General features: G+C 59.5%; 56 protein-coding genes and 1 riboswitch (2 of these 57 running past the window's edge). Of the genes, 15 read left to right on the top strand and 41 right to left on the bottom strand.

The window, feature by feature from the left end:
* A protein-coding gene (locus AC1RP7_RS19810) for an OmpP1/FadL family transporter (RefSeq protein WP_218497192.1) crosses the window boundary here: on the top strand, nt 1-185 show its end. The gene continues 1,087 nt to the left of window position 1, outside the view; 185 of the gene's 1,272 nt are visible here — the last part of the coding sequence; its start codon lies beyond the left edge, outside the window; its stop codon occupies nt 183-185.
* 179 nt (nt 186-364) lie between these two features.
* On the opposite strand, the gene AC1RP7_RS19805 is transcribed toward AC1RP7_RS19810, so the two are convergent.
* The 14 genes from AC1RP7_RS19805 to cobO all read right to left on the bottom strand — a co-directional run bounded on the left by AC1RP7_RS19805 (nt 365) and on the right by cobO (nt 11,903).
* Nucleotides 365-931 carry a glutathione peroxidase gene (locus AC1RP7_RS19805; RefSeq protein WP_057715796.1) on the bottom strand — a complete coding sequence of 189 codons (567 nt, stop codon included), beginning with the start codon at nt 929-931 and terminating at the stop codon, nt 365-367.
* A gap of 55 nt (nt 932-986) precedes the next feature.
* Nucleotides 987-1,109, bottom strand: coding sequence for a hypothetical protein (locus AC1RP7_RS19800; protein ID WP_008051054.1), 123 nt, complete (start codon nt 1,107-1,109; stop codon nt 987-989).
* Complete coding sequence (locus AC1RP7_RS19795; protein WP_493181726.1) at nt 1,106-2,314, bottom strand: MFS transporter; 1,209 nt, start codon at nt 2,312-2,314, stop codon at nt 1,106-1,108. The genes AC1RP7_RS19800 and AC1RP7_RS19795 overlap by 4 nt, the downstream gene beginning before the upstream one ends.
* Nucleotides 2,315-2,366: 52 nt before the next feature.
* A complete protein-coding gene (locus AC1RP7_RS19790) occupies nt 2,367-2,771 on the bottom strand; it encodes a MarR family winged helix-turn-helix transcriptional regulator (protein WP_046037619.1) in 405 nt (134 codons plus the stop codon).
* A 173-nt stretch (nt 2,772-2,944) separates the two neighbouring features.
* Entirely contained in the window at nt 2,945-3,676 is a 732-nt protein-coding gene (locus AC1RP7_RS19785; RefSeq protein WP_057715799.1) for an adenosylcobinamide-GDP ribazoletransferase, read from the bottom strand.
* 2 nt (nt 3,677-3,678) lie between these two features.
* Complete coding sequence (cobC, locus tag AC1RP7_RS19780; RefSeq protein WP_493181725.1) at nt 3,679-4,254, bottom strand: alpha-ribazole phosphatase family protein; 576 nt, start codon at nt 4,252-4,254, stop codon at nt 3,679-3,681.
* Entirely contained in the window at nt 4,251-5,306 is a 1,056-nt protein-coding gene (cobT, locus tag AC1RP7_RS19775; protein ID WP_493181723.1) for a nicotinate-nucleotide--dimethylbenzimidazole phosphoribosyltransferase, read from the bottom strand. The genes cobC and cobT overlap by 4 nt, the downstream gene beginning before the upstream one ends.
* Complete coding sequence (gene cobU, locus AC1RP7_RS19770) at nt 5,303-5,824, bottom strand: bifunctional adenosylcobinamide kinase/adenosylcobinamide-phosphate guanylyltransferase (RefSeq protein ID WP_493181721.1); 522 nt, start codon at nt 5,822-5,824, stop codon at nt 5,303-5,305. The genes cobT and cobU overlap by 4 nt, the downstream gene beginning before the upstream one ends.
* A gap of 148 nt (nt 5,825-5,972) precedes the next feature.
* A complete protein-coding gene (locus tag AC1RP7_RS19765; protein WP_154947272.1) occupies nt 5,973-7,424 on the bottom strand; it encodes a cobyric acid synthase in 1,452 nt (483 codons plus the stop codon).
* Nucleotides 7,421-8,413 carry a threonine-phosphate decarboxylase CobD gene (cobD, locus tag AC1RP7_RS19760; RefSeq protein WP_493181719.1) on the bottom strand — a complete coding sequence of 331 codons (993 nt, stop codon included), beginning with the start codon at nt 8,411-8,413 and terminating at the stop codon, nt 7,421-7,423. The genes AC1RP7_RS19765 and cobD overlap by 4 nt, the downstream gene beginning before the upstream one ends.
* Nucleotides 8,406-9,314: an adenosylcobinamide-phosphate synthase CbiB gene (cbiB, locus tag AC1RP7_RS19755; RefSeq protein ID WP_090453916.1), complete on the bottom strand. Its 909-nt coding sequence runs from the start codon at nt 9,312-9,314 to the stop codon at nt 8,406-8,408. Before cbiB ends, cobD begins: the two co-directional genes overlap by 8 nt.
* Nucleotides 9,311-9,961, bottom strand: a complete 651-nt coding sequence (gene bluB, locus AC1RP7_RS19750; RefSeq protein WP_090453914.1) for a 5,6-dimethylbenzimidazole synthase — start codon at nt 9,959-9,961, stop codon at nt 9,311-9,313. The genes cbiB and bluB overlap by 4 nt, the downstream gene beginning before the upstream one ends.
* Nucleotides 9,958-11,295, bottom strand: coding sequence for a cobyrinic acid a,c-diamide synthase CobB (locus AC1RP7_RS19745; protein ID WP_493181717.1), 1,338 nt, complete (start codon nt 11,293-11,295; stop codon nt 9,958-9,960). Before AC1RP7_RS19745 ends, bluB begins: the two co-directional genes overlap by 4 nt.
* On the bottom strand, nt 11,292-11,903 hold the full coding sequence (gene cobO, locus AC1RP7_RS19740) for a cob(I)yrinic acid a,c-diamide adenosyltransferase (RefSeq protein WP_057715808.1): 612 nt from the start codon (nt 11,901-11,903) through the stop codon (nt 11,292-11,294). The genes AC1RP7_RS19745 and cobO overlap by 4 nt, the downstream gene beginning before the upstream one ends.
* Before the next feature lie 82 nt (nt 11,904-11,985).
* Nucleotides 11,986-12,219: riboswitch (cobalamin riboswitch) on the bottom strand.
* A 153-nt stretch (nt 12,220-12,372) separates the two neighbouring features.
* On the opposite strand from cobO, the gene AC1RP7_RS19735 reads away from it, so the two are divergent.
* Nucleotides 12,373-12,957, top strand: coding sequence for a hypothetical protein (locus AC1RP7_RS19735; protein ID WP_090453912.1), 585 nt, complete (start codon nt 12,373-12,375; stop codon nt 12,955-12,957).
* A gap of 66 nt (nt 12,958-13,023) precedes the next feature.
* Nucleotides 13,024-14,337 carry a PQQ-dependent sugar dehydrogenase gene (locus AC1RP7_RS19730; RefSeq protein ID WP_493181715.1) on the top strand — a complete coding sequence of 438 codons (1,314 nt, stop codon included), beginning with the start codon at nt 13,024-13,026 and terminating at the stop codon, nt 14,335-14,337.
* Between the two features lie 138 nt (nt 14,338-14,475).
* Here AC1RP7_RS19730 and AC1RP7_RS19725 read toward each other — a convergent pair whose 3' ends face one another.
* From AC1RP7_RS19725 to AC1RP7_RS19700, 6 genes are all read right to left on the bottom strand, one after another.
* A complete protein-coding gene (locus tag AC1RP7_RS19725; protein WP_493181713.1) occupies nt 14,476-15,129 on the bottom strand; it encodes an O-methyltransferase in 654 nt (217 codons plus the stop codon).
* 18 nt (nt 15,130-15,147) lie between these two features.
* Nucleotides 15,148-15,684 carry a C40 family peptidase gene (locus AC1RP7_RS19720; RefSeq protein WP_057715812.1) on the bottom strand — a complete coding sequence of 179 codons (537 nt, stop codon included), beginning with the start codon at nt 15,682-15,684 and terminating at the stop codon, nt 15,148-15,150.
* A gap of 165 nt (nt 15,685-15,849) precedes the next feature.
* Nucleotides 15,850-16,482 (bottom strand): C40 family peptidase, encoded by a 633-nt coding sequence (locus tag AC1RP7_RS19715; RefSeq protein ID WP_008017885.1) that lies wholly within the window; start codon nt 16,480-16,482, stop codon nt 15,850-15,852.
* Between the two features lie 222 nt (nt 16,483-16,704).
* Nucleotides 16,705-17,409 carry a DnaA regulatory inactivator Hda gene (hda, locus tag AC1RP7_RS19710; protein WP_007984552.1) on the bottom strand — a complete coding sequence of 235 codons (705 nt, stop codon included), beginning with the start codon at nt 17,407-17,409 and terminating at the stop codon, nt 16,705-16,707.
* A 230-nt stretch (nt 17,410-17,639) separates the two neighbouring features.
* Nucleotides 17,640-18,713, bottom strand: a complete 1,074-nt coding sequence (locus AC1RP7_RS19705; RefSeq protein WP_090453906.1) for an AI-2E family transporter — start codon at nt 18,711-18,713, stop codon at nt 17,640-17,642.
* 36 nt (nt 18,714-18,749) lie between these two features.
* The gene (locus tag AC1RP7_RS19700) at nt 18,750-19,808 is read right to left on the bottom strand and encodes a DUF2066 domain-containing protein (protein ID WP_493181711.1); all 1,059 of its coding nucleotides are present in this window, start codon (nt 19,806-19,808) and stop codon (nt 18,750-18,752) included.
* Between the two features lie 383 nt (nt 19,809-20,191).
* Between AC1RP7_RS19700 and purM the strand changes: the two genes are divergently transcribed.
* From purM to AC1RP7_RS19675, 5 genes are all read left to right on the top strand, one after another.
* Entirely contained in the window at nt 20,192-21,250 is a 1,059-nt protein-coding gene (purM, locus tag AC1RP7_RS19695) for a phosphoribosylformylglycinamidine cyclo-ligase (RefSeq protein ID WP_090457782.1), read from the top strand.
* Nucleotides 21,250-21,900 (top strand): phosphoribosylglycinamide formyltransferase, encoded by a 651-nt coding sequence (gene purN, locus AC1RP7_RS19690; protein WP_493181709.1) that lies wholly within the window; start codon nt 21,250-21,252, stop codon nt 21,898-21,900. The genes purM and purN overlap by 1 nt, the downstream gene beginning before the upstream one ends.
* Before the next feature lie 8 nt (nt 21,901-21,908).
* Nucleotides 21,909-22,622: a DUF3108 domain-containing protein gene (locus tag AC1RP7_RS19685; RefSeq protein WP_057715817.1), complete on the top strand. Its 714-nt coding sequence runs from the start codon at nt 21,909-21,911 to the stop codon at nt 22,620-22,622.
* Nucleotides 22,623-22,824: 202 nt separating this feature from the next.
* Entirely contained in the window at nt 22,825-23,241 is a 417-nt protein-coding gene (locus tag AC1RP7_RS19680; protein WP_349735946.1) for an OsmC family protein, read from the top strand.
* 62 nt (nt 23,242-23,303) lie between these two features.
* Nucleotides 23,304-24,164: a pirin family protein gene (locus tag AC1RP7_RS19675; RefSeq protein WP_057715819.1), complete on the top strand. Its 861-nt coding sequence runs from the start codon at nt 23,304-23,306 to the stop codon at nt 24,162-24,164.
* 284 nt (nt 24,165-24,448) lie between these two features.
* On the opposite strand, the gene AC1RP7_RS19670 is transcribed toward AC1RP7_RS19675, so the two are convergent.
* The 4 genes from AC1RP7_RS19670 to AC1RP7_RS19655 all read right to left on the bottom strand — a co-directional run bounded on the left by AC1RP7_RS19670 (nt 24,449) and on the right by AC1RP7_RS19655 (nt 28,156).
* Nucleotides 24,449-25,177 carry a dienelactone hydrolase family protein gene (locus AC1RP7_RS19670; protein ID WP_489340034.1) on the bottom strand — a complete coding sequence of 243 codons (729 nt, stop codon included), beginning with the start codon at nt 25,175-25,177 and terminating at the stop codon, nt 24,449-24,451.
* A gap of 67 nt (nt 25,178-25,244) precedes the next feature.
* Nucleotides 25,245-27,149, bottom strand: coding sequence for a molecular chaperone HtpG (htpG, locus tag AC1RP7_RS19665; RefSeq protein ID WP_218497158.1), 1,905 nt, complete (start codon nt 27,147-27,149; stop codon nt 25,245-25,247).
* A gap of 81 nt (nt 27,150-27,230) precedes the next feature.
* Nucleotides 27,231-27,683, bottom strand: a complete 453-nt coding sequence (locus tag AC1RP7_RS19660) for a PaaI family thioesterase (RefSeq protein ID WP_057715821.1) — start codon at nt 27,681-27,683, stop codon at nt 27,231-27,233.
* Entirely contained in the window at nt 27,680-28,156 is a 477-nt protein-coding gene (locus tag AC1RP7_RS19655; RefSeq protein WP_057715822.1) for a PaaI family thioesterase, read from the bottom strand. The genes AC1RP7_RS19660 and AC1RP7_RS19655 overlap by 4 nt, the downstream gene beginning before the upstream one ends.
* A gap of 158 nt (nt 28,157-28,314) precedes the next feature.
* Between AC1RP7_RS19655 and AC1RP7_RS19650 the strand changes: the two genes are divergently transcribed.
* The gene (locus tag AC1RP7_RS19650; RefSeq protein ID WP_090457778.1) at nt 28,315-28,578 is read left to right on the top strand and encodes a hypothetical protein; all 264 of its coding nucleotides are present in this window, start codon (nt 28,315-28,317) and stop codon (nt 28,576-28,578) included.
* Nucleotides 28,579-28,644: 66 nt separating this feature from the next.
* On the opposite strand, the gene AC1RP7_RS19645 is transcribed toward AC1RP7_RS19650, so the two are convergent.
* On the bottom strand, nt 28,645-29,046 hold the full coding sequence (locus AC1RP7_RS19645; protein WP_057715823.1) for an MAPEG family protein: 402 nt from the start codon (nt 29,044-29,046) through the stop codon (nt 28,645-28,647).
* Nucleotides 29,046-29,783 carry a DUF599 domain-containing protein gene (locus AC1RP7_RS19640; RefSeq protein ID WP_090453895.1) on the bottom strand — a complete coding sequence of 246 codons (738 nt, stop codon included), beginning with the start codon at nt 29,781-29,783 and terminating at the stop codon, nt 29,046-29,048. The genes AC1RP7_RS19645 and AC1RP7_RS19640 overlap by 1 nt, the downstream gene beginning before the upstream one ends.
* On the opposite strand from AC1RP7_RS19640, the gene AC1RP7_RS19635 reads away from it, so the two are divergent.
* Both AC1RP7_RS19635 and AC1RP7_RS19630 read left to right on the top strand, forming a co-directional pair.
* Nucleotides 29,773-29,991 carry a hypothetical protein gene (locus tag AC1RP7_RS19635; RefSeq protein WP_349735942.1) on the top strand — a complete coding sequence of 73 codons (219 nt, stop codon included), beginning with the start codon at nt 29,773-29,775 and terminating at the stop codon, nt 29,989-29,991. The two genes, AC1RP7_RS19640 and AC1RP7_RS19635, sit on opposite strands and share 11 nt — an antisense overlap.
* Before the next feature lie 138 nt (nt 29,992-30,129).
* Nucleotides 30,130-31,368 carry an NHL repeat-containing protein gene (locus AC1RP7_RS19630; RefSeq protein WP_493181706.1) on the top strand — a complete coding sequence of 413 codons (1,239 nt, stop codon included), beginning with the start codon at nt 30,130-30,132 and terminating at the stop codon, nt 31,366-31,368.
* A gap of 92 nt (nt 31,369-31,460) precedes the next feature.
* On the opposite strand, the gene brnQ is transcribed toward AC1RP7_RS19630, so the two are convergent.
* From brnQ to sdhC, 10 genes are all read right to left on the bottom strand, one after another.
* Nucleotides 31,461-32,774 carry a branched-chain amino acid transport system II carrier protein gene (gene brnQ / locus AC1RP7_RS19625; RefSeq protein ID WP_057715825.1) on the bottom strand — a complete coding sequence of 438 codons (1,314 nt, stop codon included), beginning with the start codon at nt 32,772-32,774 and terminating at the stop codon, nt 31,461-31,463.
* 402 nt (nt 32,775-33,176) lie between these two features.
* Complete coding sequence (gene sucD / locus AC1RP7_RS19620) at nt 33,177-34,058, bottom strand: succinate--CoA ligase subunit alpha (protein WP_007919877.1); 882 nt, start codon at nt 34,056-34,058, stop codon at nt 33,177-33,179.
* Nucleotides 34,058-35,224 carry an ADP-forming succinate--CoA ligase subunit beta gene (gene sucC, locus AC1RP7_RS19615; RefSeq protein ID WP_007919879.1) on the bottom strand — a complete coding sequence of 389 codons (1,167 nt, stop codon included), beginning with the start codon at nt 35,222-35,224 and terminating at the stop codon, nt 34,058-34,060. The genes sucD and sucC overlap by 1 nt, the downstream gene beginning before the upstream one ends.
* A 196-nt stretch (nt 35,225-35,420) precedes the next feature.
* Nucleotides 35,421-36,857: a dihydrolipoyl dehydrogenase gene (gene lpdA, locus AC1RP7_RS19610; RefSeq protein ID WP_007998079.1), complete on the bottom strand. Its 1,437-nt coding sequence runs from the start codon at nt 36,855-36,857 to the stop codon at nt 35,421-35,423.
* 98 nt (nt 36,858-36,955) lie between these two features.
* A complete protein-coding gene (gene odhB, locus AC1RP7_RS19605) occupies nt 36,956-38,176 on the bottom strand; it encodes a 2-oxoglutarate dehydrogenase complex dihydrolipoyllysine-residue succinyltransferase (protein ID WP_056721685.1) in 1,221 nt (406 codons plus the stop codon).
* 42 nt (nt 38,177-38,218) lie between these two features.
* Entirely contained in the window at nt 38,219-41,050 is a 2,832-nt protein-coding gene (locus AC1RP7_RS19600; RefSeq protein WP_090453893.1) for a 2-oxoglutarate dehydrogenase E1 component, read from the bottom strand.
* A gap of 253 nt (nt 41,051-41,303) precedes the next feature.
* The gene (locus AC1RP7_RS19595; RefSeq protein ID WP_008063297.1) at nt 41,304-42,008 is read right to left on the bottom strand and encodes a succinate dehydrogenase iron-sulfur subunit; all 705 of its coding nucleotides are present in this window, start codon (nt 42,006-42,008) and stop codon (nt 41,304-41,306) included.
* 11 nt (nt 42,009-42,019) lie between these two features.
* Nucleotides 42,020-43,792 carry a succinate dehydrogenase flavoprotein subunit gene (gene sdhA / locus AC1RP7_RS19590; protein WP_057715828.1) on the bottom strand — a complete coding sequence of 591 codons (1,773 nt, stop codon included), beginning with the start codon at nt 43,790-43,792 and terminating at the stop codon, nt 42,020-42,022.
* A 3-nt stretch (nt 43,793-43,795) separates the two neighbouring features.
* Nucleotides 43,796-44,164, bottom strand: coding sequence for a succinate dehydrogenase, hydrophobic membrane anchor protein (gene sdhD, locus AC1RP7_RS19585; protein WP_008049683.1), 369 nt, complete (start codon nt 44,162-44,164; stop codon nt 43,796-43,798).
* Nucleotides 44,158-44,532 (bottom strand): succinate dehydrogenase, cytochrome b556 subunit, encoded by a 375-nt coding sequence (sdhC, locus tag AC1RP7_RS19580; RefSeq protein ID WP_057715829.1) that lies wholly within the window; start codon nt 44,530-44,532, stop codon nt 44,158-44,160. The genes sdhD and sdhC overlap by 7 nt, the downstream gene beginning before the upstream one ends.
* A gap of 364 nt (nt 44,533-44,896) precedes the next feature.
* On the opposite strand from sdhC, the gene gltA reads away from it, so the two are divergent.
* Nucleotides 44,897-46,186 carry a citrate synthase gene (gene gltA / locus AC1RP7_RS19575; RefSeq protein ID WP_007977501.1) on the top strand — a complete coding sequence of 430 codons (1,290 nt, stop codon included), beginning with the start codon at nt 44,897-44,899 and terminating at the stop codon, nt 46,184-46,186.
* A gap of 1,006 nt (nt 46,187-47,192) precedes the next feature.
* Here gltA and AC1RP7_RS19570 read toward each other — a convergent pair.
* The 3 genes from AC1RP7_RS19570 to AC1RP7_RS19560 all read right to left on the bottom strand — a co-directional run bounded on the left by AC1RP7_RS19570 (nt 47,193) and on the right by AC1RP7_RS19560 (nt 50,252).
* Nucleotides 47,193-48,851, bottom strand: coding sequence for a cation acetate symporter (locus tag AC1RP7_RS19570; RefSeq protein ID WP_150814891.1), 1,659 nt, complete (start codon nt 48,849-48,851; stop codon nt 47,193-47,195).
* A complete protein-coding gene (locus AC1RP7_RS19565; protein WP_102669691.1) occupies nt 48,848-49,159 on the bottom strand; it encodes a DUF485 domain-containing protein in 312 nt (103 codons plus the stop codon). Before AC1RP7_RS19565 ends, AC1RP7_RS19570 begins: the two co-directional genes overlap by 4 nt.
* 241 nt (nt 49,160-49,400) lie before the next feature.
* A complete protein-coding gene (locus AC1RP7_RS19560) occupies nt 49,401-50,252 on the bottom strand; it encodes a glycine betaine ABC transporter substrate-binding protein (protein ID WP_493181703.1) in 852 nt (283 codons plus the stop codon).
* A 289-nt stretch (nt 50,253-50,541) separates the two neighbouring features.
* Between AC1RP7_RS19560 and AC1RP7_RS19555 the strand changes: the two genes are divergently transcribed.
* Nucleotides 50,542-52,137 (top strand): glycoside hydrolase family 17 protein, encoded by a 1,596-nt coding sequence (locus AC1RP7_RS19555; protein WP_493181701.1) that lies wholly within the window; start codon nt 50,542-50,544, stop codon nt 52,135-52,137.
* Between the two features lie 55 nt (nt 52,138-52,192).
* Here AC1RP7_RS19555 and AC1RP7_RS19550 read toward each other — a convergent pair whose 3' ends face one another.
* The gene (locus tag AC1RP7_RS19550) at nt 52,193-53,245 is read right to left on the bottom strand and encodes an RHS repeat-associated core domain-containing protein (protein ID WP_340315094.1); all 1,053 of its coding nucleotides are present in this window, start codon (nt 53,243-53,245) and stop codon (nt 52,193-52,195) included.
* Nucleotides 53,246-53,472: 227 nt separating this feature from the next.
* A complete protein-coding gene (locus AC1RP7_RS19545) occupies nt 53,473-53,841 on the bottom strand; it encodes a hypothetical protein (protein WP_057715835.1) in 369 nt (122 codons plus the stop codon).
* A gap of 225 nt (nt 53,842-54,066) precedes the next feature.
* On the opposite strand from AC1RP7_RS19545, the gene AC1RP7_RS19540 reads away from it, so the two are divergent.
* Both AC1RP7_RS19540 and AC1RP7_RS19535 read left to right on the top strand, forming a co-directional pair.
* A complete protein-coding gene (locus AC1RP7_RS19540; protein ID WP_057715836.1) occupies nt 54,067-55,365 on the top strand; it encodes a serine/threonine protein kinase in 1,299 nt (432 codons plus the stop codon).
* Nucleotides 55,358-55,979, top strand: the 5' portion of a protein-coding gene (locus AC1RP7_RS19535) for an MlaA family lipoprotein (protein WP_057715837.1). The gene runs 167 nt beyond the window's last position; the window shows 622 of its 789 coding nt (coding positions 1-622); it begins with the start codon at nt 55,358-55,360; its stop codon lies off the right edge, out of view. The genes AC1RP7_RS19540 and AC1RP7_RS19535 overlap by 8 nt, the downstream gene beginning before the upstream one ends.

The raw sequence follows: 55,979 nt of genomic DNA, 5'->3' as shown, positions 1-55,979 counted from the left end.
GCAAGATTTTCAGCGTGGGCGCCGGCTGGAGCCCGACCGACGACCTGACCATCGACCTGGCGTATTCGTACCTGCACGAAGACTCGGTCAAGGTCAACAACAGCAACGACCGTGGCCAGAGCTACAACGCCAAGTATGAAAACTACGCGAACGGTTTCGGTCTCGGCGCGACCTACCGCTTCTGATGATTCCCGGCGAGCCTGAACCGCTCGCCATCGGAATCAAAAAAGCCCCGCTCTCCTCACGGAGGCGGGGCTTTTTTTTGTGGGAGCGAGCCTGCTCGCGATGGACGCGAACGATGACGCGTACTTTCAGGATTTACGAGACGCCTTGAGGTTATCGCGAGCAAGCTCGCTCCTACAGGTCAGGGGGTCGAAACAAGTGGTGGCGAAGCCAGCGCCTTTTCCACCGCCGCAATGAACTCGGGATCGTCCGGCTTGGTCAGGCTGGAGAAATTGGCGACCACCTTGCCTTGGCGATCCACTACATACTTGTAGAAATTCCACTTCGGCGCGCTGCTTTGACTGGCGAGGACCTTGAACAAGTGCGTCGCATCCTCGCCGCGAACCCTTTGCGGCTCGGTCATGGTGAAGGTCACACCATAGTTGACGTAGCAGACCTTGGCAGTCTCGGCACCATCCTTCGACTCCTGCTTGAAGTCATTGGACGGAACGCCAATTACCTCCAGCCCTTGATCCTTGAAGCGCTGGTTCAGCGCCTCAAGGCCTTTGAACTGCGGAGCAAAGCCACAGAAGCTTGCGGTATTGACCACCACCAACGGTTTACCGGCGAAGCGCTGGCACAAATCGATGGATTCCTTGGCGCGCAGCTTTTGCAGTGATCCTTGCAACAGCTCCGGGCACTCGGCCGCGTAGGCCAGCCCGGTAAACGCCACCAGCAACGCGGGAACTGCAATCCAGCGCATCAGCATGTCGGTGCACCCTTGATAATTCGTCAAAACCGACGTTACTCGCCCTCGCCGCTCGCTAGCAAGCACCCATGCCCAACTGCATCAGCGCCAGCCCGCCCTGATGCCAGCCCCACCACGACAACGCCAGCAATAAGGCGCAGACGGCGGCTACAGCGATCCGTGGCCAAAGGTTGTTCATATCGCACTCATTTGTGATTGCAGACGCTCTACCGGCCGCTCACGCACCGGCCAATTGAGGGCAGCGGCCAACAGGCTCAAGAGAATCGCCACTTGCCAGATCAAGTCATAACTCCCGGTTCGGTCATACACCACGCCACCCAACCAGCCGCCCAGGAACGAACCGAGTTGGTGAAACAGGAAAACAATCCCGCCGAGCATGGACAGGTTTCGCACACCAAACAAGGTCGCCACCGTACCGTTGGTCAATGGCACCGTCGACAGCCACAGGAAACCCATGGCCATGCCAAAAAGATAAGCCGTGGTGATGGTCACCGGTGCCCACAGGAACAACGCAATGACCACCGCCCGCAGCAAGTACAACCCGGTGAGCAAACGCGGCTTGGACATGCGCCCGCCGAGCCATCCAGCGGTATAGGTGCCGAAGATGTTGAACAGGCCGATCAGTGCCAGCACCGTGGTGCCGACCGTCGCCGGAAGGTGTTGATCCACCAGATAGGCCGGCAGGTGCACACCGATGAACACCACCTGGAATCCGCACACGAAAAAGCCGAACGCCAGCAGCCAGAAGCCGGAATGGGAGCAGGCTTCGCGCAGCGCTTCGCCAAGGGTCTGTTCGTGGCCCAGAACGGGCAGCGGCTTGTCCTTGAGCATGCCCACCAGCGGCACGATCAACGCCACCAGCAAGCCCAGCGCCAGCAGCGCCGCGGACCAGCCAAGCCATCCGATCAAACCGAGCGTGCCGGGCAACATCGCGAACTGGCCGAACGAACCGGCCGCACTGGCGATCCCCATGCCCATGCTGCGTTTTTCCGGTGGCACCGCGCGGCCGACCACCCCCAGAATCACCGAGAACGACGTACCCGACAGTCCGATGCCGATCAGCAGGCCGGCACTCAGGGACAGGGTCATCGCCGAGTCGGAGAGCCCCATGCAAATCAGCCCGGCCGCGTACAGGACGCCACCGATCAGCACCACTTTCGCTGCGCCGAAGCGGTCGGCCAGGGCACCGGTGAATGGCTGGGCGAGGCCCCAGATCAGGTTTTGCAGGGCGATGGCGAAGGCAAAGACTTCACGGCCCCAACCAAACTCGGCGCTCATCGGCGCCAGAAACAGCCCGAAGCCATGGCGAACCCCCAGCGACAACGCAAGGATCAGCGCACTCCCTAACAGAACCCAGCCGCAAGTACGCCACATCGATGTCATTGTTATTCTCCAATAGCGGGTATATACCCGCTTAAGATCGAAAAAACCGGCATCATGCCAGTTCGTCCAGCAGCTTCAATAAGGTTTCACGCTTCTCGGCGCCCAGGCGATCGATCAAGCGTTGCTGTGCGGCTTCCCAGGCCGGCAAGGCCGCCTTGAGACGCTCTGCCCCGGCCTCGGTCAGCAGGACGATGCGATTGCGCATGTCCTCGCCCTCGACCAGCGTCACCAGGCCATCACCCTCCAGCACCCGCAAATTGCGCCCCAGGGTGCTGCGGTCCAGGCCCATGGCCTCGGCCAGGGTCGAGATGCTCGGCTGATCCAGACGCTGCAGATTGCACAGCAAAGAATACTGCGCAACGTTGATCCCGAAGCCGTCGAGAGCGCCGTCGTAGTGCCTGCTGACGCCACGGGCGGCGCGACGCAGGTTGATGCATAAACATTGGGAATCAAGCATGGTGCGTGTATATACCCGCGAGTCGGTTAAATCAAGTGGCATGGGGTTTGTTCAGTGATTGGGCGGTGTCCTGTAGATCGCCATCGCGAGCAAGCTCGCTCCCACAGTTGATCGCATTCCAATGTGGGAGCGGGCTTGCTCGCGAAGAGGCCGGAACATTCAACACAACCCGATCAGGCCAACGCCAAGCCTACCAGCACTGCAACTTCCAGCAACTCCAGCATCGCGCCCGCCGTGTCCCCTGTCGTGCCCCCCAGGCGCCGCAACATCACCTGGCGCAGCCAGACAAACCCCAGCGCCGCCAACACCACCGCCAGCGCTCCACTGACGCCGGCGATCAACACACAAGCCAATGCGCTGACCGCCAACACCTGCTTGCCCGGCGAACGCGGGAGATGATCGGCCAATGCCTGGCCCAGGCCACCGGCACGCACATAGGGCGTACTCAGGAACAAGCCGAGCAATGCGCTGCGACCGATCAACGGCACGATGATCAAGGCCAGCGAATGCGGCTGCTCGATCAACGCCAGCAGTGCGGTGAATTTAAGCAACAACACCAACACCAGCGTCACCACGGCGATCGGCCCGCTGCGCGGGTCTTTCATGATGGTCAGCGTGCGCTCACGGTCGCCAAAACCACCGAGCCAGGCATCGGCGCTGTCCGCCAGGCCATCGAGATGCAAGCCGCCGCTGAGCAGCACCCAAAGGCTCAGCAACAACGCCGCGTGCAGCAACGTCGGCGTGCCCAGCAGCAGCCAGTTAACCGCCCACAGAATCGCGCCAAAGAGTAATCCCACCAGCGGATAAAACAGCAACGACCGCCCCAGTTCCCGGGGCTCAGGCATTCCGGGCAGGCGAATCGGCAGGCTGCTGAGAAATTGCAGGGCGATCCAGAATGGCAGCATGGTCAGAGCACTTCCTTCAACGAGCCCGCAGGCTCCACCGTCAGCGAAAACAGCGCGCCATGCCCGACCTCAACGTTGAGCAGTTGCTCCCGTGGCAGCCCGCGCGCCTGTGCCAGCAACAGACGCATCACACCGCCATGGCTGATCAGCAGAATTCGCTCACCGGCACAGGTCGCGTGCAAACGCTCCAGCGCTGCCAGCACCCGTGCCGAAAAGTCTGCAACCGGCTCACCCTGAGGCGGCGTGAACGAATAGGGATCGGCCCAGAACAAGCCCAGGGCCTGCGCGTCGGTTTCCATCAACGCCGCCGCGCTCTGCCCTTCCCAAGCACCGAAATGCAACTCTTGCAGGTCTTTGTCCAGTTGCACCGGAACACCCAGTTGCGCAGCGAGTTCCTCGGCAAACCGCGCACAACGCTGCAACGGCGAACTGACCAGCCGATCCCACGGACCTTGCCCGATCACGGCGGCGCGCATCTGCGCCCAGCCCGTGTCGGTCAACGCATCATCGATACTGCCGCGCAGACCGCCGCCGAGTTCGGTTTCACCGTGACGCAACAGATCCACGCGCAAGGTCATGCCGGACGATCTGCCACGGCGGCTTCGGCAAAGGTCGCCATCTGCCCGTGCAGGTCGCAAGCCAGGCGCAGCAGCGGCACAGCCAACGCCGCACCACTGCCTTCGCCAAGCCGCAGGCCGAGATCAAGCAAGGGTTGTGCATCCAGGGTTTCCAGCACATGACGATGCCCCGGCTCGGCGCCGCGATGACCGAACAACAGCCACTGACGACACTCAGGATTCAAGCGCACCGCAACCAGTGCCGCGACGCTGCAAATGAAGCCGTCCACCAGCACCGCGACACCTTCCTGGGCACACGCAAGATAGGCACCGACCAGCGCGGCGATCTCAAAGCCGCCGAGGTTGAACAGGGTCTGCAAGGCATCGCCACGCTGCGCGCCATGCAATGCCAGGGCGCGCTCGATGACCTGGGCCTTGTGACTGACACCTTCGGCATTGAGCCCGGTACCAGGCCCGGTCAGATGCACCACCGGGCAATCAAGTAGCGCACACGCCAATGCACTGGCAGCAGTGGTGTTACCGATGCCCATTTCGCCACCGATAAACAACTGCGCACCGGTGGCAATTGCCCGCTGCACGCTGTCACGACCGGCCTGCAAGGCGAGTTGCCCCTGGGCCTGGGTCATGGCCGGTCCCTGTACAAAATTCGCCGTTCCCTGGCCGACATTCAGATGACGCACGCCCGGCAGGTTCAGCGACGGCGTCACCGTGCCAAGATCCACCACCTCAAGGGAAGCGCCCAGTTGCCGCGCCAGCACGCTGATCGCCGCGCCACCGCTGACGAAGTTGAGCAGCATCTGCCCGGTGACTTCCTGGGGAAACGCCGACACGCCCTCGGCGACGACGCCATGGTCGCCGGCAAAAATCGCGATCCACACCTGCTCCAGACTCGGCTTGACCCGCCCCTGCAATCCCGCCAACTGCACCGCCAGCGCTTCCAGCTGGCCGAGGGAGCCGGCCGGCTTGGTCAGTTGCTGTTGCCGCGCCTGGGCCTGTTCGACCACTTGGGTATCGACCGGCTTGCACGGGTTCAACCACCAGGATTGAGTCATAACGCAGTTCCTTTCAGAGTCAGAGGCAGGCCGGCGACGGTCAGGACGACACGCTGACAACGCTCAGCCAGAGCTTGATGCAGCCAACCGGCTTCATCGACATAGCGACGAGTCAATTCACCCAGCGGCACGACACCCATGCCGGTCTCGTTGCTGACAAAAATGATTTCACCCGGCAGCGACGCCAGACAGTCCAGCAAGGCATCACGCTCGGCGTGCAAGCGCTGCGCATCGTCGAGCATCAGCAGATTGGTCAGCCACAGGGTCAGGCAATCTACCAGCAGGCAGCGGTCGAAACGGGCGGACTCACGCAGCACCCGGGCCAGCTCCACCGGTTCTTCGATCAAAGCCCATTCGGCAGGACGACGGGCGCGGTGATGGGCCACCCGCTCGCTCATTTCGCCGTCCAGTGGCTGGCTGGTGGCGATGTAGGTCACGGCCAGGGCGCTGTCGATGGCGAGCTTTTCAGCCAGGCGACTCTTGCCGGAACGGGCGCCGCCGAGGATCAGTTGGAGCATTGCTTATTCCTTAAAATCTTCGGGGAGGCGACGGCCCTCATCGCGAGCAAGCTCGCTCCCACAATTGATCCAGGCTGAACATACATTTTGATTACACCTCGTAACCTGTGGGAGCGAGCTTGCTCGCGATGGGGCCGCAACAGCCACCTCAGAACCCACAGAGCTGACGCAGCAGAGAAGTATCCAGATGCTTCTCCACCAGATCCGCCAGCCGCTCGATATCACGCTCGCGCAAGGCGTGGTAATCCACGGCCTGCACATCCTGCAACCCGGCCCAGCGCAGCAGTGCACTGCACGCCGCCGGCGATTCGAACAGCCCGTGCAGGTAGGTGCCGAAAATCTGCCCGTCGGCACTTTGCGCACCATCACAGCGGCCGTCATCCAGATGCACGGCGGCATGTTCCAGGGCCGGTCCGGTGGTCACGCCGGCATGAATTTCATAACCCGCCACCGGCGCATCTTCCAGCGCCAGGCGACCACGCACATTGCGCAATTGCTTCTCTTGTTCGAGCTGGGTCTGGAACGCCAGCAGCCCCAAACCGGCACTGGAACCCGGCGCACCTTCGAGGCCCAGCGGGTCATGTACCTGCTCACCGAGCATCTGCAGGCCGCCACAGATCCCCAGCAGTTTCCCGCCGTAACGCAGATGCCGGGCGATGGCGGTGTCCCAGCCGTTGGCCCGCAGGTACGCGAGGTCGCTGCGCACACTTTTCGAGCCGGGAAGGATGATCAGGTCGGCGGGCGGAATCGCCTGGCCGGGGCCGATGAATTGCAGGTCCACTTGCGGATGCAGGCGCAGCGGATCGAAATCGGTGTGATTGCTGATGCGCGGCAGCACCGGCACCACCACCTTGAGCACCTGTTCGGCTTTATCGGTCTGGCGTTGATCGATGCCGTCCTCGGCCTCCAGGTGCAGATCCATCACGTAGGGCAGCACGCCGATCACCGGTTTGCCGGTGCGCTCTTCAAGCCAGTCCAGACCGGGTTGCAGCAACGCGATATCGCCACGGAAACGATTGATGATGAAGCCTTTGACCCGCGCCTGCTCACTCGGCGACAGCAGTTCGAGGGTGCCTACCAGATGGGCAAAAACCCCGCCGCGATTGATATCGGCGATCAGCACCACCGGGCAATCCACCGCTTCGGCGAAGCCCATGTTGGCGATGTCCCCGGCCCGCAGATTGATTTCCGCCGGCGAGCCCGCACCCTCGACCATCACCAGCGGATACGCCGCGCTCAAGCGCTCGTGGGAGGCCAGCACCGCTTGCATGGCGATGGTTTTGTAGTCGTGATAGGCGACCGCATTCATGGTCGTGACAGCGCGGCCATGGATGATCACCTGGGCACCGGTGTCACTGTTGGGCTTGAGCAACACCGGGTTCATGTCGGTGTGCGGTTCGAGGTGCGCGGCCTGGGCCTGTACCGCCTGGGCGCGGCCGATCTCGCCACCGTCGGCGGTCACCGCACTGTTGAGGGCCATGTTCTGTGGCTTGAACGGCACCACCCTGACGCCCTGACGCGTGACCCAGCGGCACAACGCGGTTACCAGCGTGCTTTTACCGGCATCCGATGTGGTGCCTTGCACCATCAGCGTGGTCATTGGTTTTCCTTGGCGAAATCGTCGAACGCCAGCGCCAGTCGTACCCAGGCGATTTCGTCACCGGGCAAGCCGAATCGCAGGCTGCTGTTGTGCGTGAACAACCGCAGGAGAATGCCGCGGCGGGCCATGAATTCATGCAGCTCTTCGGCGCGCTCGGTGATCAGCCACTGGAATAGCGCACAACCGCCCTGGGGCTCGAAGCCGTGCTGTTCGAGCAACGACGCAAGGCGCTCGCTGGCGTCTTCGGTGCGCACCCGTTGCCGCGTTTGTCCCTCGGTATCGCGCAGACAGGCCTGGCCCACTACCCGGGTTGCCCCGCTCACGGCCCACGGACCCACTTGTTCTGCCAGCAACTTGAGCAACTTGCGCTCGGCCAGCACAAACCCCAGGCGCACACCGGCCAGGCCGAAAAACTTGCCGAAGGAACGCAAGACGATCAATCCGACTTGATGGGCAAACGGCGCCAGGCTCAGTTGCGGCGTGTTATCCATGAACGCTTCGTCCACCACCAGCCAGCCACCGCGCTGCGCCAGTCGCGTGTGCCAGTCGAGCAGCCGACTGGGGGTGAGGCTCAGGCCCGTGGGGTTATTCGGATTGACTACCACCAGCACGTCGAAACTGTCGATAAAGAAGTCGACTTCCTGCTCCAGCACTTCACGCACGATGTAGCCGTTGCGACGCCACGCTTCGGCGTGCTCGGCATAACACGGCGACAGTACGCCGACCTTGCCCGCCCGACGCAATCGCGGCAGCAGTTGAATCGCCATTTGCGAGCCGGCCACCGGCAATGCCTGCAAGGTGCCGTAGTAATCACAGGCGGCCTGCTCCAGACCGTCGTCCGTCTCCGGCAAACGGGCCCAGGCCCGCAGCGGAATATCCGGCACCGGAAACGGCCAGGGCGCAAGGCCGGTGGACAGGTCCAGCCAGTCGGCTTCATCTATGCCGTATTCGAGCGCCGCCTTGCGCAGTCGCCCACCGTGCTCAAGCATAAAATTCGGCCCCCAGGCAGAGAATCAGCAGCCATAACCATACCCCGCGCTGGACCAATTGCCAGCCCCGGTCAATCGAGTCGGCATCCGCCGGCACACCTTCGCCCAACTGCGGACGCTGATGCAGTTCGCCGTGATAAATCGCCGCCCCACCCAATTCGACACCAAGGGCACCCGCCCCTGCCGCCATCACCGGGCCGGCGTTCGGGCTATCCCAGGTCGGGGCCTGGGTGCGCCAGCATTTCAATGCCAGCCGGGTTTTGCCCAGCAGCGCGTATGTCAGTGCCACCAGGCGCGCAGGAATGTAATTGAGTACGTCGTCGACCTTCGCCGCCGCCCAGCCGAACCGTTCGAAGCGCTCATTGCGATAACCCCACATCGCATCCAGCGTATTGCTCAGGCGGTAGAGCACCACGCCCGGCGCGCCCGCCACGGCAAACCAGAACAACGCTGCGAACACCGCATCGCTTCCGTTTTCCAGCACCGACTCGGTAGCGGCACGGGCGACTTCGGTTTCATCCAGTTCGCTGGTCTGGCGGCTGACCAGATAGCTCACCCGAGTGCGCGCCGCTTCCAGGTCATTACTGCGCAGGGCCTTGGCCACAGGCGTGACGTGCTCACCGAGGCTGCGCATGCCGAGGGCGCAATAGAGCGCGAGAATCTCGACGATCCAGCCGACATAAGGCGCCCAGGAGAATGCCGTGGCCAGTAGCGTCAGTGGCAACACGGCAATCACCCACGCGGTGACGCCATGGCTGCGCCAGCCGCGACCGCCGCCGTTGAAACGTTGCTCGATGCGCTCGGCAAAACGGCCGAACGCCACCAGCGGATGCCAGCGTTTGGGTTCACCCAGCAGCGCATCCAGCGCAACCGCGGCGACACTCAACAACGCCACACTCATTGACTCACTCCCCAATAATTTTCATACAGCAATTCATGTAGCGGACGCGCCTGCGCCCAGCCTTCGAGCACCAGCATCGGCGCCGGGTAGAACTCTTTGACCGGCCCCAGGCACAGCACGGCCAATGGCTTGGCACCCGGCGGCAACCTCAACAGGTCCGCCAGTGCCTGTGGTTCGAACAGCGACACCCACCCCATGCCCAGCCCTTCGGCACGGGACGCCAGCCACAGGTTCTGGATCGCGCAGGACAACGAAGCCATGTCCATTTCCGGCAGCGTGCGGCGGCCGAAGATATGCTGCTCGCGGTCATCCATCAGTGCGGCGACCAGCACCTCGGCACAATCGTTGATGCCTTCCACCTTGAGCTTCATGAACTCATCGCTGCGCTCGCCAAGGGCTTCGGCGGTGCGGATGCGTTCTTCTTCCACCAGGGCCTGGATTTGCCCGCGCAAGGCGCGATCGCTGATGCGGATGAAGCGCCAGGGCTGCATCAGGCCGACACTGGGGGCCTGATGCGCGGCTTCGAGCAGGCGACGGAGCAATTCGGGCTCGACGGTGCCGCCGCTGAAGTGGCGCATGTCGCGGCGCTCGGCGATGGCGCGGTACACCGCCGCGCGCTCGGCTTCGGAGAATGCGTTGTCGCTCATGGCCTCTTCGCGAGCAGGCTCGCTCCCACAGGGTTTTGGTCAGGCGCAAACAGCGCGGCAATCGCCGAGGGGTTCGACGGAAAATAAAAGTGTACGTAAGAGGCAGTCATCCGCCCCTCACGGTAGACCGCCTCCGCTCCGCGCCCGCCGTTAGGGCTCAAGCCACGGGCAATCGGCGCCAGTTCAGTGGTGGTCAGCGAATGGTGGTAGGTGTGCCCGCGCAGCGAGCCTTCCGGCAGTTCCACCGCTTGCAAAGCCAGCGCTGCCAGGCGCTTTTGCATGACTGCATCACCGGCCAGCAAGCCAACCAGTTCGGCGCGAGTGCCTTCGACATCGGTCAGGGAGTCGAGCAGATACAGCATGCCGCCACACTCGGCGAGCAACGGTTTGCCTGCCCGGTGGTGGGCGCGGATCGCATCGAGCATCGCGGTGTTTTGCGCCAGTGCAACGTGGTGCAGCTCCGGGTAACCGCCCGGCAGATACAGGCTGTCCGCCTGCGGCAACGCACGGTCGCGGATCGGCGAGAAGAATGACAACTCGGCGCCCATCGCCCGCAGCAGATCCAGGCTCGCGCCGTAGGTGAACGCAAAGGCTTCATCGCGGGCGACGGCAATGCGTACACCGGCCAGCAGCGGTTCGGCCGCGATGACATCAGGGGCGGCGAATTCGACTGCCGGTGGCAGCGCGACCTCGCAACTGCTGGCCAGGGCATCGGCTGCCGCATCGAGGCGCAGGTCGAGATCGTTCAACTCACTGGCCTGCACCAGCCCCAGGTGCCGGCTCGGCAATTCGATCCCGGTTTCCCGGGACAGCGCGCCGTACCAGCGCAACCCCTCAGTCAGGCTGCCTTCGAGCAGTTGCGCGTGGCGCAGCGTGCCGACACGATTGGCCAGCACGCCGGCGAACGGCAAGTCCGGCTGATAACGCGCCAACCCCAGGGCCAATGCGCCAAAGGTCTGGGCCATGGCGGTGCCATCGATCACCCCCAGCACCGGCACACCGAAATGCCGCGCCAGGTCGGCGCTCGACGGCGTACCGTCGAACAACCCCATGACGCCTTCGATCAGGATCAGGTCGGCTTCAGCGGCGGCTTCCCACAGCAACCGGCGACTCTCCTGCTCGCCGACCATCCACATGTCCAGCTGATACACCGGCGCACCGCTGGCGCGCTCGAGGATCATCGGATCGAGAAAGTCGGGCCCGCACTTGAACACTCGGACCTTGCGCCCCTGATTGCGATGCAATCGGGCCAGTGCCGCGGTGACGGTGGTCTTGCCTTGGCCAGAGGCCGGCGCGGCAATCAGTACCGCCGGACAGTGCCGAGGCTGACTCACAATTCGACGCCTTTCTGCGCTTTGATCCCGGCTTGAAAGGCGTGCTTGATCACGCCCATTTCGGTGACGGTGTCAGCCATCTCGATCATCTCCGGCTTGGCGGCACGACCGGTGACCACCACGTGTTGCATCGGCGGTCGGGCCTGCAAGTCGCTGAGCACCTGATCGAGATCGAGGTAGCCGTGCTTGAGGGCGATGTTCAGCTCATCGAGCACCACCAGACCGATGGACGGATCGCGCAGCAGTTGCTGCGACACCGCCCAGGCGGCTTCGGCGGCGGCGATGTCGCGCTGGCGGTCCTGGGTTTCCCAGGTAAAGCCTTCGCCCATCACATGAAAACGCACCTGCTCGGGAAAGCGCCGGAAGAACAACTCCTCCCCCGTACTGTTGCGGCCCTTGATGAACTGCACCACGCCGCATTGCATGCCGTGCCCCATGGCGCGGGCAAGCATGCCGAAGGCCGAACTGCTCTTGCCCTTGCCGTTGCCGGTCAGCACCAGTAGCAGGCCACACTCGTTCGGGGAATTGGCGATGCGCTCGTCGATCACGGCTTTTTTGCGCTGCATGCGCGCCAGGTGGCGTTCGTCACGATCGGGGGTATCAGTCATGGGGGAGCTCTCCGTTTAGGCAGGAATAACGGCGGGCAGGCACAAGAATAGAAGGCAACAAGCCTGGCATCGCCCACCGTGATGCCGCTGGATGAATCAGGCCGGTCTCCGGGCTCATGAGTGGCCGCGGGGCCAGACCGTGCGCCTTCCCGCATCAAATCGACACAGTGGCATCACACACAGTTTTCACTCATTTACCGTTGCGGGGGCAGCGCCGGAATTGCGGGCCTTCGACCAACAGAAGGACTCACTCACCGGCTTCCCTGTTTCACTCTGTCGACCCAAGCCACAGAGCACCTGAAACAAGCCGCGAAGGTTAGAGGGTTGGGGGTGGAGCGTCAATTAAAGCCGGGAGGCCATCGACCGAATAACTGCCATCAATCAATAAACTGACGTCAATCTTGTGCCACGCTCCCAGCAGTGATATCAAAGAGCCACAAACTCACAACACAACAACAAGGGTGAGCCCATGCAAGGCATGATCATCAGCAATCCAAAGCTGGAATTCCTGCGCCCGGTGCTCGAACGCTGGTTCGAATGCATCGACCGTTACAACGCCGTCCGCGGTGATGGCGACACACCGTACTGGCACGACGAGAAGGCCAATCTCGGACTACTGTCTGCCGCCGCCTGGATGGCCGAGATGGTCACGCTGCAACAGACGCCCACCCGCAAGCAGACCGAAGAAGGCGAACGCAACAGCCGCGCCGACCTGCTCCTGGCTTCACCCGAAACCCGCGCCTACATCCAGACCAGCCAGCGCTGGCCACGGGTCAACAGCCTCAACCTGACCCAGGCCCTGCTCGACATCGCCAGCGATGCCAAGCGCCTGAGCCACGCCAGCGACCTGAAACTCGGCTGCCTGTTCGTCGCCCCGCAAAAAGCCCAGCAGGGCGCCACACCGGAAGAACTCCAGGACATGGTCGACGACCTGCAAAAGGAACACACCTGCGCTGTTGCCTGGTATTTCCCTTATGCCTACCGCAAGTTGCGCAACGAAGCCGGCAACTATCACCCCGGCATAGCAGTGCTGTTCAAGGAGGCACGTGGCTAAGGGTTGAACCATCGGACGACAACGCGCCTCTATGATTAGAACAAGGCACTCATAGGGAAGACCCGCATGCGCACGCCCCCGCTCGTTCTCGTTATCGCGTTCTGCGGAGGGCTCGCCGCTTGTGGCGGAACCGCCCGCCTGCAAGTCTCCGATGGCACCGGTCCTTCGCCTCAACTGCCAGACCCCGACAAAACCCTGATCCCGATCGTGAACATCGCCCCGGCCATCGGCTGGCCGCAGGGTGCGAAGCCCATCGCCGCCAATGGCACCCAAGTGGCCGCTTTTGCCGAAGACCTGGATCACCCGCGCTGGCTTTATGTACTACCCAATGGCGATGTGCTGGTGGCGGAAACCAATGCCCCCCCAAAACCCGAAGACGGCAAAGGCATTCGCGGCTGGATCATGAAGAAATTCATGGGGCGTGCCGGAGCCAGGGTGCCCAGCGCCAACCGCATCACCTTGCTGCGCGACAAGGACCACGATGGGGTCGCGGAAACCCGCACGGTGTTTCTGCAAAACCTCAACTCGCCCTTCGGCATGACCCTGGTCGGCAATGACCTGTATGTGGCCGACACTGATCGCCTGCTGCGCTTTCACTATGAAAGTGGCGATACGCAGATCAAGTCACCGCCGGCAAAAGTGGTCGACCTGCCGGGCGGCCTGCTGAATCACCACTGGACCAAAAACGTCATCGCCAGCAAGGACGGCAGCAAGCTGTACGTCACCGTGGGTTCCAACAGCAACGTTGCGGAACACGGCATGGACAAGGAAGAAGGTCGTGCGGCGATCTGGGAAGTGGATCGCGCCACCGGCCAGCAGCGGATCTTCGCGTCCGGCCTGCGCAACCCCAATGGCATGGCCTGGGAACCGCACAGTGGCGCGCTGTGGACTGCGGTCAACGAACGGGATGAAATCGGCAGCGACCTGGTACCGGACTACATCACCTCGGTGAAAGACGGCGCATTCTATGGCTGGCCGTACAGTTACTTCGGCCAGCATGTCGATATTCGCGTCGAGCCGCAAAACCCGGACCTGGTGGCCAAGGCTATCGCCCCGGACTACGCCGTCGGCCCGCACACGGCATCACTGGGCCTGACGTTTGCCGAAGGCAACAAGTTACCGTCGCGCTTCAGGGAAGGCGCCTTCATCGGCCAGCACGGCTCCTGGAACCGCAAGCCGCACAGCGGCTACAAAGTGATTTTCGTGCCCTTCCGCGCCGGCAAGCCGGTCGGGAATCCGGTTGATGTGCTCAGCGGGTTTCTCAATGGCAAGGAAGAAGCCATGGGCCGCCCGGTGGGCGTGGTGATCGACCGACAGGGTGACCTGTTGGTGGCCGATGATGTGGGGAACAAGGTGTGGCGGGTTTCGGCTGCCAAATAACACCATCCCGGATGAACTCAGAACCCTGTGGGAGCGAGCTTGCTCGCGATGAGGGCACATTCAACATCGATGCTGACTGACCTACCGCTATCGTCGGAACGCCGCCCGGAGCAAGCTCGCTCCCACAGGATTTCCAGCTCAGCGTTTGCGGCAGAGAGTCAACCCATCACCCAACGGCAACAACGACAGATCCACCCGCGCATCGTCCTTCAACGCCCGGTTGAGCGCCTGGATCGCCCGGGTGTCCGCGCTCTCGGGACTGGTCTCGAGCACGCGCCCGCTCCATAGCGTGTTATCGAACACCGCCAGCCCGCCGACCCGCAGCAATCGCAGGGCGTGCTCCAGATAAGCCGGGTAGTTGGCCTTGTCGGCATCGATGAAAACCAGATCGAACTGGCCTGGCTGGTCCAGCTTGCCGAGGGTTTCCAGCGCAGGCGCCAGGCGCAGATCGATGCGTCCGGCCAGCCCGGCTTCCTGCCAGTAACGCAGGGCCGTGGCGTTGTAGTCACCGGAGATATCACAGCAAATCAGCGAACCCTCAGCGGGCAATGCCGCCGCCATGCACAGTGCGCTGTAACCGGTAAAGGTGCCGACTTCGAGCAAACGCCTGGCCCCCGTCAGTTTCACCAGCAAAGCAAGAAACTGCCCCTGCTCAGGCGCCACCTGCCAGCGTGCCATCGGCAGCGCCTGGGTCTCATCGCGCAAGCGCTTGAGCAGAGGCGTTTCGCGCAGGGAAACATCAAGCAGGTATTGGTACAGGGCGTCGTCGAGATTGAGCGTGCGAGCAGTCATGACCACCAGCTCCGGAGGTTACGGATTGCGCGCCAAATGTTCAGGCTGCAGAACACGCTTGGCGCTCAGGTAAGCTTTTTGCCAATAGGCCTTGGACAGACTGTCGAGCTTCACAGTGCCGCCGGTGGCCGGCGCATGGACGAAACGCCCCTCTCCCACATAGATGCCAGCATGACTGACCTGGGAACCGCCATTGGTGGCAAAGAAAAGCAGGTCGCCGGTCTGCAAGCCGTCCTTGCCCACATTCGCCGCTTGCATGGAGATCATCTCGCGCGTGGTACGCGGCAAGGCAATACCGGCGACATCGCGGTACACATAAGCGATCAGGCCGCTGCAATCAAATCCGGAATCCGGCGTATTGCCACCCCAACGATAAGGCGTGCCCACCAGACCGAGCGCGCGAAACAGCACGTCTTCCGCTTCGGGCGAAAAAGCTTGTGAGGAACCAAATACGATGGGAGCGCGAACCACCGGCGCAGGAGGCGGTGTGCGGCTGGCGCAGGCACTGAGCAGCGCTGCGAAGAACATGATTGCGAGGCGGGCCGACGTCGTCATAAGCAGAACATCCTGATCTGGCTGCGGCTTTTTCTGCGGGGAGCGCAGAAAAGAAAACCGCCTGCGTGGGACGCAGGCGGTTTGCCATCATTTGTAGATCAAGATTCTAGCGGCTACACGACAAACTTCAAGTAAGACTTTAAGTTCGCCTTACAAAATGTCCGCTTATTTACGTGCAGTAACGATTGGCGACGCGTTAGGTGCCATTGCCAGGGCGCGCTTGGCTTCGATGAAGGTCTTGCTCCAGTAGCTGTCGCCCAGGCTATCGATGCGCACACCGCCGCTGCGGCGGCTGCTGGAGTGGATGAACTGATTGTCACCCAGGTAGATCCCGGCGTGACTGACGCGACCACGACGACCGTTGGTTGCGAAGAACAGCAGGTCGCCCGGCTCAAGCTTGCTGCGCGAGACCAGCGGAGCGTCCACGTTGATCATTTCGCGGGTGGAGCGCGGCAGGTTCATGCCCGCTTCTTCGCGGAACAGGTAACCGATGAAACCACTGCAATCGAAGCCGGCTTCAGAAGTACCGCCGAAACGGTAGCGGGTACCGATCAGGGACATGCCACGTTCGAGGATGCTGTCGGCCAGGACCGGAAGCTGGTAGGACTTGCCGCCAGCGAAGTCTGCGAGTTCTTTTTCGGTAGCCAGCTCTTCCTGAAAGAGAGCGGAAGACTGGGCGGTGACCGAGTTTTGAACCTGTTGTTGCGGAGCTTGCTGGGCCACTGGAGTGTGGGCAGCGCAACCGAACAACAGGGTAACGAGTGCGAGAGGCACGAGGGGTGCGAAGCGATTTAGCATGGGCACGACCGTGGCTGAAAGTTGTAAAGAAGCCGAGACTATGCCCGCTATCAACCTCATTTGCAAATTCAATCGATCTTTTTGTGACTTATCCGTTTCTCGTTTACATCTAAGCGCTTAAGCCCATTTTAAACACGCACGCGGCCTGCAACCTTGCAGGAAAGCGGGATTTCAGGCGCCTGAAATATGCCGAAACAGCTAAAAGCCCCGGTTTCAGCGGGTTTACCAGCCGAGGGTTTCTTTCAAAAACGGGATTGTCAGCTTGCGCTGAGCCTGGAGGGAGGCCTGGTCGAGGCGCTCGAGCAACTCGAACAGCGCACTCATGCTGCGGGTACCGCGAGTCAGAATGAAATGCCCGACTTCATCGGTCAGATGCAGACCGCGACGGGATGCGCGCAATTGCAGGGCACGCAGTTTGTCCTCATCGGACAGCGGACGCATCTGGAAGATCAAGGCCAAGGTCAGGCGGGATTTGAGATCCGCCAGCTTCACCGGCAACTCCCGAGGGGATGTCGACGCGGCAATCAGCAAGCGCCGACCGCTGTCGCGCAAGCGATTGAACAGATGAAACAGCGCCTCTTCCCAATCTGCTCGTCCGGCGACCACCTGCAAATCATCCAGACAGACCAGCTCGTACTGTTCGAGGTTGTCGAGGATTTCAATGCCGCGATCGAGCAGCTCGGCCAACGGTAGATACACCGCCGGCTCGCCCAATTGCTCGAAGCGCAGGCAGGCGGCCTGCAACAGGTGCGTACGCCCTACCCCGTCCTTGCCCCAAAGGTAGATCAGGCTTTCGGTCCAGCCGGCGTCGGCTTCGCACAGCCGCTCGACATAGCCGAGTGCAGCGGCATTGGCGCCTGGGTAGTAGTTGATAAAGGTGGCGTCGTCACGCAGACGCACACCTAGGGGCAGCTGAATCGGTTTCATGCTGACTGAACAGTTCCAAAGGAACCGTTAGTGGCCTCTGTGTAAAGTTTGCGAAGTTTATACCCGTGAAGCGGACCGCACAATGCGACAGACCACAAGCAAAATCAAAGGTTTGCGTTAATGCATTGGTTTTGTGACAGATTCTTTGGCGGTGCATGTGACAGTCGGGCGACGCCAGCAGGCTGATCCGGTACGAACCCGGGCAGCCCGCCATCGGCTATCGATGGCCCTTACACCTGCGGCTCGTCGGCCCTCCCGTAGATATCAGAATCCTTATACAAATCATGCACATGACGCACCAGCACCATGATCACCGCGGCGACCGGCAAAGCCAGCAGCACACCGGTAAAGCCAAACAGCTCACCACCGGCCAGGATCGAGAAAATCACCGCCACCGGGTGCAGGCCAATCCGGTCACCGACCAGCAACGGCGTCAGCACCATACCCTCCAGCGCCTGGCCGACCATGAACACCGCGACAATGCCGAGCATTGGATAAAGATCACCACCGAACTGGAACAGCCCCGCAAGCAGCGCCGCGCCAATGCCGATGATAAACCCCATGTACGGCACGATCGCCGCCAGACCGGCAATCAGGCCAATCAGCAGACCCAGTTCCAACCCGACCAGCATCAGGCCTGCTGCGTAGATCACACCCAAGGCCACCATCACCAGCAACTGTCCGCGCACGAACGCTCCGAGCACTTCATGGCATTCACCCGCCAGCGACACCGCGCGCGCTTCACGATCACGGGGCAGCAGGCTGCGGACCTTGGCCATCATCAGGTCCCAATCCCGCAACAAGTAGAAGCTCACCACCGGAATCAACACCAGGTTCGCCAGCCAGCCGATCAACGCCAGTCCCGAGGCCGTGGCATGACTCAGCACCACACCGACAACATCAGTGGTCTGACTCATATGCTCGCTGATGGCGGCCTTGAGCTTGTCAAACTTCCAGAAACCGTCCGACAGGCCGAACTTCGATTGCGCCCAGGGCAACGCCGTGTGCTGCAGCCAGTCGAGCATTTGCGGGGCCAGCTCATACAAACGAAACAACTGCCTGGCGAGCAACGGCACCAACACCAGCAGCAGCGCGGTGAAGATCAATGTAAACAGGGTAAACACCGCCACGACACCCCAGGTTCTGGACAAGCCTGCCTTCTCCAGCCGATCCACCAGCGGGTCGAACAGGTAGGCCAACAGCAGCGCCACCAGGAACGGCGTCAGGATCGGATGCAACAACCAGACAAACACACACAGCAGGACCACCCCGCCGAGCCAGAACCAACGCCGCGTATCGGCCATGAACCACTCCATTGCTTCTATATAAAGAAAGAAAAACTACCAGCGAAAACGTAGCTGCGGGATCGGGGCCGGTGCGGCGGCTGGCACCGGGCTGCCGGTGGTTGGCTGAACGGGCGCTACCGGGGCCGGGACCGGGGCCTGACCCGCCGGCGCCTCCTGCAGTCTGGCCAGCGACAGTTGCGCACGCAACTGATCGACGCTGCCATTGACCCGATAAAGAATCCGGTCACCGTCGACACTGCGCACACGCCCGCCAAACGGTTCCAGCAATCGTCCGAGCGACGCGTAGCGCTCAAGATTCATGCCTTGCACTTCCAGCAATTGCTCACTCGAAGCACCCGGCTTGGCGACAAACCGCGGCGCCAGGCGCTCGTTGACAGCCAGCATCACCGCATCGGCCACGGCGGCCTGATCGGCGCCCTGCACACTGCCGGCCTCTTTTTTATCCCCCAGCCACAATTGCCACTTGGCTTGCCATTGCCCGCCCTCTTCCCTGGCGTGTACGGCAAGCAGGGCGTCGGCATTGTAGCGTTCCGATGCCGCATGCAAAGGTGCGGGATCTGCGCCCTCCAGGTTCGGCGCGGTTGCGACGATCTGTTCGTTCAGGTCCGCCAATGGCAAGCGCAATGGCAAGCCCCGATGCTGGGCAGCCCGACGCAGCGGCGCCGCGCTGGCCTGGCCGTCGCCCACCAGGCTTGAACCCTCGGTGGAATCATTCAACCACCAGCCGAGGATCGACGGCCGATTGGCCCCCCACATGGCCAGGCCGGCGCGGCGCAAGGCCTGCTCGGTGGTACCCGGATCGAAATCGACCTTCAGGACTTCCGGTGGGCCGGCCTCAAAGCCATATTGGCTGATGATCTGTTGCGGGTCTTTGCGAATCGCTGCCAACCCCGGACTTTGGGCGGCCTTGGGGTCGCCGGTCAGGCGCAATACCAATGTGTCCAACGCACGCTGAGTCGCCTGGTCGCGCTCCTCGGGGGACTGGCCATTCACCGGCTCGCGCACCAGGTACAGCCCTTTGACGGTTTCGGCTTGACTGACCAGGCTGACCACTGACAAACAACTCACAAGCAAGAATTTACAAAAACGCATGGAGGATTCCTGACGACAAGAGCGGCTGGAGCAGACCGCATGAAGACGATCGAGCAAGACTGTGACCGTTGCCCGACGCAAAACATTCACACGTTCCGGGTAAGTTTTCGCACTGTCATAACGATAGACGGTTAATGCGATACCTTATACAGCCATGCAGGATGCCACCGACACCGCGCATTAACGGTTTTTTTGAACGGATATGGCCCTGCTGTCGGCCTGAGGATGGCCGCTGCGGCTCAAGCCTGATAAAATCGCGCGCCTTCGCAGACCGGCAACAGCCGGGCACCCTGAAATTCGTGCATGGCCCTCGCCTTCGCCTGTTTCGGCGGTCCCGATGGACTCGGTCGTTACCCAGAAATCCCCCCCTAAAGGCCTGGATCATGAGCAAGCAACCCTCCCTGAGCTACAAGGACGCCGGTGTAGACATCGACGCCGGTGAAGCATTGGTCGAACGCATCAAGAGCGTCGCCAAGCGCACTGCGCGCCCGGAAGTCATGGGCGGCCTGGGCGGTTTCGGCGCCCTCTGCGAAATCCCGGCCGGCTACAAGCAGCCTGTGCTGGTTTCCGGTACTGACGGCGTCGGCACCAAGCTGCGCCTGGCACTGAATCTGAACAAGCACGACAGCATCGGCATCGACCTGGTTGCCATGTGCGTCAACGACCTGGTGGTGTGCGGTGCCGAGCCGCTGTTCTTCCTGGACTACTACGCTACCGGCAAACTGAACGTCGACACCGCTGCCCAGGTTGTGACCGGCATCGGCGCAGGCTGCGAACTGTCGGGCTGCTCGCTGGTTGGCGGCGAAACCGCTGAAATGCCGGGCATGTACGAAGGTGAAGACTACGACCTGGCCGGTTTCTGCGTCGGCGTCGTGGAAAAATCCGAAATCATCGACGGTTCCAAGGTTGCTGCCGGCGATGCCCTGCTCGCCCTGCCGTCTTCCGGCCCGCACTCCAACGGCTACTCGCTGATCCGCAAGATCATCGAAGTATCCGGCGCCGACATCGAGAACATCCAGCTCGACGGCAAGCCGCTGACCGACCTGCTGATGGCCCCGACCCGTATCTACGTGAAGCCGCTGCTCAAGCTGATCAAGGAAACCGGCGCTGTCAAAGCCATGGCCCACATCACTGGCGGCGGTCTGCTGGACAACATCCCGCGCGTTCTGCCAAAAGGCGCTCAAGCCGTGGTTGACGTGGCAAGCTGGAACCGCCCGGCAGTGTTCGACTGGCTGCAAGAGAAAGGCAACGTTGACGAGAACGAAATGCACCGCGTGCTGAACTGCGGCGTGGGCATGGTCATCTGCGTGGCTCAGGAGCACGTTGAAGCCGCCCTGAACGTTCTGCGCGAAGCGGGCGAGCAGCCTTGGGTCATCGGCCAGATCTCCACCGCTGCCGAAGGTGCGGCTCAGGTTGAACTGAAGAACCTCAAGGCTCACTGATGCCTAAGACCTGTGATGTCGTGGTGCTGTTGTCCGGCACCGGCAGTAACTTGCAGGCCCTGATCGACAGCACGCGGACCGGCGACAGCCCGGTCCGCGTCGCTGCGGTGATTTCCAACCGCGCCGACGCCTACGGCCTGCAACGCGCCAGGGACGCGGGTATCGACACCCGCGCCCTGGATCACAAGGCTTTCGAAGGTCGCGAGGCCTTCGACGCCGCGCTGATCGAACTGATCGACGCCTTCAATCCCAAACTCGTGGTACTCGCCGGATTCATGCGCATTCTCAGCGCTGGTTTCGTACGCCACTATCAGGGTCGCCTGCTCAATATCCATCCCTCGCTGCTACCCAAATACAAAGGGTTACACACCCATGAGCGCGCGCTGGAGGCTGGCGACACCGAGCACGGCTGCTCCGTGCACTTCGTCACCGAGGAACTCGATGGCGGACCACTGGTCGTACAAGCTGTAATACCGGTAGAGTTACAGGATTCGCCGCAGAGTCTGGCGCAGCGGGTCCATGTTCAGGAACACCTGATCTACCCGATGGCCGTACGCTGGTTTGCCGAAGGTCGTCTAGCCCTCGGCGAGCAAGGTGCTTTACTGGATGGACAGTTACTCGCGGCCAGCGGCCACTTGATTCGAAACTAGGAGATTTTATGCGTCGCGCCCTGCTCTTCGCTTGCGCTCTGCTCGCCTTGCCCTTCGCCCAGGCGGCAGACCTTCAACCTTTCTCCGCCAGCTACACCGCCGACTGGAAACAGCTGCCCATGAGTGGCACTGCCGAGCGCAGCCTGACCAAGGAAGCCAACGGCGTCTGGAAGCTCAGCTTCAAGGCTTCGATGATGATCGCCAGCCTGTCCGAAGAAAGCACCCTGACCGTGGACAAGGATACCTTGCTGCCCCAGTCCTACCACTTCGAGCGTGGCGGCCTGGGCAAAGCCAAGAAAGCCGACCTGGATTTCGACTGGGCCGCGAAAAAGGTCACCGGCACCGATCGTGGTGACGCGGTCGATATTCCGCTGAACCGCGGCATGGTCGACAAATCCACCTATCAACTGGCGCTGCAACATGACGTGGCTGCCGGCAAAAAGAGCATGAGCTATCAGGTTGTCGATGATGGCGAAGTCGATACCTATGACTTCCGTGTGCTGGGCTCGGAAAAAGTCGACACCAAGGCTGGCCAGATCGATGCGATCAAGGTCGAGCGCGTACGCGATCCGACGCAAAGCAAGCGCATCACCGTGCTGTGGTTCGCCAAGGATTGGGACTACCTGCTGGTCCGCCTGCAACAGGTCGAAACCGACGGCAAGGAATACAACATCATGCTCCTGGACGGCACGGTCAACGGCAAGCCAGTCAAAGGCAGCTGATCCGGATCGAGACCAGTAGGAGCGAGCTTGCTCGCGATGGACTTTAACGATGACTCGCCCTGGCGGATACACGCAGTGCCAGTGAGATTATCGCAAGCAAGCTCGCTCCTACAGATTGGAACACCCGACAAACGCGATGGCTCTATACCCTCAAGGTCATTTTTTGATCGAATGAGTTTTCCTGTCGCCTGCGAGGTTTGCCATGACTGTTACCGTCAACACCGTTTCTGCCGAAGGTTTGCGCCACAGCGTCCAGATCGATGACCACGAACTCTTCGCCGACGCGCCCGCCACGGCTGGCGGAGAGGGTTCGGCGCCGGAGCCACACGATTATTTCGATGCCGCGCTGGGTGCCTGCAAAGCCCTGACCCTGAAGCTGTATGCCAGGAAGAAAGACATCCCGCTGACCGGTGTCGGCGTCGAGGTCAAGCGCGACAACAGCCTGGAACAGAAAGGCCAGTACGTGCTGCACGTCAAGCTGACCCTCAAGGGCGTACTCACCGACGCCCAGCGCGATGAACTGCACCGTGTGGCCGATCGCTGCCCGATCCACAAGCTGATGACCACCTCTGAAGTCAGCATCGAAACGCATTTGTCCGAAGGCGCGTTCAGCCAATAGCGGCAAGGGTTGCCCAAGCGGGTTATGCTCGAACGCATTACCCGCTCAGCCTGGAACGCACCATGAACACTCCGCTCGTGATCCGCCCCCGCACCGAAGATGTCGAGGGCCAGCCGATTCTCCGCCCGCTGCCATCGGCCAAGTGCCGCAGCGTCGGGCCATTCGTGTTTTTCGACCACATGCTGGAAACCCGTTATCCACCGGGCAAAGGCATGAACATTCGCCAGCATCCACACATTGGCCTGTCCACCCTCACCTACTTGTTCCAGGGGCAGATCCAGCACAAGGACAGCCTTGGTTCCGATCAAGTGGTCGGGACTGGCGACGTCAGCTGGATGACGGCCGGCAGCGCCATCGCCCACGTCGAACGCACGCCCGAAGCCCTGAAGGAAAGCGGCTTCACGATGCACGGTTTGCAGATCTGGCTGGCTTCACCCAAGGATAAAGAACAAGGTCCGGGGCATTACAGCCACCATCCAGCGTCCACATTGCCGGTCAGCGAAAACCTGGGGGTGAAGATTCGCATGATTGCCGGGTCAGGCTTTTGCCTGGAATCGCCAGTGCCAGTGCTTTCTCCTACGCTGTACGCGGAACTGCACCTGCAAACGGCGACGACATTGCTGATTCCCACCGAGCATGAAGAACGCGCGCTGTATGTGTTGAGCGGCGAAGTACAACTCGATGGCGAGCCAATAGAGCCGTACTCGCTGGTGGTACTGCCTGCGGGGGAAGAGATGACACTGTTTGCCGAAAGCGACAGTCACGCCGTGTTGTTCGGCGGTGCTCCGCTGGACGGGCCACGGCGGATCAACTGGAATTTTGTCGCGAGCGATCCGGCGGCGATTGATGAAGCACGCCGGCGTTGGGCAGCCGGGGATTGGCCGACGGTGCCCGGGGAAGTTGAGCGAATCGAACTGCCCTGAAACTTTCAGCACCCGTTATGCCGCCATCGCGAGCAAGCTCGCTCCCACAGTTGACCGTGCCGGCCGCAAGAATTGTGTACGACACATTTCCCCTGTGGGAGTGAGAGGTTCGAATTGCCCTGAAAACTTCAGCGCCAGTTATGCCGCCATCGCGAGCAAGCTCGCTCCCACAGTTGACCGTGTCGGCCGCAAGAATTGTGTACGACACCATTCCCCTGTGGGAGCGAGCTTGCTCGCGATGGGGCCGGCGAAGACACCGGCCCAATCCAGGCTGAAAACAGCTATCAGCCCTTGAACACTTCATCCAGCAAGTTATGCATCGACGTAAACGCCCGGGCAGCCACCTTGGCGTCATACATCATCATGCCCGGCACATTGGCGTGCGGGTCGGTGAACGAGTGGAACGCACCGCCATAGCTCAGCAACTGCCAATCCACACCCGCCGCGTTCATTTCGTCTTCGAACGCCGGCAACTGCTCCTTCGGCACCAATGGATCGGATGCGCCATGCAGCACCAGGACCTTACCCTTGATGTTTTTCGCATCAGCCGGATTCGGTGTGTCCAGCGTGCCGTGGAACGACACCGCTGCCTTCACCGGCGCGCCGGTACGGGCAAACTCCAGGGCGCAGCAACCGCCGAAGCAGAAACCGAAAGTGGCCAGTTTCGAAGTATCGACAGCCACTTCACCCTGGCTTTGCAGCTGCTCGAACGCCACCTGCATGCGCTTGCGCAGCAATGGGCGGTCATTCTTCAACGGCATCATGGCCGCGCCGGCCTCGTCATTGTTCGTCGGTCGAACCGATTGACCGTAAAGGTCTGCGATCAGTACCACATAACCCTTGGATGCCACCGACTTGGCGATCTCCTCGGCACCGGCGCTGACGCCCATCCAGTTCGGCGCCATCAACAAGCCCGGGCGCGGGCCTTTATGGTCGGCATCGAAGGCCAGACGGCTTTCGTAAGCCTGGCCGTCAATCTGATAGGCAACGGAACGTACAGTGATTTGGCTCATTTCTGACTCCTGATGTTTTAGCACCGAAATGAAAAAACCCGCCGAAGCGGGTTTTTCTACAACACCGTCAGGCCGATAGCTCGACCAACAGCTTGTTCAGACGGCGCACATAGGCCGCCGGGTCTTTCAAGCTGTCGCCGGCCGCCAGGGCCGCCTGATCGAAGAGGATGTGCGAGAGGTCGCCGAAGCGCTCGTCGCTCTGCTCGTTGTCGAGCTTCTCGATCAGCGGGTGAGCCGGGTTGAATTCGAAGATCGGCTTCGAATCCGGAACCTTCTGACCGCTGGCTTCCAGGATCTGGCGCATCTGCAAGCCCAGGTCCTGCTCACCGATGGCCAGGATTGCCGGGGAGTCGGTCAGGCGATGGGAAACCCGCACTTCAGCAACGGACTCGCCCAATGCGGTTTTCAGACGCTCGACCAGACCTTCTTTGGCCTTGGCGACTTCTTCCGCGGCCTTCTTGTCCTCTTCCGAGTCCAGGTTGCCCAGGTCCAGGTCACCGCGCGCTACGTCGACAAAGCTCTTGCCGTCGAAGTCGCTGAGGTAGCTCATCAGCCACTCGTCGATACGGTCGGTCAGCAGCAGCACTTCGATGCCTTTCTTGCGGAAGACTTCCAGGTGCGGGCTGTTCTTGACCTGGGCGTAGGTTTCGCCGGTCAGGTAGTAGATCTTGTCCTGACCTTCCTTGGCGCGCGCCAGGTACTCGGCCAGGCCGACAACCTGCTCGCCATCGTCGCCGTGGGTCGATGCGAAACGCAGCAGACCGGCGATTTTTTCCTTGTTGGCGAAATCTTCTGCCGGGCCTTCTTTCATGACCTGACCGAAGTTTTTCCAGAAGCCCTTGTATTGCTCAGGCTCGTTCTTCGCCAGTTTTTCCAGCATGTCCAGGACGCGCTTGGTCAGCGCCGACTTCATCGAGTCGATGATCGGGTCTTTCTGCAGGATTTCCCGCGACACGTTCAGCGACAGGTCGTTGGAGTCGACCACGCCCTTGATGAAGCGCAGGTACAGCGGCAGGAAGGACTCGGCCTGATCCATGACGAACACGCGCTGCACGTACAGCTTCAGGCCTTTCGGCGCCTCACGCTGGTACAGGTCGAACGGCGCACGGGTCGGCACGTACAGCAATGAGCTGTATTCGAGCTTGCCTTCGACCTTGTTGTGGCTCCAGCTCAGCGGATTTTCGAAATCGTGAGCGATGTGCTTGTAGAACTCCTGGTATTCCTCGTCCTTGATATCGGTACGCGGACGGGTCCACAGGGCGCTGGCGCGGTTGACGGTTTCCCACTCAACGGCCGGCTGCTCTTCACCTTCGGCAGCGGCCACTTCTTTCGGCAGCTCGATCGGCAAGGCGATGTGATCGGAGTACTTCTTGATGATGTTGCGCAGACGCCAGCCATCGGCGAACTCGTCTTCACCGGACTTCAGGTGCAGGACGATGCGAGTGCCGCGCTCAGCCTTGTCGACGGTTGCGACTTCGAAATCGCCTTCGCCTTTGGACGACCAATGCACGCCTTCGCTGGCCGGGCTGCCGGCGCGACGGCTGAACACATCGACTTTGTCGGCGACGATGAAGGCGGAGTAGAAACCAACGCCAAACTGGCCGATCAGGTGCGAGTCTTTCTTCTGGTCGCCGGTCAGGTGCTTCATGAAATCGGCAGTGCCGGACTTGGCGATGGTACCCAGGTGGGTGATCGCGTCTTCGCGGCTCATGCCAATACCGTTGTCTTCGAGGGTGACGGTTTTAGCGTCCTTGTCGAAGCTCACGCGGATTTTCAGTTCGGCGCCACCTTCCAGCAGCTCTGGCTTGGCCAGGGCTTCGAAACGTAACTTGTCGACAGCGTCAGAGGCGTTCGAGATCAATTCGCGAAGGAAAATTTCCTTGTTGGAATACAGCGAATGGATCATGAGATGCAGCAGCTGCTTCACCTCGGTCTGGAAGCCCAGGGTTTCCTTTTGAGTTTCCACACTCATGGTCATCAAACTCCAATCAGATGGCATAAGCCGCGACCTTGAGGATCGACGGCGGGTTGTCCTCAGAGTTTGGGGCTGAGTTCAGGATTTCAAGGGCTCTTCGAGTTTGAAATGTGCACGGGCCGTGGCAATGGGCTCGGCTTCGGTGCTTTGCCAGGCGGTAATCGCCACATTGGCGACCCGGCGACCCTGGCGCCAAACCTGGCATCGGGCCCAGGTATCGCGAAACTGTCCGGCTCGCAGGTAATCCAGGGAGAAGTCGATGATCTTCGGCACCCCGGGCGTTCCGGTAAACACCAACAGGTGCAGCGCCGCGGCCAATTCCATGAAACCGGCGATCACACCGCCATGAATCGCCGGCAACAAGGGGTTACCGATGTTGTCCTGGTTCGCTGGCAGCTTGAACAGCAACTCATCTCCCACCCGGGAACATTCGACGCCGATCAGCCGGGCATAGGGAATCAAATCCAGCAGCGAGGCGTAATCGCCCTGCTCGTGGGCCTTTTGCAACTGATCTTTCAGCGACTCGCTCATTGCGCACCTCCGGCAACCGCGCCACCAAAGCCCTTGGTGCCTTTGATGTTCTTGCCCATGCGCATGAAAGTGCCCATCACATGGGCAATGGGTTGCCCGGGGTCATCCTGATAGGCGAAGCCACGGGCAAAAATCACGTCGGTGGTGACCCGATAGCACTGGGCAAAGCCGTAGACATCCTTATGTGGTTCGGCGGCGTGCATGTAGTCGATGCGCAGATCCAGGGTCGGGCAGACTTCGAATTCCGGGAGCACGCAGAGTGTCGCCATGCCACAGGCGGTGTCCATCAGCGAAGTCAGCGCTCCGCCATGAATCACGCCGGTTTCGGGATTGCCGACGATCTGCGGGCTGTACGGCAGCACAATCGTCAGCCCTTCGTTGCTGGCGCTGTGAACGCTTAGTCCAAGTACCTGGCAATGTCGCAGCGCCGACAGAAAGCGCTTTGCACGCTCAAAAACGGGGTTTTCAGTCATTTGATAAAAACTCTTGTTTATGTCTGTACAGTGCGGTGGCGGTCCGGGTAAAAGTTCCACACTAGAACAAACTTATATATCTGAAAAAATTAAGGAACTTAACCCTGATGCGTGGGCTCTTAATGCCAGTAGATGCTTTTCATCAGGAGAAACACCCCATGCGTAAGACTTTAGCTATTGCCTTGATGTTGACCGCTTCCCTCGGTCTCGCTGCCTGCGATAAAAAATCCGAGGACAAAGCTCAAGATGCGACCAAACATGCCGAGCAAGCTCAGCAGGACATGAACAAAGCTCAGGATAAAGTGAACGACGCTGCGAAAGAAAACGCCGAAGCTGCCAAAGCTCAGGCCGAATCGAACGCAGAAGCGGCAAAAGAGGCCGCTCCAGCCGCTCCGGCCGCTCCAGAAGCACCTAAGAACTAATACGGTTTTTAGAGTGGCAAAAGAAAACCCGCCAAGTGCGGGTTTTCTTTTGCCTTGAAAAAATGGTTAGAGCAAAATCGTTCGAAAAGTCGGACTAATCATCAACAACAGCGAACAGATCAATCCCACCAGCCAAACCAGACTGCGCTGCCAGGCCAGATCCTTCCAGTAACACACCAGGTAAATAACCCGTGTGATCACGAATATGATCGCCAGGCAGTCGATCAGCCAGCCCGCCGTCTGCGTGGTATGCGCCATCAACACACCCACCGCGAACAATATGAACGCTTCGAAACTGTTCTGATGCGCCGCCACCGCCCGGGCTCCCAGACCTGTGAGTTGCATCTGCTGTTGGCGCGGCAGGTGGTTATCGTAACCACCCTGCTCTTTCATGGCCCTGGTCACGGGCATTCGCGCCAGATAAATCAACACCGCACTGATAAACACGCACCAGAATGGAATACTCATCAAGCTGCCTCTTTAATTGCCTCCGGCAACGGCGCCTCTGTAGGGGTATAGACCATCACATCAAGAACGTCGGAATGAAACTCGCGGCGGTACAAAACAAACACGACGCCGGCACTCATCAACATGAACAGCCACGGGCTGACAAACCAGGCCAGCATGGTCATGCCGAAGTAGTAGGAACGCAGCCCGAAGTTGAACTGGTTGGCGGCCATGGAGATGACGCGGGCCGCACGGGAAGCGAATGCTTTGCGCTCTTGCTCCGATACATGGCGCTCGCCGACCATCGGTGCCGAGCCCACCAGTACCGCCGCAAAGTTGTATTGGCGCATGCACCAGCTGAACGTAAAGAACGCATAGACAAACACCAGCGCCAGGCACAGCAACTTGATTTCCGACATTCCCTGGGACGCCTGTTGCACCATCGGGATATCCGCCAACAACGATACCGCCCGTTCCGAAGCCCCCAATACCGTGAGAATACCGGCCAGGATAATCAATGTACTGGAGGCGAAGAACGACGCATTGCGCTCCAGATTGCCGATCACGCTGGCATCGGCGATGCGGTTGTCGCGCAGCAGCATGCGGCGCATCCAGTCTTCACGATACAGGTGCAGCACACTGGCCAGGCACGCGGTGTCACGGCCTTTCCATGTGGCATAGCGGGTGTACCCGCCCCAGCAGATAACGAACCAGACGGCGGCAAGAATGTGGATCAGGTTGGCTTGGATGAACGACATGCAGGTCCTTGTGTTTGGACTTAAGAAAAAAGCTGTGGCTGCGCAAATTCAACGAACGATTCTTCCACGCAGTGCTCAAGTGCAGTTTCGACGGGATTCGGAGAAAAAAGACACGCCGCCTATTCACAATAATTCCATCGACAGCCACATGCTCAAGCAGGCGCGAAACGAAGACTGCAGCGTGTGCTTGTGCTGCCTCGATACTTAAAAACTATGAACTAGAACAGCTTAATAGCTGTCATTTTTGACAGCTATTAATGCGGCTTGTGTGGCAGTAATTTGAGAGAACATTTCGCAGGAATCAGCCTGACGGAAATTCACTCCATTTACGCAGCGAGACTTGATCATGTCCCACAGCACAATTGATCCAAGCAAACAGGGCTTTGACCCTGATTTCGCGAATCGTGGCATGTTTTATGAATTTGCCCAAGGCAGTTCACCCATGAAAATTTTGGGAAGAACCACCGGCGGGAAAATCCTGCTCGCGGGGTCTGCGTTGCCGGAAGTCGCAGGCAAGCCGCTGTCTCAATTTCAGCTTGTTCAACTCCTTGAAGATGGGACTCCGGACCCTGATTTTGGAACCAGCGGTTTTGTGGTGGGTGGTTTTAAGGAAAATCATCACGCATATACAGACGGAGCGAATCTGCTGAAGGACGGCAAGATCCTGCTGATAGGTACGCACTGGGGCGCGTTGAATCAATTGGCGTTTGCCAGATTCCTAGCGGATGGTTCACTAGACCAGACGTTTGGAGATGGGGGCGTTTACATTACTCCAATCCCAAGCGCCTCAGGCGCCCCCCCAACCACTCGCCAGAGCAGCCGCAATGCCCTTAGCCTCCCAACAGCAATAGGACCAAACGGTGAAATCATCACCGCAAGCGGATTACGGGTGCGCAGGTACACCAGCGACGGAAAAGAGGATATGCGTTTTGATACCCAGCTCCGTTCGATCAACGCTGTAGGAGTATCGGCAACCGGAAAAATTACTGTCGCCGGTGTCAATCGTCAACGCCAGGGGGTAATTGCTCGTTTCAAAGCAAACGGCACCCCAGACAATACTTTTGGAGATAACGGTTACTTAGCTTTCAGCGTTTTCAAAGGACGTGATGCCGGAACGGTTGTCAATTGCATGGTGTTACGTGATGACGACAGCATTTTTGTTGCAGGAATTGCGGACCCAGACATTTTCACTCCAGACGGAGCTACCGAAAGAGGAATGCTGGCTGCGTTCAATAGCAATGGTAGCCCTAATCTAGTGTTCAACGACGGCAAGCCAGTCGTCACTGAACTCCCTTCCGGTCAATCCTGCCGGTGGAAGGACATCTATCACTCTCTGCCAGACCGACTCGTCGTCGTAGGTTCAACAGGCACGCATGGTAGCGAAAGCAGCCTGATCGCGCGCTATAAAACATCCGGGGAGACCGATTCCTCATTTGGCAACAATGGACATCGGGTAACGGATATCAGCTCCGACCGCGAAGAGTGGCTGTCGGTATTGGTACAGCCCAACAACAAAATCCTGGTGTCGGGCGATTGCACGATCAAAACAGATCCTGCAACGGTAGTCCGCTACCAAGAGACATAAATCACCCATTAGCCATTAAAAATGCCCCGTATCGATTGATACGGGGCATTTCTGTTTTGTTCACAGGCCCGCTTGTGACGGGCCGGTAAAGCTTAAGCCAGCGCTTCTTCGCGCTTGCCCAGCATACGGTCACAGACCACGGCGACAACAAGAGTCATAACCGATGGCACCAGCCAGGCCAGGCCCTGCTCGCTAAGCGGCAGGTGGGCCATTTGTGTCGGCATCCAGTCCGCCAGGCCGGCCCCCTTCAGGGCATCGATCAGGCCGAAGATGAACGACACCAGCATCACCGGGCCGAGGATACGACCCTGCTCATGCCAGAAGTCCTTGCAGAAGCTCAACGCCACCAGAACGATGCACGGCGGGTAGATCGCGGTCAGTACCGGGATCGAGAACGCAATCAGCTTGGTCAGGCCCAGGTTGGACACCAGCAGCGAGAACGCCGCCAGGATGATCACCAGTGTCTTGTAAGACAACGGCACCACACGGCTGAAGTACTCGGCGCAGGCACAGGTCAGGCCGACCGCGGTCACCAGGCACGCCAGGGAGATCAGCACGGCAAGGAAACCACTGCCCAGCGAACCAAAGGTGTGCTGCACGTAAGCGTGCAATACCGCCGCGCCATTGGTAGCGCCAGCGGCCACTTCATGGCTGCCCGAACCGAGACGGAACAGGCTGACATACACCAGCGCCAGACCCACGCCAGCGATGAGCCCGGCGATGATCGCATAACGGGTGATCAGTGCTGGCGACTCGACGCCGCGGGAACGGATGGCGTTGACGATGACGATGCCGAACACCAGGGCGCCCAGGGTATCCATGGTCAGGTAACCATTGATGAAGCCTTGGGAAAACGGTGCTGCAACGTATTCAGGGGTTGCATGGCCAATGTCACCGGCCGGCAAGGCGAATGCTGCAATGCCCAGCACGGCCAGGGCGATGATCTTCAACGGCGCGAGGAAGCGCCCTACGGTATCCAGCAAACGGCCCGGATACAGCGAGATGAAGAACACCAGCAGGAAGTAAACCGAGCTGTACAGGAACAGCGCCAGCGGGCTCTCGCCGGTCAGGGGCGCCAGGCCCACCTCGAAGGATACCGTCGCGGTACGTGGCGTCGCGAACAGCGGGCCAACAGCGAGGTAGCAAGCCGCTGCCAGCAGGCCACCGGCCACTTTACCGATCGGGCTGCTCAAGGCATCCATTGCTCCGCCGACCTTGGCCAGCGCCACGACGGTGATCACCGGCAGACCAACTGCGGTGACCAGGAAACCCAGCGCCGCCATCCAGACATTGGGCCCGGACTGTAAACCGACGATAGGTGGGAAGATGATGTTGCCAGCCCCGACGAACAGGGCAAACGTCATAAAACCAAGTGCCAGGATGTCCTGGCCTTTCAACACTTTCATTAAGGAAATACCACACTACTGAATCGGAATTTAGAGAGGGATTTCCCTATGGGTGAGGGAAATGCTGTCAGTCCGTATAAGACCGACCCTTTTAGCGCGTTGCGCGCCTTGTGGGCCGCAGACGCAAAAATGGCGCATAGACTAACGAATTTGACCGATAAACGCACTGTTAGAGGGCGAACTATCCGATATACGACATCTTTGTGTCGCGTTTCTGCATGTTGATAGATGTCGCCTGTAAGTCCGCCATCGCGAGCAAGCTCGCTCCCACAGTTGACCGCGTTCCAATGTGGGAGCGAGCTTGCTCGCGATGGCGTCCGCACTGTCAACGCAAACCCCGGAAACGACAAAGGCCACCCGAAGGTGGCCTTTGTTTGGTGAAGCGTCAGCTAAGCGCGAGGCTTACTTGACAGCCCAACCAGTCAGCTCGGCCAGGGCCTTGCCGATGTCTGCCAGCGAACGCACGGTTTTAACGCCTGCGTCTTGCAGAGCAGCGAATTTCTCGTCTGCAGTGCCTTTGCCGCCAGAGATGATTGCGCCAGCATGGCCCATGCGCTTGCCCGGAGGAGCAGTCACACCAGCGATGTAGGATACAACCGGCTTGGTCACGTGTGCCTTGATGTAGGCAGCCGCTTCTTCTTCAGCCGAACCGCCGATCTCACCGATCATCACGATCGCTTCGGTCTTCGGGTCTTCCTGGAACAGCTTCAGGATGTCGATGAAGTTCGAACCCGGGATCGGGTCACCACCGATGCCGACGCAAGTCGACTGACCGAAACCGGCGTCAGTAGTCTGCTTCACAGCTTCGTAGGTCAGGGTGCCGGAACGGGAAACGATACCGACCTTGCCTGGCAAGTGAATGTGACCTGGCATGATGCCGATCTTGCATTCGCCTGGGGTGATCACGCCTGGGCAGTTAGGGCCGATCAGGACTACGCCCAGCTCGTCGCACTTAACTTTAGCGTCCAGCATGTCCAGGGTAGGAATGCCTTCGGTGATGCACACGATCAGCTTGATGCCGCCGAAAGCAGCTTCCAGGATCGAATCTTTGCAGAAAGGAGCCGGAACGTAGATCACGCTGGCGGTGGCGCCAGTGGCAGCTACAGCGTCTTTAACGGTGTTGAACACTGGCAGACCCAGGTGCTCGGTGCCGCCTTTGCCTGGAGTTACACCACCAACCATCTTGGTGCCGTACTCGATGGCTTGCTGGGTGTGGAAACTACCTTGCGAACCGGTAATACCCTGGCAGATAACTTTGGTGTCTTTATTGATCAGGACGCTCATTATTTGCCCTCCGCAGCTTTGACAACTTGTTGAGCAGCGTCGGTCAGGCTGGTAGCAGCGATGATGTTCAAACCGCTTTCTGCCAGTACTTTAGCGCCCAGCTCAGCGTTGTTGCCTTCAAGGCGAACAACAACCGGGATTTTCACGCCGACTTCTTTCACTGCACCGATGATGCCTTCGGCAATCATGTCGCAGCGAACGATGCCGCCGAAGATGTTGACCAGTACTGCAGCGACGTTGGTGTCGGACAGAATGATCTTGAACGCTTCGGTAACGCGTTCCTTGGTAGCACCGCCGCCCACGTCGAGGAAGTTGGCTGGTTTGCCGCCATGCAGGTTGACGATGTCCATGGTACCCATGGCCAGGCCAGCACCGTTGACCATGCAACCGATGTTGCCTTCCAGCGCTACGTAGTTCAGTTCGAACTTGGCAGCGTGCGCTTCGCGCGGATCGTCCTGCGACGGATCGTGGAAAGTCTTCAGCTTAGGCTGACGGTACATGGCGTTGGCGTCGATGTTGATCTTGGCGTCCAGGCAGTGCAGATCGCCGTCAGCCTTGATCACCAGCGGGTTCACTTCCAGCAGGGCCAGGTCGTGATCCTTGAACAGTTTGGCCAGACCTACGAAGATCTTGGCGAACTGGGCAACTTGCTTGCCTTCCAGACCCAACTGGAATGCCAGCTCGCGACCCTGGAATGGCTGAGCGCCAACCAGTGGATCGATAGTGGCTTTCAGAATTTTTTCTGGAGTGTCGTGAGCGATTTTCTCGATGTCCACGCCACCTTCGGTGGAAGCCATGAACACGATACGACGGCTCGAACGGTCAACGACAGCGCCCAGGTACAGCTCTTTAGCGATATCAGTGCACGATTCAACCAGGATCTTGGTGACTGGCTGACCATTGGCGTCAGTCTGGTAAGTCACCAGACGCTTGCCCAGCCACTGCTGTGCGAAGGCTTTGGCGTCTTCTTTGCTGCGAACCAGCTTTACGCCGCCCGCTTTACCGCGACCACCGGCGTGGACCTGGGCTTTGACAACCCACTCGCTGCCGCCGATTTTGTCGCAAGCTTCTGCTGCTGCTTCCGGGGTGTCTACCGCGTAACCGGTGGAAACTGGCAGGCCGTACTCAGCGAACAGCTGCTTACCCTGATACTCGTGAAGATTCATGCTTATTACCGTCTTCGTTAGGTACTGCGCATTCGGTGCTGCACTCATTCAAGTGCCGCACCACCTGTGACTGCTGCTTGCATAGCCTTTCCGGATACCCGGTGCAGCTATGCAAGACTGCGTCCAGCGGATATTCCGCGGTGAGTCTTGCATGCAAGGCTCACGACGGGCCATTCCGCCGTGGTTTCTTATTGTCTTAACGCTTCTTGCGGTTGGCGATGTGGATGGCGCCGCCATTCACTGCCAAAGCAGCTTCGTGCAAGGCTTCAGACAGGGTCGGATGGGAGAAAACCATCATGCCCAGGTCTTCAGCGCTGGTGCCGAATTCCATACCGATCGCGCCCTGCTGAACCAGTTCCGCAGCGCTCGGGCCAATCACGTGGACGCCCAATACGCGGTCTGTCTTGGCATCTGCGATGACCTTGACGAAACCACCGGTGTCGTTGGCAGCCATGGCACGGCCAGAGGCTGCGAACGGGAAGGTGCCGACGTTAACTTCAACGCCTTCAGCTTTCAAGGCCTGCTCGGTTTTACCGACCCACGCGATTTCCGGGTGAGTATAAATAACCGAAGGGATCAGATCATAGTTCATCTGGGCCTTGTGGCCCTTGATGCGCTCGACAACCATGATGCCCTCTTCCGAGGCCTTGTGCGCCAGCATCATGCCGCGAACCACGTCGCCGATGGCGTAAACGCCCGGTACGGTGGTGGCGCAGTGATCGTCAACGTGCACGAAACCGCGCTCGTCCAGGGTCACGCCGCAGTCGGCAGCCAACAGATCAGTGGTCACCGGACGGCGACCAACGGCTACGATCAACTTGTCGAAAGTGATGTTCTGTTCGCCCTTGGCATCGGTGTAGTTCACCACGACTTCGTCGCCGTTCACTTTGGAACCGGTAACGCGAGCGCCCAGCTTGATGTCCAGACCCTGTTTGGTCAGGGTTTTCAGCGCTTCCTTGGAAACAGCGGTGTCCGCTGCCATCAGGAAGGTGTCCAGGGCTTCCAGGACAGTCACTTCTGCACCCAGACGCGACCAGACCGAACCCAGTTCCAGACCGATCACGCCAGCGCCGATCACGCCCAGACGCTTGGGTACGGATTGGAATTCCAGAGCGCCAGTCGAATCGACGATCACATTCTGGTCAACCGGAGCTGGCGGAATGTCGATCGGACGCGAACCTGGAGCCAGGATGACGTTTTCGGCTTCGATGATTTCTACCGAGCCATCAGGCTTGGTGACTTCAACTTTCTTGCCGGCCAGCAGCTTGCCGTGACCCTGGATCGAGGTCACACCGTTGGCTTTGAACAGGGTCGCAACGCCGGAGGTCAGGCCTTTGACGATGTTGGCTTTACGGCCGACCATCGCTGGCACGTCCATGGTCACGCCAGCGTGATTGATACCGTGGATCGCGAAACCGTCCTGGGCTTCGTGGAATTTCCACGAACTGTCCAGCAGGGCCTTGGATGGAATGCAGCCGACGTTCAGGCAGGTACCGCCCAGAGCCAGTTTGCCTTCCTTGTCGGTGTACTTCTCGATGCAGGCAGTCGAAAGACCAAGCTGAGCGGCCTTGATGGCAGCCACATAGCCGCCAGGGCCAGCGCCGATCACTACTACGTCAAATTTCTGCGACATTCAAAAAATCCTCTTTAGCGAAAAGCTTCAAGCCGCGAGCGGCAAGCCAGGCTGCGGGTTTTCCGACAGCCCGGGCTTGCAGCTCATGGCTGCTTCTATCAGATATCCAGCAACAGACGAGCCGGATCTTCCAGCAGGTTCTTGATGGTCACCAGGAAGGTCACAGCTTCTTTGCCATCGATCAGACGGTGATCGTAGGACAGTGCCAGGTACATCATCGGACGGATAACGACCTGGCCGTTGATGGCCATCGGACGCTGGATGATGTTGTGCATGCCCAGGATGGCTGCTTGTGGCGGGTTGACGATCGGGGTCGACATCATCGAACCGAAAGTACCACCGTTGGTGATGGTGAAAGTACCACCGGTCATTTCGTCCATCGACAGTTTGCCGTCACGGGCTTTCTTGCCGAAGGTGGCGATGCCGCCTTCGATTTCAGCCAGGCTCATCAGTTCGGCGTTACGCAGAACCGGTACAACCAGGCCGCGATCGCTGGAAACTGCAACGCCGACGTCAGCGTAGCCGTGGTAAACGATGTCGCCGCCATCGATCGACGCGTTGACAGCCGGGAAGCGTTTCAACGCTTCGGTGGCTGCTTTCACGAAGAACGACATGAAGCCCAGGCGCACGCCGTTGTGGGACTTCTCGAACAGGTCCTTGTACTTCGAACGCAGCGCCATGACTTCGGTCATGTCGACTTCGTTGAAGGTGGTCAGCATCGCCATGTTCGATTGAGCTTCAACCAGACGCTTGGCCACGGTGGCACGTACGCGGGTCATCGGTACGCGCTTCTCGATGCGATCGCCTGCAGCGAATACCGGAGCGGCGGCGGCAGGTGCAGCAGCCTTGGCAGGCGCGGCAGCCGGAGCGGCTTTCTTGGCTTCGACAGCGGCAACCACGTCTTCCTTGGTTACACGACCATCTTTGCCGGTGCCTTTGACGGAAGCCAGGTTGATGCCGTTTTCTTCGGCCAGCTTGCGAGCAGCTGGAGCCGCGATAGCGTCTTCGTCAGCGCCGGCAGCTGGAGCAGCGGCAGCAGCGGCCGGAGCAGCAGCGGCAGCCGGAGCGGCAGCAGCAGCGCCGCCTTCAACGATGGAGCCCAGAACTTCGTCGGACAGAACGGTTTCGCCTTCGTTCTTGACGATAGCGCCCAGCACGCCGTCAGCGGTAGCCAGCACTTCCAGCACGACTTTGTCGGTTTCGATGTCGACGATCAGTTCGTCGCGCTTGACCGCGTCGCCCGGTTGTTTGTGCCAGGTGGCAACGGTGCCATCGGCAACCGATTCCGGAAAAGTGGGGGCTTTGATCTCGATAGCCATTGTCTGTGGTTCCTTAAATTCGGTTTCAGGTGCGCGAAGGCGTTAAACAGTAAAGGCGTCTTGCAGCAGTTGTTCCTGCTGTTCGGCGTGCATCGATGCGTAACCGCATGCAGGTGCAGCAGAAGCCTCACGGCCCGCGTACTCGAGTACGAGAGACTTGTTGAGGTTGCTGATGCTGCGACGCATGTGGTGTTGGCTGCAGTACCACGCACCCTGGTTCATCGGCTCTTCCTGACACCAGACGGCATGCTTGACGTTGGTATAAGGAGCCAGGACTTCTTTCAAGTCGTCCTCAGGGAATGGGTACAGCTGCTCGATACGCACGACAGCGATGTCGTCACGACCTTCGGCACGGCGTTTTTCCAGCAGGTCGTAGTAGACCTTGCCGCTACACAGAACAACGCGCTCGACCTTTTTCGGGTCTTGGGCATCGATTTCCGGGATAACGGTCTGGAACGAACCTTCGGCCAGATCTTCCAGCGTCGAGATGGCCAGCTTGTGGCGCAACAGCGACTTCGGAGTCAGGACTACCAGTGGCTTGCGCAGCGGGCGGATCACCTGACGGCGCAGCAAGTGGTAGATCTGAGCCGGCGTCGTCGGCATGCACACCTGAATGTTGTGCTCGGCGCACAACTGCAGGTAACGCTCCAGACGAGCCGAGGAGTGCTCCGGACCCTGACCTTCATAACCGTGCGGCAGCAGCATGGTCAGACCGCACAGGCGGCCCCACTTGTGCTCGCCACTGGTGATGAACTGGTCGATAACTACCTGGGCGCCGTTGGCGAAGTCGCCGAACTGGGCTTCCCAGATAACCAGGGCATTCGGCGTGGTGGTCGAGTAACCGTACTCGAACGCCAATACCGCTTCTTCGGACAGGAACGAGTCGTACAGGTCGAAGCGTGGCTGACCGTCGTACAGGTTCTGCAGCGGGATGTAGGTGCCCGCGTCCTTCTGGTTGTGCAGGACAGCATGGCGGTGCGAGAACGTGCCGCGGCCGATGTCCTGGCCAGTCATGCGAATCGGGTGACCTTCGAACGCCAGGGTCGCGTACGCCATGGTTTCGGCGTAACCCCAGTTGATCGGCAGGCCGCCGGCTTGCATCTTCTGGCGGTCTTCGTAGATCTTGGCAACCTGGCGCTGAACCACGAAGCCTTCCGGGATTTCCAGCAGCTTGGCGGACAGTTCCTGCAAGGTCTTGAGGTCGAAGCGAGTGTCGTGACGCGCGGTCCAGGCGTGGCCCAGATACGGACGCCAGTCCACGAACAACTCTTTGTTCGGCTCTTTGACCAGGCTTTTGACCACGTGCAGACCGTTGTCCAGCGCGTTGCGGTACTCGTCGACTTTCGCCTTGACACGCTCAGCATCCAGCACACCGGCCTGAGTCAGACGATCGGCATACAGCTCACGGGTGGTGCGCTGCTTGGTGATCTGCTGATACATCAGAGGCTGGGTGCCGCTTGGCTCGTCGGCCTCGTTGTGGCCGCGACGACGGTAGCAGACCAGGTCGATCACCACGTCACGCTTGAACTGCATGCGGTAGTCGATGGCCAGCTGGGTCACGAACAATACGGCTTCCGGATCATCACCATTCACATGGAGGATCGGCGCCTGGATCATTTTCGCAACGTCGGTCGCGTACTCGGTGGAACGCGAGTCCAGCGGGTTGCTGATGGTGAAACCGACCTGGTTGTTGATCACGATGTGCACGGTACCGCCGGTCTTGAAACCGCGGGTCTGCGACATCTGGAAGGTTTCCATGACCACGCCTTGACCGGCGAATGCAGCGTCACCGTGGATGGAGATCGGCAGAACCTTCTCACCGGTCGGGTCGTTGCGACGATCCTGACGGGCGCGAACCGAACCCTCGACCACCGGGGAAACGATTTCCAGGTGGGACGGGTTGAACGCCATGGCCAGGTGAACTTCACCGCCGGTGGTCATCACGTTGGACGAGAAGCCCTGGTGGTATTTCACGTCACCGGAACCCAGCTCGACCTTCTTCTTGCCTTCGAACTCGTCGAACAGCTCGCGCGGGTTCTTGCCGAAGGTGTTGACCAGCACGTTCAGACGACCACGGTGGGCCATGCCGATGACGATTTCCTTGGTGCCGTAGGAACCGGAACGCTGGATCAGCTCGTCGAGCATCGGAATCAGGCTTTCGCCGCCTTCCAGACCGAAACGCTTGGTACCCGGGTATTTGGTGCCCAGGTATTTTTCCAGGCCTTCGCCGGCGGTCACGCGCTCGAGCAGGTGGCTCTTGATGTCGGCGGAGTACGTCGGACGACCGCGCACGCTTTCCAGACGCTGCTGGAACCACTGGCGCTGCTCGGAATCGGTGATGTGCGTGAATTCAGCGCCGATGGTGCGGCAATATGTCTGCTGCAACGCTTCGTGAATTTCGCGTAGGCTCGCTTCCTCTTTGCCGATGAACAGGTCGCCGGCACGGAAGGTCGTATCAAGATCGGCATTGGTCAAGCCGTAATGATTGATCGACAGGTCTGCAGGTGCAGGACGCTGCCACAGCCCCAGCGGGTCAAGCTGGGCTGCCTGGTGGCCACGCATACGGTAGGCCTGGATCAATCGCAGCACTTCAACTTGCTTCTTCTCGTGCTCACTGCTCACGCTGCCGGCGGAAACCGGTTGGGCGCGGCGCTGGTTCTTTGCCAGCAAGACGAAATGATCGCGAATTGTGGAGTGCGAAACATCGGTGGCAGAGTTGCCGTCAGCAGGCAACTTCTGGAAGTAGGTGCGCCACTCTTCTGGCACAGCGTTAGGGTCGTGCAGGTAGAGCTCGTAAAGCTCTTCCACATAGGCAGCGTTACTACCGGATAGGTAGGCGCTGTTCCACATGCGCTGCATCACGCTTTCTTGCATGCTTGGTCACCCTCGGTTAGGGGAACACCATCGATGTCGACACCGAGCAAACTTGCAGAAGTCCGAATGCAGCGACCAAAACAAGCCACTAGGATCACACTGATAGTCCGGGTACCAGCCCGGATGCCCCTGCTTGTCTCATTTCTTCAAAATAAGAGCCGCAGCCTTTTAAGCTGCTGCTCAGGTTAAAACTACGGCGCCGGTTGAAGCCTGCGCCGTAGCATCTACGGGTACAGCGGGTACAGCAGCTGAATCACACGCCGCTTGAGAGCAACATGTTACGGATGTGACCGATGGCCTTAGTCGGGTTCAGGCCTTTCGGACATACGTTGACGCAGTTCATGATCCCGCGGCAGCGGAATACGCTGAACGGGTCATCCAGCGAAGCCAGACGCTCGGACGTCTTGGTGTCACGGCTGTCTGCCAGGAAGCGGTACGCTTGCAGCAGGGCAGCTGGACCCAGGAACTTGTCCGGGTTCCACCAGAAGGACGGGCAGGAAGTCGAGCAGCAAGCGCACAGGATGCACTCGTACAGACCGTCCAGCTTTTCACGCTCTTCAGGGGACTGCAGGCGCTCGATGGCCGGAGCCGGCGTGTCGTTCTGCAGGTATGGCTTAACCTTTTCGTATTGCTTGTAGAAGATGCTCATATCGACGACCAGGTCACGGATAACCGGCAAACCTGGCAGAGGACGAACGATCAACTTGTTACCTTTTACGACCGCAGACAGCGGCGTGACGCACGCCAGGCCGTTTTTGCCGTTGATGTTCATGCCGTCGGAACCGCAAACACCTTCACGGCAAGAGCGACGATAGGAGAAACCCTCGTCCTGCTCTTTGATCAGGGCCAGCACGTCCAGCACCATCAGGTCTTTACCACCGGTATCAACCTGGAATTCCTGCATGAACGGCGCGGCGTCCTGATCAGGGTTGTAACGATAAACGCTGACTTGCAACATGGCGGCCACCCTTAATAAGTCCGAATCTTAGGTTCAAAAGTCGGAACAGTCTTCGGCGAGAAGTTCACGGCACGCTTGGTCACGCGCTTGTCACCCGGGAAGTAAAGGGTGTGGCACAGCCAGTTTTCGTCGTCACGATCTTCGAAGTCTTCACGGGCGTGAGCACCACGGGACTCTTTACGTACTTCTGCAGCGATGGCGGTGGCTTCGGCCACTTCCAGCAGGTTCTGCAGTTCCAGAGCTTCGATACGTGCAGTGTTGAACGCCTGCGACTTATCGTTGATCTTCACGTTGGCGATGCGCTTGCGCAGGTCAGCCAGCTGGGCAATACCCTTCTGCATGTATTCGCCGGTACGGAATACACCGAAGTAGTTCTGCATGCAGTTTTGCAGCTCGCGACGCAGGGTTGCCACGTCTTCGCCTTCGGTACGCTCGTTCAGGGCGGACAGGCGCGCCAGGGCAGCCTGGATGTCGGCGTCGGTGGCTTCGTCGTATTCGATACCGTCGGTCAGCGCCTTTTCCAGGTGCAGGCCGGCAGCACGGCCGAATACCACCAGGTCGAGCAGCGAGTTGCCGCCCAGACGGTTGGCACCGTGAACCGATACGCAAGCCACTTCACCTACAGCGAACAGACCAGGAATGATCTCGTCCACGCCTTCGGCGTTCTGGGTGATTGCCTGGCCATGAATGTTGGTGGCAACGCCGCCCATCATATAGTGGCAGGTCGGAACAACCGGAACCGGAGCAACAACCGGGTCAACGTGCGCAAAAGTCTTCGACAGTTCGCAGATGCCTGGCAGACGGCTGTGCAGCACTTCTTCGCCCAGGTGGTCGAGCTTGAGCATCACGTGGTCGCCGTTCGGACCGCAACCGTTGCCGGCGATGATCTCTTTAACCATCGAACGGGCAACAACGTCACGACCGGCAAGGTCTTTGGCGTTCGGAGCATAACGTTCCATGAAACGCTCGCCGTGCTTGTTGATCAGGTATCCACCTTCACCACGGCAACCTTCTGTAACCAGTACACCCGCGCCGGCGATACCGGTCGGGTGGAACTGCCACATTTCGATGTCTTGTACCGGTACGCCAGCACGCAGCGCCATGCCAACGCCGTCACCGGTGTTGATCAGGGCGTTAGTGGTCGAAGCGTAGATACGACCTGCACCGCCGGTAGCCAGTACGGTGGCCTTGGCGCGGATGTAGGTGGTTTCGCCGGTTTCGATGCAGATGGCGATCACGCCGACGAACTCGCCTTCGCCGTTCTTCACCAGATCGACAGCGTAGTACTCGTTCAGGAACACGGTACCGGCTTTCAGGTTGCCCTGATAAAGGGTGTGCAGCAGAGCGTGACCGGTACGGTCGGACGCAGCGCAAGTACGCGCAGCCTGGCCGCCTTTACCGTAGTCCTTGGACTGACCGCCGAATGGACGCTGGTAGATACGACCTTGCTCGGTACGCGAGAATGGCATACCCATGTGGTCCAGCTCGTAAACGGCAGCCGGGCCTTCCTGACACATGTATTCGATAGCGTCCTGGTCACCGATGTAGTCGGAACCCTTGACGGTATCGTACATGTGCCAGCGCCAGTCATCGTTCGGGTCAGCGGACGCGATCGCGCAGGTGATGCCGCCCTGGGCGGATACAGTGTGCGAACGGGTCGGGAAAACCTTGGTGATCACGGCAGTCTTGTGACCGCCCTGTGCCAGTTGCAGCGCTGCGCGCATGCCGGCACCGCCACCACCAATAATGATGGCGTCGAAAGAAATCGTTGGAATGTTAGCCATGACTCAGATACCCCAGAGAATCTGCACGCCCCAGACGAAGTAAGCGAACATCGCAACGCCGCAGACTGCCTGGAAAAGGAAACGTATAGCGGTCGCGGACTTGCCGAACGCCATTGGCGTCAGGTAGTCGGTCGCGATGGTCCACATGCCGACCCAGGCGTGAGCGCCGAGGGCAACAAGGGCCAGGAGGCTGAAAATACGCATTCCGTTATGGGCGAACAGTTCATGCCACTGGGCGTACTCGAGGCCAGGGTTGGCCACGATGTATCCGATCAGGAAGATGAAGTAAGCCGCGAGAACGACCGCAGACACACGTTGCGCCATCCAGTCATAGAGGCCCGAACGCGACAGGTTCGTGACGTTAGTTACCATATCCAAACTCCTGCCAGAACGATTACCACCACGGAAACGGCGATAACGATTTTCGAGCCCAGCTTGCCGCCTTCCAGCGTCTCACCGATGCCCATGTCCATCATCAAATGGCGCACACCGGCTACCAGGTGATAAAGCAGAGCGGACAGGATGCCCCATGTCACTAGCTTGGCTAGCGGACTGGTCAGACACGCTTTCACCTGACCGAAGCCTTCCTCGGAGCTCAGCGACTTGTCCAATGCGTAAAGCATGATGGCAAGGCACACGAAGAGGATGACACCGGAGATTCGGTGAAGGATGGACGTGTAAGCAGTGACTGGGAGTTTGATGGTCCTTAGGTCTAGGTTTACAGGTCGTTGGCTTTTCACGGCTTTTTTTTCACACTGAAGAGCCCCTAACAATCAGGGCAAAGTTGTTGGGGAGTGCACTGGTCAGGTAACCACCACCCAGGGATGCGACCCCCAATGAAAGCAAGCCCAAAAGCCCTTGGCGGTCGGTGGCCGAGTATAGACAGTTAGGCTACTAATGACAACGCAAACACCTAACCCAAACAGCTGATTGCGCAACTGACATAAAAGGCGTAAATGGCAGCCAATTTCGAGAAAAAAGTCCGGTTAAAGCCTTCTGGAGCAAGACTTTAGGCAAATTGACATTCGAATTTATCTCACTATAGTGGTGCGGGCCCTGCGTGGGGGGTCTGTCTGATGATTTCAAGCATAAATAGGAGGCCACATGGCTGACAAAAAAGCGCAGTTGATCATCGAGGGCGCAGCCCCCGTCGAGCTGCCCATTTTAACCGGCACCGTTGGTCCCGATGTTATCGATGTTCGGGGCCTGACGGCCACGGGCCGTTTCACCTTTGACCCTGGCTTCATGTCGACCGCCTCGTGCGAGTCGAAGATCACCTATATCGACGGCGACAACGGCATTCTGCTGCACCGCGGCTACCCGATCGAACAGCTGGCTGAAAAGTCGGACTATCTGGAAACCTGCTATCTGCTGCTCAACGGCGAACTGCCGACCGCAGAACAGAAGGCCCAGTTCGTCAGCACCGTGAAGAACCACACCATGGTTCACGAGCAGCTGAAGACCTTCTTCAACGGCTTCCGTCGCGACGCCCACCCGATGGCCGTCATGTGCGGCGTAGTCGGCGCCCTCTCGGCGTTCTACCACGACTCCCTGGACATCAATAACCCGCAGCATCGCGAAATCTCCGCGATCCGCCTGGTTGCCAAGATGCCGACCCTGGCCGCGATGGTTTACAAGTACTCCATGGGCCAACCCATGATGTACCCGCGCAACGACCTGTCGTACGCGGAAAACTTCCTGCACATGATGTTCAACACCCCGTGCGAGATCAAACCGATCAGCCCGGTACTCGCCAAGGCCATGGACCGGATCTTCATCCTCCATGCCGACCACGAGCAGAACGCCTCGACGTCCACCGTGCGCCTGGCGGGTTCTTCGGGCGCCAACCCGTTCGCCTGTATCGCCGCCGGTATCGCTGCACTGTGGGGCCCTGCCCACGGTGGTGCGAACGAAGCCGTACTGACCATGCTCGATGAAATCGGCGATGTTTCGAACATCGACAAGTTCATCGCCAAGGCCAAGGACAAGAACGATCCGTTCAAACTGATGGGCTTCGGTCACCGCGTTTACAAAAACCGCGACCCGCGCGCCACGGTCATGAAGCAGACCTGCGACGAAGTATTGAAGGAACTGGGCATCCAGAACGATCCGCAACTCGAACTGGCCATGCGCCTGGAAGAGATCGCCCTGACCGACCCGTACTTCATCGAACGCTCGCTGTACCCGAACGTCGATTTCTACTCGGGGATCATCCTCAAGGCGATCGGCATTCCAACCAGCATGTTCACCGTGATCTTCGCCCTGGCGCGGACCGTCGGCTGGATCTCCCACTGGAAAGAGATGCTCTCCAGCCCGTACAAGATCGGCCGTCCGCGCCAGTTGTACACCGGCTACGAGTCGCGTGACATCACCAAGCTGGAAGACCGCAAGTAAGATCTGTCTTGCTGTAGCGTGTTGAGTTGTACCGGGAACGGCCTCTGCTTTTTATATAAAGAGCAGGAGGCCGTTTTTGTTTGTGCGCTTTGGTCGGGTACGTATCCATTATTTAGGTAACGGCGGCTTATGGTTCCGCTCTTACAGCGGGTCACTTTGAAAAGCGCAAAGTAACCAAACGCTCTTGCCCCTGACATTCGGTGCCTCGCCCAGGCTCGGCATGCCCTCGCTCCGGTCCTGCTCCGTGGGCCCGCCGCCATCGGCCATCCATGGCCGGGGGCGGCTAACCCGGCATCCATGCCGGGTTGCCCACTGCGCAGAACCTGCACTCGGCCTCACGAGGGGGCGTACACCGCAACAGCACCCGAGGCGGCCTACCGGCCGGCCTGGTTGCTGGTTGAGCTCGCTGCAGAATTTCGATCGGCCGACAGGTCGCCATCGCGAGCAAGCTCGCTCCCACAGAAGAGCAGAGCAAAAGCAGGGCCGCGTACCCCCACGCTCTTCACCACTCATCAGGCCGAGCGTTAGCTCGCCTGCAGCTCTTGATCTTGATCCACCCGCCCCCTCGGCAGGCTGAGCGGAGGTGTTCATCCGGGGATTGGCGCGCAGCGCCGTTCGACGCAGTCGAACTCATTGCATGTAGGTCGAAGCGAAGCCGACCGGAGGGCAATGCCCCCGGATGAATACCGGAGCGAAGGAACGCCGAGCCTCAGCGAGGGGCCGTACGTTCGGGGCGAGCGTTTTTTTGGTTACTTTTTTTTAGGCGCTTGTAAAAAAAGTGACTCGCCGTAAGGGCGAAACCATAAGTCGCCGTTACCGCAGGAATGGATATGTACCCCCTCAAAAAACACTCCAACTGACACAAAGTCTTCGCGAGCAGACTCGCTCCTACAGTAAAACGGGCAAATCCAAAAAACCGGGTCGATTACCGCCCAATAAAAAAATGCCCCGATCTCTCGATCGGGGCATTTCTGCTTAACCAACTTACACAAACAATCTCGAAGCCTTAGTGCGAAACCGCCCCACTCGCCCCCAACCCCGTCTGCGAACGAACAAACTGCGGGAAGAACAACGCCCGCTCATTATCCGCAGCAGTCGACTTGTCAGTGATCGAGAAGAACCAGATCCCCACAAACGCAATGATCATCGAGAACAACGCCGGGTATTCATACGGGAAGATAGCCTTCTCGTGATGCAGGATCTGCACCCAGATGGTTGGCCCGAGGACCATCAGACCTACGGCACTGACCAGACCCAGCCAACCACCAATCATCGCACCACGCGTGGTCAGCTTCTTCCAGTACATGGAAAGCAGCAGCACCGGGAAGTTACAGCTCGCTGCGATGGAGAACGCCAGGCCCACCATGAACGCGATGTTCTGGCTTTCGAACAGAATGCCCAGACCGATCGCCAACACCGCCAGCGCGATGGTGGTGATTTTCGAGACGCGAATCTCGTCCTTCTCGTTGGCCTTGCCCTTCTTGATCACGCTGGCATACAGGTCGTGGGACACCGCCGAAGCACCGGCCAGGGTCAGGCCGGCAACCACTGCCAGAATGGTCGCAAACGCTACTGCCGAGATGAAGCCCAGGAAGATACTGCCGCCAACCGCGTTGGCCAGGTGCACCGCCGCCATGTTGTTACCGCCCAGCAAGGCGCCAGCAGCGTCTTTGAAAGCCGGGTTGGTGCTGACCAGCAGGATCGCGCCGAAGCCGATGATGAAGGTCAGGATGTAGAAGTAGCCAATGAAACCGGTTGCGTACAACACGCTCTTGCGAGCTTCCTTTGCGTCACTCACGGTGAAGAAGCGCATCAGGATGTGTGGCAGGCCAGCGGTACCGAACATCAGCGCCAGACCGAGGGAGAACGCCGAGATCGGATCTTTCACCAGGCCGCCAGGGCTCATGATCGCATCAGCTTTCGGGTGGACCTTGATAGCCTCGGAGAACAGCATGTTGAAGTCGAAGTTGACGTGCTTCATCACCATCAGCGCCATGAAGGAAGCGCCGGACAGCAGCAGGACAGCCTTGATGATTTGCACCCAGGTGGTCGCCAGCATGCCGCCGAACAACACGTAAAGGCACATCAGAATACCGACCAGGATCACCGCAACGTGGTAATCGAGACCGAACAGCAGTTGGATCAGCTTGCCGGCACCGACCATTTGCGCGATCAGGTAGAACGCCACCACCACCAGCGAACCGCAAGCGGACAGCGAGCGGATCTGGGTTTGCCCCAGGCGATAGGACGCCACGTCGGCAAAGGTGTATTTGCCCAGGTTACGCAGACGCTCGGCGATCAGGAACAGAATGATCGGCCAGCCCACCAGGAAGCCGATCGAGTAGATCAGGCCGTCGTAGCCAGAGGTGAACACCAGCGCGGAAATACCCAGGAAGGACGCAGCCGACATGTAGTCACCGGCAATCGCCAGACCGTTCTGGAAACCGGTGATCTTGCCGCCAGCGGCGTAGTAGTCGGCTGCCGAATTATTACGCTTGGAAGCCCAGTAGGTGATGCACAGGGTGGCACCGACGAAGGCGACAAACATCACGATCGCGGACACGTTAAGCGGTTGCTTCTGCACGGCACCGGTCAGGGCGTCAGCCGCCCAGGCGCCAGGTGCGAAAGCTGCGATGCTCAAAAGAGCCATTAGACGGCGGATCATTGCTGAGCCTCCTTGAGAATCGCATTGTTCAGGTCGTCGAACTCGCCGTTGGCGCGTCGTACGTAGATACCGGTCAGGATGAAAGCCGAAACGATCAGCCCGATACCGATCGGTATGCCCCAGGTAATCGAGGACTCAGGGCTGATTTTCGCCCCCAGCACCTGCGGCCCGTAGGCAATCAGAAGGATGAATCCGGAGTAAAGCCCTAGCATGATCGCCGAAAGAATCCAGGCGAATCGTTCCCTCTTGCTAACCAGCTCCTTGAAGCGCGGGCTGTTTTGAATCGAGAGGTAAATGCTGTCGTTCATTGTTTTTATCCTCGCAGCACAGATTTAGTTGGAACGGTATCCACTCTATGCGGCTGCGGGGCAGGTTCCAGACGACCTTAGTCTTAGAACCCCATGGGGGTTTTCGCCAAATTTCAGTACGCCATACACAAGTGTGGGAGCGGGCTTGCTCGCGAAGAGGCCATAACATTCAACATTATTGTTGACTGTTACACCGCTTTCGCGAGCAAGCCCGCTCCCACAATTTAAAGCGAGGTGCCTGTTATTTAGTCCAGTCAGCCACACGCTCAGGGTGTTTGGCGATCCAACCCTTCGCCGCGGCTTCAGGTTTGGCACCATCCTGAATCGCCAACATCACCTGGCCGATTTCATCCTTGGATTCCCACTGGAAGTTCTTCAGGAACTTGGCCACTTCCGGCGCCTTGGCTTCCAGACCCTTGCTGCCGATGCTGTTCACGGTTTCAGCCGCGCCGTACACGCCTTTCGGGTCTTCGAGGAAGCGCAGTTTCCACTTGGCGAACATCCAGTGCGGTACCCACCCGGTGACCGCGATGGATTCGTTCTTCTTCTCGGCACGGGTCAGCTCGGCGATCATGCCGGCGCCAGAACTGGCCTTGAGTTGATAACCGGTCAGGTCGTAGTCCTTGATCGCCTGATCGGTCTTGAGCATCACGCCTGAACCGGCGTCGATGCCGACAATGCGGTTCTTGAAGGTGTCATCGGTCTTGAGGTCGTCAATGGACTTGGCCTTGACGTACTCCGGCACGATCAGGCCGATTTTCGCGTCCTTGAAGTTCGGGCCGTAGTCGACGACCTGATCCTTGTTCTTCGTCCAGTACTCACCGTGGGTCACCGGCAGCCAGGCCGACAGCATGGCGTCGAGTTTGCCAGTGGCCACGCCCTGCCACATGATCCCGGTAGCGACGGCTTGCAGCTTCACGTCATAACCGAGTTTCTGCCTGATCACTTCAGCCGCCACGTTGGTCGTGGCGACACTGTCCGACCAACCGTCGACATAACCGAGCGTCACGTCCTTGCCGGCGGCGCTCGCCACGGCCGAACTGATCGCCAGCACCAAAGCCGCACCTGCGCCCAAGAGTCGTCGCATCTTCATCGTTACTTCCCCGAAAGTGCTGCGCTCGACGGATGCCGAGTCGCTTAAACGTATTGTTATGGTGCACAGCGCCCCCATCACGCCCACCGCAAACTCGTTCGAACATCAGCGGAGTACTGACACTTGCGATAATCAACCTGACGCTCATGGCGACCTGCTCTGCCAGCGACCTCAAGCCATCGAGAAACGACATCAGAAAGCCATTAATCCTCAGTGCAACTGACCCCCCCCTGCCAATCCGCTCGAACTTTGCATGTCAAAATCATGCAGGCCACCAAGCACGCGGTAAATGCAGGTAACATGCGCCGCTTTGCTCCCACACGGCCTGACCATGTCCGCGACATCCCGCTTTCCTTTTGCTGCTTATCTATTCGCTTGCCTGCTGGGGCTGTTTGCCCTCGGTGGCTTCTGGTACGGCCTCGGCAAACCGGTGATGTTACCGGACGTCGCCAGCGCGACGCACAAGCTGCAATGCGCCTCCTACACGCCGTTCGACAAGGATCAATCGCCGTTCGACCAGCCATTCAAATTGCGTCCGGAGCGCATGGACGCCGACCTCGCACTGCTGGCGACCCGTTTCGAATGCATCCGCACCTATTCCATGACCGGCCTCGAAGCCCTGCCGGACCTGGCGCGCAAGCATGGCTTGAAGCTGATGATCGGTGCCTGGGTCAACAGCAACCCGGTGGACACCGAGAAAGAAGTCGACCTGCTGATCGCCTCGGCCAATGCCAACCCGGACGTGGTGAGCGCAGTGATCGTCGGCAACGAAACCCTGCTGCGCAAGGAAGTCACTGGCGCGCAATTGGCGAAGCTGATCAACAAGGTCAAGAGCCAGGTCAAACAACCTGTCACCTACGCCGACGTCTGGGAGTTCTGGCTCAACCATCCGGAAATTGCCCCCGCCGTGGACTTCCTGACCATTCACTTGCTGCCCTACTGGGAAGATGATCCGTCGAACATCGACGCAGCCCTGCAGCATGTGGCCGACGTACGCCAGGTGTTCGGCAACAAATTCGCGCCCAAGGATGTGCTGATCGGCGAAACCGGCTGGCCAAGCGAAGGTCGCCAGCGCGAAACGGCCCTGCCGAGCCGGGTCAACGAAGCCAAGTTCATTCGCGGCTTTGTCGCCATGGCCGAGCAACAGGGTTGGCACTACAACCTGATCGAAGCCTTCGACCAGCCCTGGAAACGCGCCAGTGAAGGTGCGGTCGGTGGATACTGGGGCTTGTTCGACGCCGATCGCCAGGACAAGGGCGTGCTGGCGGGGCCCGTGACAAACGTACCGTACTGGTCGCAGTGGCTGGCGGTGGGCGGCTTGATCTTCATCGGCACCTTGCTGCTCGGTGGTCGGGGCCGCACGACGCGGTCGGCACTGGTGCTGCCCCTGCTCGGTGCCTTGGCTGCGTGTTCGATTGGCGCCTGGGGCGACCTGGCACGGGTGACCACGCGCTTTACCAGTGAATGGCTATGGGTCGGATTGCTGACCGCCCTGAATCTGCTGGTGCTGGCCCATGCCGCGCTGACATTGAGCCCTCGCAACGGTTGGCGCGGGCGGGCTTTCAACCTGCTTGAGCGCCGGGCTGGCTGGCTGGTTGCAACGACAGGTTTCGCGGCAGCCGTGATGATGCTGGAACTGGTGCTCGATCCGCGTTATCGCAGCTTCCCGAGTGTCGCGTTCATCGTGCCGGTACTGGTCTATCTGTGCCGCCCGGTGAACGTGCCGCGCCGCGAGATTGCGTTGCTGACCTTCATCATCGGTGCCGGCATTGCACCGCAGCTGTACCGTGAAGGTTTGCAGAACCAGCAGGCCTGGGGTTGGGCGCTGGTGAGTGTGTTGATGGTGGCTGCGTTGTGGCGGTGTTTGCGGATTCGTGGGAAATAACCACCACATGTAACGCTGATCGAGGTAATCGGACCCGATCTCTATTGGGTCCGATCTAATTCGACCGGATGTACTCCACCAGTTTTAGAGTACTCGATTTACTATCGGGATACTTTTTGATGTAATCACCTGTCGCCACCAATAAATTTACATCAGCCTGACGAAGCCGCTCTATAACCTGAGGGTTCTGCGATAGTGCATATTGTTTCTGCACCTCAGGAAAGTTTCGATATCCATCCTGCGCAAACAAATCTTGCTCACTGAAACCGTTGGACCTTGCAAACCTGGCAATCGTTGGCGGCTCGGCTGCTTTTCTGGCCAATCGATATTCAGCACCGACGTTGTACAGTTTGGCTTCATCAACAAGTGCCGCTGACTCCTTCACTATCACTCTATGCTTTTCTGGGTTTGATCTCGAAAGCCCCTTCATCGCAGACTCTGTAGCAGAGTACGGACCGGGGGTTTTCTTAAAACTACCTACCACTGCTTTTTTCACTGCAACGCCGCCCTTCCAGGCTTGGCGCAGAGCCGCAACGGGCGATGAGACCAATTGGTTGATTCCCCGCGCCAACATCGGAAACTCCCCTTTCGGGTCAATCAAATTAACTGGGTCCCCCAAACAATACACATACGCATTCACCCCACCCTTCCCAAACGGACTCAAACTGTCCGGACTGTTAAACCTCATCAACACTGGGTTAAAGGCACGATACCCATTCCCTAGCAAGTAATGCCCGGTCACCGGATCGCGCCGCTCGCTATTGAAGCCCAGAAGGCTGGTCAAACCATCTTCAGGTGAGCGGTGACCATAAGGGGAATAAACCGGCTGCTGATGTTGACCAGCGGATACCGAATGCAGAACCGAACGTTGCAAATCCGTGGCCAACAATACGGACTCGATCGCCCCCACCAGTCGCTGTTGCTGCGCCAATGGTTGCCCCTCGTGCTCAAGCATCGAGTGCCGTACTTGCCCTTGCATCTCAGTGGCTAAACGGCTTTTTCGGTAAAAGCGTTGAATGTCCGGTTGATCCAGCGGGGCACAATTGGTAACCCGATCCAGCGGGTCATAGTGATAGTGGCACAATAATGTGCCTTGCTGGGCGGTCATGGCGGCATCCGTTTCATATCCGGTGTTCGGATGATTAGATTCGGAGTTATCGGGAGGGCTGTCTACTATCAGAACTGTTAGGTATGGCGTGAAGCCGATCTGTGCTCAGCGTCTGTAAATGCCTCATCGCGAGCAAGCTAGCTCCCACAATTGATCTTTGTCGCACACAAATTTTGTGTTCACTGAAGATCTACTGTGGGAGCTAGCTTGCTCGCGAAGACGGACTTTTAAGCGCTACGGGAAGCCCTGACCAACCGCAACCCCGCAATCACCACCGCAAACACTGCCAGCGTGGTGTTGTACAACGCCAGTGCCGGAAAACCGAACACCAGCGCCAGCACCGCCAGCCACCAGCCTGCCCGCCCCGGCACGACAAAGCCGATGATCGCCGCGCCCAGCGCAGCCCAGCCCAGCACCCCGAAATGGATCATCAGCCCCAGGTTCGAACGTACCAGGCATTCCCAACGATTCGCTTCATCCACACAAATGCCAACCCACTGCGCATCCTCCATGAAGCCATAGCGCGCGCCATAACTGGCGGCCAGCCATAAAGGCAGCAAAACAAGCAGCAGAATCACGGGCAAGCGGCGAGACATGAAACACTCCAATTGGCGAAAAGCGGCGGCCAGCTTAATCGCCCTTAAGCGTTTCGCAAGCGATAACAACTGTTAACTGGTCTTTCAATCGCTGCAAAGTGTATCGTCCAGCTACTATTACTTCGAAATTAAGCCTGTTTGGTGCCGAGGGTTGGCACTTTGGCGCAAATCTGGTGGTCATAGCCTGCGAAATTCATTCGGTACCTTCCTCTAAGGGATTTAGTCATGCTCCGTTCCTTGCGCTTCGCTGCCCTGTTCGGCGGCCTTATATTGAGTGCGTCCGCACTGGCGGCCGACATTGACGCCGCCAGCTATGGCTACCCCCTGACCAACCCGTTCGAGGCGACCATCGCGACCACACCGCCGGACCTGCGTCCGGAGTTACCCCTGGACGAAGACATCGATCAGACGGTGCGCAGTGTCACCTTGCGTCCGGAACGGGCGTTCGAATTGCCGAACAACTTCTGGGCGGTCAAGACGCTCGATTACCGCATTGCCACACAGGATCACGCCGCACCGCTGATGTTCCTGATCGCCGGCACCGGCGCGCGCTATGACAGCACCCTGAACGAATACCTGAAGAAGCTCTATTACAAAGCCGGCTACCACGTGGTGCAGTTGTCATCGCCCACCAGCTATGACTTCATGAGCGCGGCATCACGCTTCGCCACGCCGGGTGTTTCCAAGGAAGACGCCGAAGATCTGTACCGGGTGATGCAGGCCGTACGGGCACAGAATCCGAAAGTGCCGGTCACCGATTACTACCTGACCGGGTACAGCCTGGGTGCACTGGATGCCGCTTTCGTCTCTCACCTGGACGAAACCCGCCGCAGCTTCAACTTCAAGAAAGTCCTGCTGCTCAACCCGCCGGTCAACCTCTACACCTCGATCACCAACCTCGACAAGCTGGTCCAGACCGAGGTCAAGGGCATCAACACCAGCACCACATTCTATGAACTGGTACTGGACAAGCTGACCCGCTACTTCCAGCAAAAGGGCTACATCGACCTCAATGACGCCCTGCTCTACGACTTCCAGCAGTCCAAGCAGCACCTGACCAACGAGCAGATGGCCATGTTGATCGGCACCTCGTTCCGCTTTTCGGCGGCCGATATCGCCTTCACTTCGGACCTGGTCAACCGTCGCGGCCTGATCACCCCACCCAAGTTCCCGATCACCGAGGGCACCAGCCTCACGCCATTCCTCAAGCGTGCGCTGCAATGCGACTTCGACTGCTACATCACCGAACAAGTGATCCCGATGTGGCGCGCCCGCACCGACGGCGGCAGCCTGCTGCAACTGATTGACCAGGTGAGCCTGTATGCACTGAAGGACTACCTGCACGAAAGCCCGAAAATCGCGGTCATGCACAACGCCGATGACGTAATCCTCGGTCCTGGCGACCTGGGCTTCCTGCGCAAGACCTTCGGTGATCGCCTGACCGTTTACCCGTATGGCGGCCACTGCGGCAACATTAACTACCGCGTCAACAGCGACGCCATGCTGGAGTTTTTCCGTGGCTAAATATCTCCTGCTTTTCGCAGCGTTACTCTGTGCAGGCGTCGCCAATGCCGACAACAGCAAAGCCAATGCCCCCGTGGTCGTCGACAGCGATGGCTTCAAGGAGCCGCTGAGCAAACTCAAATTCAACCCGGGCCTGGATCAGCGCGAGTTCGAGCGTTCGACGCTCAACGCGCTGGCCGTCTACGATCCGCTGGAAGAGTGGAACCGGCGCGTCTATCACTTCAACTACCGCTTCGACCAATGGGTGTTCCTGCCGGTGGTCAATGGTTACCGCTACGTTACCCCGAGCTTCCTGCGCACCGGTGTCAGCAACTTCTTCAACAACCTCGGCGACGTGCCGAACCTGATGAACAGCCTGCTGCAACTCAAGGGCCAGCGCTCACTGGAAACCACCGGGCGACTGCTGCTCAACACCACCATCGGCATCGCCGGCCTGTGGGACCCGGCCACCGCCATGGGCCTGCCGCGTCAGAGCGAAGACTTCGGCCAGACTTTAGGCTTCTACGGCGTGCCGGGCGGCGCTTACTTCGTCCTGCCGATCCTCGGTCCGTCGAACCTGCGTGACACCGGCGGCCTGCTGGTGGATTACTCGGCCGAGAATGCGATCAACTTCC

It is taken from the genome of Pseudomonas sp. GW822-FHT01E03, from assembly GCF_058802985.1.
This window is presented reverse-complemented; position numbering and strand designations above follow the sequence as displayed.

Excerpts from the sequence above, each read along its gene's own strand:
- AC1RP7_RS19805 (WP_057715796.1), bottom strand. The coding sequence starts at position 931 with ATGCTGATGCGCTGGATTGCAGTTCCCGCGTTGCTGGTGGCGTTTACC.
- AC1RP7_RS19800 (WP_008051054.1), bottom strand. The coding sequence starts at position 1,109 with ATGAACAACCTTTGGCCACGGATCGCTGTAGCCGCCGTCTGCGCCTTA.
- AC1RP7_RS19795 (WP_493181726.1), bottom strand. The coding sequence starts at position 2,314 with ATGACATCGATGTGGCGTACTTGCGGCTGGGTTCTGTTAGGGAGTGCG.
- AC1RP7_RS19790 (WP_046037619.1), bottom strand. The coding sequence starts at position 2,771 with ATGCTTGATTCCCAATGTTTATGCATCAACCTGCGTCGCGCCGCCCGT.
- AC1RP7_RS19785 (WP_057715799.1), bottom strand. The coding sequence starts at position 3,676 with ATGCTGCCATTCTGGATCGCCCTGCAATTTCTCAGCAGCCTGCCGATT.
- cobC (WP_493181725.1), bottom strand. The coding sequence starts at position 4,254 with ATGACCTTGCGCGTGGATCTGTTGCGTCACGGTGAAACCGAACTCGGC.
- cobT (WP_493181723.1), bottom strand. The coding sequence starts at position 5,306 with ATGACTCAATCCTGGTGGTTGAACCCGTGCAAGCCGGTCGATACCCAA.
- cobU (WP_493181721.1), bottom strand. The coding sequence starts at position 5,824 with ATGCTCCAACTGATCCTCGGCGGCGCCCGTTCCGGCAAGAGTCGCCTG.
- AC1RP7_RS19765 (WP_154947272.1), bottom strand. The coding sequence starts at position 7,424 with ATGACCACGCTGATGGTGCAAGGCACCACATCGGATGCCGGTAAAAGC.
- cobD (WP_493181719.1), bottom strand. The coding sequence starts at position 8,413 with ATGCTTGAGCACGGTGGGCGACTGCGCAAGGCGGCGCTCGAATACGGC.
- cbiB (WP_090453916.1), bottom strand. The coding sequence starts at position 9,314 with ATGAGTGTGGCGTTGTTGAGTGTCGCCGCGGTTGCGCTGGATGCGCTG.
- bluB (WP_090453914.1), bottom strand. The coding sequence starts at position 9,961 with ATGAGCGACAACGCATTCTCCGAAGCCGAGCGCGCGGCGGTGTACCGC.
- cobO (WP_057715808.1), bottom strand. The coding sequence starts at position 11,903 with ATGACTGATACCCCCGATCGTGACGAACGCCACCTGGCGCGCATGCAG.
- AC1RP7_RS19735 (WP_090453912.1), top strand. The coding sequence starts at position 12,373 with ATGCAAGGCATGATCATCAGCAATCCAAAGCTGGAATTCCTGCGCCCG.
- AC1RP7_RS19730 (WP_493181715.1), top strand. The coding sequence starts at position 13,024 with ATGCGCACGCCCCCGCTCGTTCTCGTTATCGCGTTCTGCGGAGGGCTC.
- AC1RP7_RS19725 (WP_493181713.1), bottom strand. The coding sequence starts at position 15,129 with ATGACTGCTCGCACGCTCAATCTCGACGACGCCCTGTACCAATACCTG.
- AC1RP7_RS19720 (WP_057715812.1), bottom strand. The coding sequence starts at position 15,684 with ATGACGACGTCGGCCCGCCTCGCAATCATGTTCTTCGCAGCGCTGCTC.
- AC1RP7_RS19715 (WP_008017885.1), bottom strand. The coding sequence starts at position 16,482 with ATGCTAAATCGCTTCGCACCCCTCGTGCCTCTCGCACTCGTTACCCTG.
- hda (WP_007984552.1), bottom strand. The coding sequence starts at position 17,409 with ATGAAACCGATTCAGCTGCCCCTAGGTGTGCGTCTGCGTGACGACGCC.
- AC1RP7_RS19705 (WP_090453906.1), bottom strand. The coding sequence starts at position 18,713 with ATGGCCGATACGCGGCGTTGGTTCTGGCTCGGCGGGGTGGTCCTGCTG.
- AC1RP7_RS19700 (WP_493181711.1), bottom strand. The coding sequence starts at position 19,808 with ATGCGTTTTTGTAAATTCTTGCTTGTGAGTTGTTTGTCAGTGGTCAGC.
- purM (WP_090457782.1), top strand. The coding sequence starts at position 20,192 with ATGAGCAAGCAACCCTCCCTGAGCTACAAGGACGCCGGTGTAGACATC.
- purN (WP_493181709.1), top strand. The coding sequence starts at position 21,250 with ATGCCTAAGACCTGTGATGTCGTGGTGCTGTTGTCCGGCACCGGCAGT.
- AC1RP7_RS19685 (WP_057715817.1), top strand. The coding sequence starts at position 21,909 with ATGCGTCGCGCCCTGCTCTTCGCTTGCGCTCTGCTCGCCTTGCCCTTC.
- AC1RP7_RS19680 (WP_349735946.1), top strand. The coding sequence starts at position 22,825 with ATGACTGTTACCGTCAACACCGTTTCTGCCGAAGGTTTGCGCCACAGC.
- AC1RP7_RS19675 (WP_057715819.1), top strand. The coding sequence starts at position 23,304 with ATGAACACTCCGCTCGTGATCCGCCCCCGCACCGAAGATGTCGAGGGC.
- AC1RP7_RS19670 (WP_489340034.1), bottom strand. The coding sequence starts at position 25,177 with ATGAGCCAAATCACTGTACGTTCCGTTGCCTATCAGATTGACGGCCAG.
- htpG (WP_218497158.1), bottom strand. The coding sequence starts at position 27,149 with ATGAGTGTGGAAACTCAAAAGGAAACCCTGGGCTTCCAGACCGAGGTG.
- AC1RP7_RS19660 (WP_057715821.1), bottom strand. The coding sequence starts at position 27,683 with ATGAGCGAGTCGCTGAAAGATCAGTTGCAAAAGGCCCACGAGCAGGGC.
- AC1RP7_RS19655 (WP_057715822.1), bottom strand. The coding sequence starts at position 28,156 with ATGACTGAAAACCCCGTTTTTGAGCGTGCAAAGCGCTTTCTGTCGGCG.
- AC1RP7_RS19650 (WP_090457778.1), top strand. The coding sequence starts at position 28,315 with ATGCGTAAGACTTTAGCTATTGCCTTGATGTTGACCGCTTCCCTCGGT.
- AC1RP7_RS19645 (WP_057715823.1), bottom strand. The coding sequence starts at position 29,046 with ATGAGTATTCCATTCTGGTGCGTGTTTATCAGTGCGGTGTTGATTTAT.
- AC1RP7_RS19635 (WP_349735942.1), top strand. The coding sequence starts at position 29,773 with ATGAACGACATGCAGGTCCTTGTGTTTGGACTTAAGAAAAAAGCTGTG.
- AC1RP7_RS19640 (WP_090453895.1), bottom strand. The coding sequence starts at position 29,783 with ATGTCGTTCATCCAAGCCAACCTGATCCACATTCTTGCCGCCGTCTGG.
- AC1RP7_RS19630 (WP_493181706.1), top strand. The coding sequence starts at position 30,130 with ATGTCCCACAGCACAATTGATCCAAGCAAACAGGGCTTTGACCCTGAT.
- brnQ (WP_057715825.1), bottom strand. The coding sequence starts at position 32,774 with ATGAAAGTGTTGAAAGGCCAGGACATCCTGGCACTTGGTTTTATGACG.
- sucD (WP_007919877.1), bottom strand. The coding sequence starts at position 34,058 with ATGAGCGTCCTGATCAATAAAGACACCAAAGTTATCTGCCAGGGTATT.
- sucC (WP_007919879.1), bottom strand. The coding sequence starts at position 35,224 with ATGAATCTTCACGAGTATCAGGGTAAGCAGCTGTTCGCTGAGTACGGC.
- lpdA (WP_007998079.1), bottom strand. The coding sequence starts at position 36,857 with ATGTCGCAGAAATTTGACGTAGTAGTGATCGGCGCTGGCCCTGGCGGC.
- odhB (WP_056721685.1), bottom strand. The coding sequence starts at position 38,176 with ATGGCTATCGAGATCAAAGCCCCCACTTTTCCGGAATCGGTTGCCGAT.
- AC1RP7_RS19600 (WP_090453893.1), bottom strand. The coding sequence starts at position 41,050 with ATGCAAGAAAGCGTGATGCAGCGCATGTGGAACAGCGCCTACCTATCC.
- AC1RP7_RS19595 (WP_008063297.1), bottom strand. The coding sequence starts at position 42,008 with ATGTTGCAAGTCAGCGTTTATCGTTACAACCCTGATCAGGACGCCGCG.
- sdhA (WP_057715828.1), bottom strand. The coding sequence starts at position 43,792 with ATGGCTAACATTCCAACGATTTCTTTCGACGCCATCATTATTGGTGGT.
- sdhD (WP_008049683.1), bottom strand. The coding sequence starts at position 44,164 with ATGGTAACTAACGTCACGAACCTGTCGCGTTCGGGCCTCTATGACTGG.
- gltA (WP_007977501.1), top strand. The coding sequence starts at position 44,897 with ATGGCTGACAAAAAAGCGCAGTTGATCATCGAGGGCGCAGCCCCCGTC.
- AC1RP7_RS19570 (WP_150814891.1), bottom strand. The coding sequence starts at position 48,851 with ATGATCCGCCGTCTAATGGCTCTTTTGAGCATCGCAGCTTTCGCACCT.
- AC1RP7_RS19565 (WP_102669691.1), bottom strand. The coding sequence starts at position 49,159 with ATGAACGACAGCATTTACCTCTCGATTCAAAACAGCCCGCGCTTCAAG.
- AC1RP7_RS19560 (WP_493181703.1), bottom strand. The coding sequence starts at position 50,252 with ATGAAGATGCGACGACTCTTGGGCGCAGGTGCGGCTTTGGTGCTGGCG.
- AC1RP7_RS19555 (WP_493181701.1), top strand. The coding sequence starts at position 50,542 with ATGCAGGTAACATGCGCCGCTTTGCTCCCACACGGCCTGACCATGTCC.
- AC1RP7_RS19550 (WP_340315094.1), bottom strand. The coding sequence starts at position 53,245 with ATGACCGCCCAGCAAGGCACATTATTGTGCCACTATCACTATGACCCG.
- AC1RP7_RS19545 (WP_057715835.1), bottom strand. The coding sequence starts at position 53,841 with ATGTCTCGCCGCTTGCCCGTGATTCTGCTGCTTGTTTTGCTGCCTTTA.
- AC1RP7_RS19540 (WP_057715836.1), top strand. The coding sequence starts at position 54,067 with ATGCTCCGTTCCTTGCGCTTCGCTGCCCTGTTCGGCGGCCTTATATTG.